Consider the following 55,591-nt stretch of genomic DNA (forward strand, 5'->3'; position numbering starts at 1 on the left):
AAGGGGGAGAGGAGCATGAAAGGATGTAGTCGATAGCTGTATTCGTTATTTGGCGAATGTCGATTCCAGCCAGCCTCGAACGTCGATGAGGTGACGGACCTCCGTCACCACCAGAGGAGATCGACAATGACTCAATACATGTTGTTGCTGCACCAGGCCCCGAACTACAACACGGACCTGCCGCGCGAGAAGATGCTGGAGATGACCAAGCGCTACATGGCCTGGGCCGACAGCCTTCGGCAGAAGGGCCGCATGGTCGGCGGCGAGAAGCTCGCCGTGGGCGGCGTGCGCCACATCCGCAGCAAGGACGGCAAGCCCGTCATCACCGACGGCCCTTATGCCGAGGCCAAGGAAGTCCTCGGCGGCTACTTCGTGATCGAGGCCAAGGATGCCAGGGAGGCCGAGGCCATCGCCTTGGAGTGCCCGCATCTTGCGATTTCTCCCAGCAACTGGGTCGAGATCCGGCCGATCGACGACATGAGCCAGGCCCGCGCCGCAGCAAGCTGAGCATGCCAAACGAGCGGGGCGTCCAGCGGCTCGTCGATTCGCTGGCCCGCGATTCGACGAGCCGCCTGGTCGCCGCGCTGGCGCGGCGGCTAGGCGCAGGGCGCATCGCCATCGCCGAGGATGCCGTCCAGCACGCGCTCCTGCAGGCGCTGTCGTCCTGGCCCTTCAAGGGCGTGCCTGACAGGCCCGCGGCATGGCTCGCCACCGTGGCCAGGAACCGGGCCATCGACCTCTTGCGCCACGAGGCGCGCAACGTGTCGCTAAGCGACGATCCGTTGCCCGTCGAACCGCACGAGGCGCCGGGCGACGGCCACTTCGACCGCGAGCTGAACGACGATGAGCTGGCGCTGCTATTCGCGGTCTGCCATCCGGCCCTGTCGCCCGAGATGCGCGTCACCTTCGCGCTCAAGACCGTGTGCGGTCTCACCGTGCCGCAGATCGCCTCCGGCCTTTTGGCCGAGCCCGCCGCCATCGCCCAGCGCCTGGTGCGGGCACCCAAGCAACTGGAAGCCGCCGGCGTGGCCATCGAGCCTCTGCCGCCCGATGCGCTACCGGCGCGCGCCGAGTCGGTGCGCATCGCGCTCTTCCTGATGTTCAACGAGGGCTACTCGGCCTCCTCCGGTGAGACCCTCGTGCAACCCGAATTCTGCGTCGAGGCGATGCGGCTCGCCCGCGCGCTGGCGCGCCATCCGATGACGGCGGGTCCGGCGAGCGATGCACTGGCCGCCCTGCTGACGCTCACGGCCGCCCGCCTGCCGACGCGGGTCGGGCACGACGGCGTGGCCCAGCTCCTGGAGGACCAGTCGCGCGATCGCTGGAATCCTGGGCTGATCGCGCTCGGCCTCGCCCATCTCGAGCGCTCGGCCGCGGGTGAGGAGATGACGGTGTGGCACCTGCGCGCAGAGATCGCGGCCCTGCATGTCATGGCGCCCAGCGCCGCCGAGACGGCATGGGCCCGCATCGTCGCCGTCTACGACCAGTTGCGCGCCATCGATCCGTCGCCGGTCGTCGAGCTGGCCCGCGCCGTCGCTGTCGGACGCACCGACGGACCGGCCGCAGGGCTGGCCGCCTTGCCCGAGGCCGACGGCAATCCGTACGTCCACGCCGCGCGCGGTCAGTTCCTGGCCGAGCTCGGTCGACGCGACGAAGCGCGGATCCATCTTGCTCGCGCGCTCGACCTCGCTCGAACCACGCCCGAGCGCAGCCTGATGGCGCGACGGCTGGCTGATCTTTGAAGGGAACAAATCGCCCATCGCTGCGTTTGTGCCGCGCGGCCCCTCGTCCGCGGGCCGTCGTCAGCGCAGGGGTTTTGGGATGTTCGCTTATGCCGTCATTGGGGGCAGCATGGTCGCCCTGTCGCTGATCTCATTCATCGCGGCCGCGATGATGGGCTGACGATGCTGTCTTCCGCACCACGATGAGCCAGGTCGCGGCCACCAGGATCACGGCGGCAGCACTCCATTCGGCGGTAGACAGGTCGGGCGCCGTGACCCAGCCGAGATACGCTGCCATCGCTTCGAGCGCGATGGCGAAGAACGGCATTGCAGCCAGCGCGATCAGATAGGTCTGAACGCCGGTGCGGTTGATGGTCCAGAAGCCGAGCCAGGTGCCAGGCGCGCGGAACAGCAGCCCGGCCAGGACGGCGTAAAGCCAGAGTTCGAGGCGGCCGAAAGCGTCACCAGCGCCCGCCCACGGCGAGGTGAGTACGCCGGCGAGGCCCAACACCGACCACACGAGGATAAGCGCCAGCGACGCAGCCACCAGGATCTCGCCGGTGAAGCGGCTGCGGGCGCCAAGATCGTTCAGGCGATTGCGCGGATGGTACGCGATCATCCAGGAGGCGGTGACGGCCATGGCTTCCGACGCGACCAGCCAGCCCAGGCCGCGCCGCGCCTCGGGTGCCAGGGTCAGCGCAAACGCCACGATGCCGATCGCCAGCAGCGCAAGGCCCGGCCAGTCGCGCCGCGGCGGCGCATTGCGCGTCAACCACCAGCCGGAGGCCGCGCCGATCAGCACGCTCACCGTCGCCAGAAGCGTGCTCTCGGTGATGGCGAGCCAGACGATCGCGGCCGCTGTCGCGCCGTTGATGGCCACGCGCAGGAAGGCGTAGCCGAGGGTCCAGGGCGCCAGAAGCCCGCGCCAGCTCCCGGCAGCGCGCCGGCCGAGCCACAGAATCACCAGGCCGGCGGCCAGAAGCTGGACCAGGGTGTAGGCCCAGGCATCGAGCCTGGCGCCGCTCACGACGTGGCGCGTCAGCAGGAGATAAAGCGACCAGAGGAGCGAGTTGCCGAGGCCGAGCGCCAGATTGTGACCGCTCATAACGTCGTCGGCGGGATCAGGTCCTGAAGCGCAGCAGCAGGTGATTGACGCCGTTCAGCTTGACGTAGAGGTCCTCGAACTGCGTGTAGAAGTCTTCCCATTGCGGCAGGCCGCCTTGGGCGCCGAGCGCGGTGTAGATCTCGGCCACCGTCTTGCGGCCGTCGATCTGCGAGACGATGCGCGGGGCAAGCGACGGCAGCTGGGCGCGCCACGGGAAGCCGTCGAGGTTGGCGATCAGCGGCGTGCCGGGCTGCAGGCCGGCCGCGAGCTTCTGGGCATCCATCTCGCGCAGGACCGGGATCGCCGAGGTGTCCTCGGGCCGCGCCACCGTGTCGAAGCCCGCGCGCGTGGCATAGAAGACGTGGGTGCGCAGGTTGCCCGCCAGCCGCTCGGCGAAGGCCGCGCGCTCGACCAAGGGCAATGAGCTCGCCTGGCGCGCGATGATGGGGTCGCTCATGTAGGTCGCGGGCTCGTAGCGCACCGGCTCGAGGAAGGCGACGACGCGCAGGCCCGACTGCTGTGCCATGGCGCCGATGTCGGGCACGGTGAAGGCGCGGTCGCAGCTGTGCAGCAGCAGGTCGTAGAGGCCCGCATCGCCGCCGGTGACGTGATCGTTGAGGTAGGGGTTGCGGCGGAACAGGTTGGTGGTTGGCAGGAAGCGGATCAGCCGCTTGGACATGGCGATCCGATCCTCCAGCGCCATCGACGGCGGCGCCAGGGTGCGCAAGAGCTCCTGCAACGGGTAGACGCCGCTGCGGCCATACTCGCCATAGAGCATCACGCCCATGCCGCCATCGGGATTGAGCACGCTCGCCAGCGCACGCATGCCGGCGGCGGGGTCGGGCAGGTGGTGCAGCACGCCGGTGCAGTCGATGTAGTCGAACTGGCCGATCGCCATCGATGGCAGGTCGAGCAGCGATCCGGTGATGAAGTTGATGTTGCGCAGGCCGCGCGCCTTGGCGCGGGCCTCGCAGATCTGGCGCGAGGCGGTCGAGATGTCGAGATAGACGACCTCGCCGGGGCAGCGTCGGTCGACGAGCTGCTGGGCCAGCATGATGCAGGCATCGCCCGTGCCGCCGCCGGCGACCAGCGCCCGGAAGGGCCGCATGAAATTCAGCCGGCCGGAGTACAGGTAGTGGTTGATCTCGAGGATGTGGCTCGGGGTGCCGGTGATCAGGCGGATCGCCTCATCGCGCGGATCGCGCGGCGGATAGGGCAGCGCCTCGTACTGGGCGCGGACTTCATCCATCGGCGAGGGAAGGGTCATTCTGGCCTTGTTTCACGGCGGGCGCGGCGCTACCCGGGGGAAGCAGCGCCTGCAAAGGATTAACAACAAAAAGACTGGGCATGAAAGGCTATTTCGGCATCGGTGTGGAAGGCGTGAGCAAGGCCGTGAACGTCGGCACCTTGTTCCGCACCGCCCATGCCTTCGGCGCATCCTTCGTGTTCACGCTGCGCGCCCAGTACAACCGCCGAGAGGGCGCACACACCGATACTTCCGACACCCCGCGGTCGGTGCCGACCTATAACTTCGCTGACCTGGAGAGCTTCCGCCTGCCGCAGGGCTGCCGCTTGGTCGGGATCGAGATCACCGACCAGGCGATCGAGCTGCCGAGCTTCCGCCACCCCCGCCAGGCGGCCTACATCCTGGGCGCCGAGCGCGAGGGCCTGTCGGCCGACGTGCAGTCGATCTGCGACTATGTGGTCAAGATCCCGACCCGGTTCTCGGTCAACCTTGGCGTGGCCGGGGCGCTGATCATGTACGACCGCCAGCTCAGCCTCGGCCGCCACGCGCCGCGCCCCGTGGCCGAGGGCGGGCCGACAGAGGCCGTGGTGGTGCCGCCGTTCGGCGAGCCGATCTACAAGCGAAAGCAGCGGATTCGCGCACGCGCGGCGCAGGCCGGTCGATGACCGCCAGGATCGCGACGCTCATCGCCGCGCTCACCATCCTCGGCATCATGACGGTCCAGGCTGTAACGCTGCACCTGATGGGCCGCGTCTGGACCTGCAGCTGCGGCACCGTCCGCTTCTGGGTCGGCGACATCTGGTCGCCCGAGCTGTCCCAGCAGATGTTCGACTGGTACACGCCCTCGCACATCGTCCACGGCATCCTGTTCTACGGCGTGCTGCATCTCCTGCTGCCGCGCACGCCCGTCCTCGCGCGGCTGGCGATCGCGGCCGGGATCGAGGGCGCCTGGGAGATCGCCGAGAACTCGCCCTGGGTGATCGAGGCCTACCGCAAGCAGGCGCTGGCCGCCGGCTATACCGGCGACAGCGTCCTCAATTCGCTGCTGGACATGGTGGCCATGATGACGGGCTTTGCGGTGGCCCGGCTGCTGCCCTGGAAGGCGACGGTCGCCCTCGTCCTGGTGCTCGAGATCGGTGCCGCCCTGGTGGTCCGCGACAACCTGACCCTCAATATCCTGAATTTCATCCATCGCTTCCCGGCCATCGAGGCCTGGCAGAAGGGCGCCCAGCAGGGATAGCCATTGCGCCGGCCGGCCCGCCCGCCTATCTCCCGGTCCCATGGCCGCCCACTTGCCCACCGAGCCGCTGCAGATCGTCGAGCCATTCCGCGGCCGCAACGACACGCGCCGCAACCTGCTCGGCCTGTCGCGCGAGGACCTGAAGGCGGCGCTCACCGAGGCCGGGCTGGAACCGTTCCGCGCCCGCCAGGTCTGGCAGTGGATCTACTGGCACGGCGTGCGCGACTTCGGCCTGATGACCAACATCGCCAAGAAGACGCGCGATCGCCTCAGCGAGCTCTTCGTCGTCGAGCGGCCCGAGATCGTCACCGAGCAGCGTTCGGTCGACGGCACGCGCAAGTGGCTGCTGCGCTTCCCCGACGGCAACGAGGCCGAGACCGTCTACATCCCCGAGGAGGATCGCGGCTCGGTGTGCGTGTCGAGCCAGGTCGGCTGCACGCTGACCTGCAGCTTCTGCCACACCGGCACGCAGCCCCTGGTGCGCAACCTCGCGCCAGCGGAGATCGTCGGCCAGTTCATGGTGGCGCGCGACAGTTATGGCGAATGGCCGACGCCGACCGAGACCACGCGCATGCTCAGCAACATCGTCATGATGGGCATGGGCGAGCCGCTCTACAATTTCGACAACGTGGCGACGGCGCTCAAGATCGTCATGGACGAACAGGGCATCGCCCTCTCGCGCCGGCGCATCACGCTCTCGACCTCGGGTGTCGTGCCGATGATCCCCAAGGTCGGCGACGTGCTCGACGTCAATCTCGCGGTGTCGCTGCATGCGGTGAACGACGCGGTGCGCGACACGCTGGTGCCGATCAACCGCAAATGGCCGATCGAGGAGCTCCTGGCCGCGTGCGCCGCCTACCCCGGCGCCAGGAACAGCCGGCGCATCACCTTCGAGTACGCCATGCTGAAGGGCGTCAACGACAGCGACGCCGATGCGCGCGAGCTGGTGCGCCTCCTGAAGCCGATACACGCCAAGGTGAACCTGATCCCGTTCAACCCCTGGCCGGGCGCGCCCTACGAGTGCAGCTCCAACAACCGCATGCACCGCTTCGCCGAGATCGTGAACGATGGCGGCCTGAGCGCGCCGATCCGCACGCCGCGCGGCCGGGATATCTTCGCCGCCTGCGGCCAGCTCAAGAGTGCGAGTCAGCGCGGGCGGCGTGAGAAGGTGGCGCTGTAACGCGCACCGCTGTCACCCCGAGCGCAGCGAGGGGCCTTTAGGGCTACAGGAAAGGTCCCTCGCTACGCTCGGGATGACAGTATTGGTGTTACTTCTTGAGTGCCACGACTGTCGACAGGAACGCGCGTTCCTTCGCGACGACTTTCAGGCCCGCCGCTTCGCTCCACGTTTGGAGCCTGCCCTCCGCATACTCGGTGTAATACGGCTCGTGGAAATAATGCGGGAAGAGGTCGAGCAGGCCGTCCCATCCTGGGTGATCGCCCTTTTGGATCGAATCGACGATCACCACCAGGCCATCGGGCTTCAACACGCGCCTCATCTCGACAAGCGCCTGCGTCCGCACCGTCGCGGGCAGCTCGTGCATCAGGAACGACGACACCACGAGGTCGAGGCTTGCATCGTCGAACGGCAGCTTCTCGGCTGCGCCCTCGAGTAGTTTCACGCGCGCCGTCCTGCCGATCAGGCGGCGCGCCTCGGCGAGATAAGGCGCGCTGAGGTCGAGGCCTGTGAACTTCATGCCGGGCCAGGCGTCGTGCAGGAAGGCGAGCAGGCGGCCGGTGCCGCAGCCGACATCGAGTCCTGCCAGCGTGCGCTGGTTGCGGCCGGCCATCCATTCGGCGATCGGTTTCAGCGCGCGGCGGCGCATGACGTCGGCGGCGCCGGTGAACAGCACCTCGACCTGGGTGTCGTAGATCGCGGCCGAATGGTCGCTTAGCCAGCCATCGCTCTGGAAGTGGAAGTTCTGGCGATAGTAGTCGGGCAGCCCGTCGCCCTGCTCGCCGGGCGGCAGCTCGTCGCTATGGCCATGGCGGCGCGCATCGACGTGCGGCAGGTCGCGGAAGTAGAGGACGCTGCGGCGCAGGAACTCGCCGGGGTCGAAGGAAAGTGGGCGTGGCGTCGGAAACAGCCCGGCCTTGATGTCCTGCCATTCGCGCTCGAAGACGGCGCGCATGTCCTTGGTCAGCTCGTCGCGCGAGGGCGTGGGGCCGACCGGGAAATCAGGCTTGGGCATCGGCTTCAGGAGCCGGCGGCCCGCGGCATAGTGGCCGGCATACCAGGCCACGCGCGCGGTCTGGCGCGCGGCATAGGTGAGACGATCTAGGGCAGAGGCCATGGTCCGAGTATCTTCCAGGCCATTATAGCGCCTTTGCGGCAAACTTGCCCGCGCGGGCTTCATGGCTATATTCGCGCGCCTTCACCGTTCCGACACGAAAGCCGGCCGCCATGAGCGTTACTTATACCGGGCCCTACAAGAAGGGCGACATCAAGAAAGTCGTGCTGGCCTATTCCGGCGGCCTCGACACCTCCGTCATCCTGAAATGGCTGCAGGAGGCCTACGGCTGCGAGGTCGTGACCTTCACCGCCGATCTCGGCCAGGGCGAGGAGCTCGAGCCCGCCCGCAAGAAGGCCGAGATGCTGGGCATCAAGCCTGGGAACATCTACATCGACGACGTGCGCGAGGAGTTCGTGCGCGATTTCGTCTTCCCGATGTTCCGCGCCAATGCGCTCTATGAGGGCCAGTACTTGCTCGGCACGTCGATCGCCCGGCCGCTGATCGCCAAGCGCCAGATGGAGATCGCCAAGATGGTCGGCGCCGACGCCGTCAGCCACGGCGCCACCGGCAAGGGCAACGACCAGGTGCGCTACGAGCTCACCTATTATGCGCTGCAGCCCGACATCAAGGTGATCGCGCCGTGGCGCGAATGGGATCTCACCTCGCGGACCAAGCTGATCGAGTTCGCCGAGAAGCATCAGATCCCGATTGCCAAGGACAAGCGCGGTGAGGCGCCGTTCTCGGTCGACGCCAACCTCCTGCACTCCTCCAGCGAGGGCAAGATCCTGGAGGATCCCTGGGAGGAAGCGGACGAGATGGTCTACCAGCGCACCATCTCGCCGGAGGAGGCGCCGGACAAGGCGACCTACATCACGGTCGACTTCGAGAAGGGCGATGCCGTCGCCGTCGACGGCGTGAAGATGTCGCCGGCGACCCTGCTCACCAAGCTGAATGAGCTGGGCAAGGCCAACGGCATCGGCCGCCTCGACCTGGTCGAGAACCGCTTCGTCGGCATGAAGAGCCGCGGCATCTACGAGACGCCGGGCGGCACGATCCTGTATGCCGCCCATCGCGGCATCGAATCGATCACGCTCGACCGGGGTGCAGGGCATCTCAAGGACGAGCTGATGCCCAAGTATGCCGAGCTGATCTATTACGGCTTCTGGTATTCGCCCGAGCGCGAGATGCTGCAGGCGCTGATCGACAAGAGCCAGGAGAACGTCACCGGCACGGTGCGGCTGAAGCTCTACAAGGGCAACACCACGGTGGTCGGCCGCAAGTCGCCCAAGTCGCTCTACTCGATGAAGACCGTTACCTTCGAGGACGACGCCGGCGCCTACGACCAGCGCGACGCCGAAGGCTTCATCAAGCTGAACGCACTCAGGCTGCGCCTGCGGGCCACGGGCCAGGGTGGCCCGAAGAAGTAGGGCCGAGATCCTTACAGGATCCGTGGATGACGAACCCACTGTCATCCCGAGCGAAGCGAGGGACCTTTAGGGCACCCGGAAAGGTCCCTCGCTTCGCTCGGGATGACAGCGAGGTTGTGGCGCCGTTCGTGCGTCCATGAGTTATTTCGGTCTGCCGTACATCCACGCCGTCTTCGACGTGCTGGCGTGGGTCGCATCGATGACGGTCTTCGTCCTGACCACGCGTCATCTCATTCCCGCTGAGGCGCTGCCTGCCAATCGCGTCACCCATCCCGGCCTCTACGCCGTCACGGCCGGCGCGGGCGCCCTCTGTGGCGCGATGTTCTTCGGCACGGCCAACGCGCTGCTCTCCGGCCAGCATGCGCTGGGCTTCTCCATGGTCGGCGGCATTGCCGGCGCCATCGCCGCCGTCGAGGCTTTCAAGCGCTTCACCGGTGTCCAGGGCTCGACCGGCATCGTCTTCGCCGCCCCTTTCGCCGCCACCGTCGCCGTCGGCCGCTGGGGCTGCTTCTTCTCCGGCCTGGCCGATTTCACCTACGGCACGCCGACCGGCGTCCCCTGGGCCGTCGATTTCGGCGACGGCATCGGCCGCCACCCCGTGCAGCTCTACGAATCGTTTGCCATGGCGGCGATGTTCGTCGTGTTGATCCAGCGCTTCGTCGCCCGCGACCGGTTCTGGCTGAAAAACGGCTTCTATCTCACGGTGGGCTGGTACGGCCTGCAGCGCTTCGTCTGGGAGTTCTTCAAACCCTACGCAACGCTTCTGGGGCCCTTCAACCTCTTCCATTTTGTCTGTCTGGGCCTGGTCCTGTACGCTGCGATGATGATCCGCAGCGGGGGCCGAGCATGTACGACGGCGTAGCGCGCAAGTCGGCGCCTTATCTCTTCCTCGGCCAGACGACGTCCCTCTGCGAGACCTGCCTCGGCCTGGTGCCGGCCAAGATCGTCGAGGAGGACGGCGCGGTCTACTACTCCAAGCGCTGCCCCGAGCACGGTGTCATGAAGACCCTGGTGTCGGACGACCCGGTCTACTGGCGCCGCACCCTCGAGTACCTGAAGCCCGGCGACCGCCCGCTGGCGCCGTTCACCAAGACCGAGCGCGGCTGCCCGTGGGATTGCGGGCTCTGTCCCGACCACGAGCAGCATTCCTGTCTCGCCATCGTCGAGATCAACGAGGCCTGCAACCTCGCCTGCCCGGTGTGCTTCGCCGATTCCTCGCCGAAGAAGGACAGTCATCGCCCGCTCGCCGAAGTCGAGTTCATGCTCGACGCCCTGGTGAAGAGCGAAGGCGAGCCCGACCTGGTGCAGATCTCGGGCGGCGAGCCCACCATCCATCCGCAGATCCTGGAGATCCTCGCCGCCGCGCGCCGCCGCCCCATCAAGCACGTGATGCTGAACACCAACGGCATCCGCATCGCCGAGGACCCGGCCTTCTGCGATGCGCTCGCCGAGCTGCGCCCGGGCTTCGAGGTCTACCTGCAGTTCGATTCCCTGAACGATGAGGCGCTCAAGAACATCCGCGGCGCTGCGCTCTCGCGCATCCGCCGCCAGGCGCTGGCCAATCTCGAGGCGCGCAACATCTCCACGACCCTGGTCTGCACGGTGAAGCGCGGCGTCAACGACGACGAGATCGGCCCGATCGTGCGCCATGCCCTGACGTACAAGTGCGTGCGCGGCATCAACTTCCAGCCGGTGCAGGATGCCGGCCGCAACGAGGGCTTCGATCCCAGGAAGAACCGCATCGTGCTGTCGGAGATCCGTCGCCGCATCGTCGAGGACTCGGGCGTGTTCGCCGACGGCGACATGATCCCGCTGCCCTGCAATCCCGCCTCGATCTCGATCGGCTACGGCGTGCGCGACGGCGAGAAGGTGATCCCGCTGACCTCGCTGGTGCCGCGCGAGGCGCTGCTGCCCGCGGTGCCCAACGCCATCTCCTTCGAGAAGTATCCCGAATTGCGCCAGCGCTTCGTCGACCTGCTGTCGCTGTCGACCGCCGACACCAATACGGCCGATCGCCTGGGCTCGCTGCTCTGCTGCCTGCCCGACGTGCCGATGCCCGAGGGCTCGGGCTACGAGAACGTCTTCCGCATCACCATCGTGGAGTTCCTGGACCGCTTCAATTTCTGTCTGGGCAACGTCAAGCGCTCCTGCGTCCATTTCGTGACCCCGGACGGCGCCATCATCCCGTTCGATACCTACAACACCTTCTATCGTCCCGGCGCGGCCGGTAACGCACGGTTGGCGGAGGCCCGCTTGACTGAGGCACGTCGATGAGCGACCCGACGCCCGTCCCACCGCCGCCGCCACCGCCGGTCACTCCAGCCCCGCCAGCCAAAGGCCGCGGGCTCGGCTGGTTCTTCGCCATCTCAGGCTCGATCGTCCTGATCCTGACCTTGGGCTGCATCCTTGCTGTCACCGAGGGCAATCCCGCCGGCGAAATGGGCGGTGTCGCCATCCTCTGCGGCTCGCCGACGCTGATCCTGGGCGGCGTCTTTCTTTGGCTGGGCTCCCGCCGCCTAAAGCGCTAAGCAAGAGTGACGACAGCGCCAGGGTTGGAACGGAGCAGCCGGATGCCTTTCGACAACAGCGACCGCCCGGGGCGGGGACGCGGCACGGGCGAGAGGGCCATCAACTTGCCGCCGGCGGTGATGTGGCTGATCGGCATCAACGTCGCGATCCAGCTGCTGCGCAGCCTGCTGGACGAGCCGACCGACAACACCATCATCCTGATGTTCGGCCTGATTCCCGCCGCCTACACCGGCGGCAACGGCGACCTGCTGACCCAGGTCGTTTCGCCCATCACCTATCAGTTCATCCATGGCGGGTGGATGCACCTCGTCATCAACATGGTGACGCTGGCGGCGTTCGGCGCGCCGGTCGAGCGCATGCTGGGCGTGCGCCGCTTCGTCCTCTTCTATCTCTCGGCCGGCATCATCGCGGGCGCCGTGCAGGTCGTGCTCTATCCCGATTCTGTCGATCCGGTGATCGGCGCCTCGGGCGCCATCTCGGGCGTGTTCGGCGCCGTGCTGATGCTGATGCGCTACACCGGCAACCTGCCCTCGCTCTATCCCATCGCCGGCATCTGGATCGCCCTCAACGTCTTCTTCGGCCTGTTCGGCGGCATGCCGGGCGCGGGTGGTGAGCAGGTCGCCTGGGCCGCCCATGTCGGCGGCTTCCTCTACGGCCTTTTAGCCATCCGCTTCTTCGCGCCGCGGCGGGGGTAGTGGAACCGGTTCCGCTGCGCCGGTATCTCGCCGCCAACGCGGTGGCCCTGGCGCCATCCTTTGCCGGGCTGCTGATCCTTTACTGGTCGGGCTACCTCGCCGGCCGGCCGACGCTGTTTGCCATGGCGGGTATTGCCGTGGTCACGGTGTTGCTGGTGCAGCGCTATCTCGGCTCGCTGGCCCGTTTCGCCCGCTTCGTCGGCGAGCTTTCCGACGAGCGCGAGCCCGTGATGCCGCGGCTCTCCTTTGCGCCCGCCACCGAGGAGTTGGCGACGGCGGCAGCCCAGCTCTCGGCCGGCTGGCGCCGCCAGCGCGCCTCGATCGACAATCTCGCCGCCTCCGCCCAGGCGATCGTCGACGGCCTGCCCGATCCCCTGATCGCCGTCGATCGCAGCCGCCGCATCGTGCGCACCAACCTTGCCGCCCGCGACCTCCTGGGCAGAGCCGGCGCCGAGCGCGACCTGTCGACCATGTTCCGCCAGCCGCAGCTCCTCGCCGCGATCGACGGCCTGCTCGAGACGGCCGACGGCAACTTCACCAGCGCCGACCAGGCGGTCGTCGACTTCATGCTGCCGGGGCCGCCCGAGCTCGACGTCGTGGCCCATGTGCGTCGCCTGCCGCGCGCGGCGGCCGATGGTTCGCTGGCGCTGATCGTGCTGCACGACACGACCGCCCTGCGACGTGCCGAGCGTATGCGCGCCGACTTCGTCGCCAATGCCAGCCACGAGCTCAAGACGCCAATCGCCGGCCTGGCAGGCTTCATCGAGACCCTGCGCGGGCCGGCGCGCGACGACACTGCCGCGCGCGAGCGCTTCCTCGGCATCATGGCCGAGCAGGCCGACCGCATGCGCCGCCTGGTCGACGATCTTCTGATGCTGTCGCGCATCGAGCAGCACGAGCACGCGCGGCCCGATACGGCGATCGAGATCGACCGCGTGCTGAAGGGCGTACTCGACCTGCTGCAGCTCAAGGCGGGAAGCCGCAAGGTGGCGCTGGAGCTCAGCGTCGAGCCCGACCTGCCGGCTGCCGTCGGCGACTACGACGAGCTCACCATCGTGTTCCAGAACCTGGTCGACAATGCGCTGAAGTACGCCAAGCCCAACACGACGGTGCGCGTGTCTGCGCGACCGATGGGCCGCGACCGCATCGCCGTCGCTGTTGCGGACGAAGGCGACGGCATTCCCGCTAACCACTTGCCGCGACTGACCGAGCGCTTCTACCGCGTCGATGCCGCGCGCTCGCGCCAGCTCGGCGGCACCGGCCTTGGCCTCGCCATCGTCAAGCACATCGTCAACCGCCATCGCGGCCGGCTCGACATCCAGAGCACGCCCGGCAAGGGCTCGACCTTCACCGTGATGTTGCCGGCGGCCGACTAACTTCCTCCCCATCGTCCTTCGATGGGGAGGTGTCCGCGAAGCGGACGGAGGGGTCATGAGCATCGCGGCTGGGCGCCTATGACGCCTCCGCCTGCCTGCGCGAAGCCGAAGCGGCTTCGCTTTCGGCTTGTCATTCCCCGATGGCTCGACGGATCGCTGCCCGCAGGAGGTCGGGAGCCAGCGGCTTGTGCAGCACGCCGTGTCCGGTCGCTGACAGTTCACGCAGCCGGTCCGGCGACGTGTCGCCGGTGATGATGAGAGCCGGAACGCAATAGCCCAAGTGAGCGTTCAACCACTCGATGGCATTCACACCCGTCACACCGCCGGCCAATCGATAGTCGGCAACGATCAAATGCACCGAAGGCGCACCGGCTTGGTCGTAGCAACGGGAGAGTTCTTCCGCGCTCTGCGCGACGTATGTCCGGTAGCCCCAGACCGACAGCAGGGCGGCAATGCTTTCGAGCACCAGCGGGTCGTCATCCACCACCATGATGCCGAGGCCGGTGGCCTCCTCCGGCTCTGCCGCGGCAGGGAAGGCGGCCGCCGGCGGCGCGAGCGGCACCCGCACGGCGAAAGTCGAGCCCTTGCCGGGAGCGGAGCGCAAGGTCACCGCGTGACCCAGCAAGTCGGCCAGTCGTCGGACGATGGCGAGCCCGAGCCCCATGCCCTGCTGGCGGTCGCGCTGCGGGTTGTGCAGCTGGGTGAATTCCTCGAACACCGCTTCGTGCTGATCGGCCGGGATGCCCGGCCCGGTATCGACGACCTGGATCTCGATCGAATCGCCGCGGCGGCGGCAACCGATGAGCACGCGGCCACCGGGCGCGTAACGCAGGGCATTGGACAGGAAATTGTCGAGGATGCGCTTCAGCAGCGCGGGATCGCTGTCGACCCAGGCATGGGACGTCACGACGCGAAGCGAGACGCCGAGATCGCGCGCCTGGACTCCGAACTCCTCGTCGAGGCCGGAGAGCAATCGGCGAAGCGCGATCGGCCGCCTTTCCACCGGCACGAGCCCGGCATCGAGCCGCGACACGTCGATCAGGCCGTGCAGCAGCCCGCCGAGCGAGCCGATGACCGCCTGCAGCCGGCCGGCAAGGCTTCGCGCTTCGGCGCCGCCGACGTCCCCCTTGTTTGCCAAGGCGGCAAGTGTCGCCGTGAAGAGGCCGAGCGCATGGATCGGCTGACGCAGGTCGTGGCTGGCGGCGGCAAGGAAGCGGGTTTTCGCCTGGTTGGCGGCGGTGGCGCGGTCGCGTTCCTGCTCCAGCCTCTCGACCAGGGTCATATTCTCGAACCGCAGCGCGACGGTCTCCTTGAGCGATCGATAGTTGATCCGGCAGTAAAAGAGGCTGACCACGATGAGGCAGGCCTGGAGGACCAGATAGAGAGAGAAGATCGGATCGGCCTGCATCACGCAGCGGATTGCGAAGGGCGCATGCATGGCGAGCAGCACGCGCGCATGAGCCGGAGGATGGGCTGCCACCGACGACACGCCGCCGCCCGCCATGCCCGTGAGCACGATGCAGACGAAGGCGATGAGATGGGGCTCAGCGGGAACGAAGCCGATCCAGCCGAGCGCGCCCCACGACAGGCTCCACAGGATCGACAGCAGGGTGAAGCGCCGTGCCCAGATCGCGATGCCGGGATCGCCGGCGCTGCGGAGAAAATAGCGGCGCACCAGCAGCCAGCGCGCGCCCGTCATCGCCTGGATCGTGGCCGCCCAGATCAGCAGATTCGGAACGGGTACGGCGTCGCGCAGCACATAGACCACAGGCCACGGCACGACGAGGCTGGCGATCATCGAACCGTAGGATTGGCGATAGAGAAAGTCGATCAGGGCGGCCTGCAAGCGCGCTTCTTTGCCGGCGTCAGTCTGCGATAGGGTCATGGGTCAGAATCGTGGTTGCACCGTCGATGAATATATCCAAGCTTCGCTTGATCTTCGCCGATGACCACGCCCTCGTGCGCGAGGGGCTGAAGCTTCTCCTCGCCACCATCGACGGGTTCGAGCTCGTCGGTGAAGCGGGCGACGGCCCCGGCCTCGTCGATCTTCTGGCGCAATGCCCGGCTGACATCCTGGTGCTCGATCTCGGCATGCCCGGGCTTCGCGGCCTGCAAGATGTGCGGGCGCTGCGCGTGCGCAATCCGCGGCTGAAGATTCTGATCCTGACGGCCAATGCCGAGCCGCGCACGGTCGATGCGGCCCTCAAGGCCGGCGCCGACGGCTATCTGATCAAGAGCGGCGACCTCGGCGAGCTGCCGGAAGCGCTCGACGCGATGCGGCGCGGCGAAAGCTATGTCAGCGCCGCTCTTCGGCCCCTGCTGGCGCTGCACGCCGAAAGCCGGCCACCTCCAGAGTCCGACTTCGCGATTGCCTCGCCCGTTCCGTTGACTCGCCGCGAGCGCGAACTGCTGACGCTCATCGCACGCGGCGCAACCGCCCGCGATGTCGCGGCGCGGCTCGGCATCAGCCCGCTGACCGCCCGCAAGCATCGCGAGAACCTGATGCGCAAGCTCGATCTGCACAGCGCGGCGGAACTCGCGGCCTTCGCGGTACGACTCGGTCTGCCCACGGGTTAAAGCGGTACCCCTGGCGCGCGAGTCGAGCTGACGCACCATGGGTGCAACCTTACCTTCCTGCGCGGCCTGCTGAACGGCGCAGCAAGCCGCTTCTGGTTTATTCGGCGACGATCTTTTTACGGCCACGCGTACCGCTGTCGAAATACGGCAGATGCCGTATTTCTCCCATCCACCTGCCTCGATAGAACTCCCGCCGCCAAGGAAACACGCGCGGCCATACATTCTCAACTAATGGGACAGTGCTATGTTCAAGAAAGTATCCGTGATCATCGGGACGATGGCGACAGTGGCTATTCTGTCGGTTGCCTCTTTTGCGCCGGCTAATGCCTTTCCTCTTGCCGTAGCCCTCGATAGCGGAGCGCCGCCGCAGGTCACCCTGGTCGCCGAAGGCTGCGGATATGGATGGTGGCGAGGACCTTGGGGTCATTGTCGTCACACGGCGTACTTCGGCAATCTGCCCGGAGGCGGTTATTCCGCCCAGCCGGATTGCCCTGCCGGCTATTGGATCGGTCCCTGGGGCCACTGCCGCGACACGCCGTACCACGGCCGACTGCCGGGCGGCGATTATCGATAAGTCCGCGGGGTTCAAGTGAAACGGCCCATGGCGATGCTGCGGATCTCCGCGAACTCCCCCATGCGGCGAAACAGGAGACGGTAAATGAAGCGTAGTCTGTCAGTTCTGATGATGGTCGGCGTCGTCGGTTCGAGCTTTGCCCTGGCAGGCGCTGCGTCCGCGCAGCAACCCGCCAACCCCGCACCGGCGCGGCCCGCGACTCCCATGCCGCAATACACCGCTGCCGATGCCGAGGCGGTGCTGAACGCGCGCATCGTCGCGCTGAAGACGGTGATGGGTTTGACGCCGGATCAGGAGAAGCTGTGGCCGCCCGTCGAGGCTGCCATTCGCGCCATCGCCAAGAACTCCTTCGAGCGTCTCAAGCAGCGCCTGGCGGCGCCGCCCGCCACCGACTTCGTAAGAAGCCTCGTGATGCTTGCCGACGGGGAGGAGGCGCGCGCCAAGGACCTCAAGATGTTCATTGCCGCCGCCCAGCCGCTGCTCGCGACGCTCAGCCCGGAGCAGAAGCGCCGAATGCCGGCTTTTCTGGGTCTGACGGACAATCCAGGCCAGTCGAGCGGCCAGCTCTGGTTGTTCGAGGAGGAAGAAGGCTGAGGAGGGAGTGCGCAACCGCGGACCGCGCGCCGGCTGAGCAACCGTCGCCGTTCCCTTGAGGGGGTCATGTTGGGAGCACTTATGCGACGAAGGGAAGTGATGACCTTGGCGGCGACCGTCGCCGGCACAGGCTTGGCCGTCACCGCGAGCGGTTGGGCGGTCGCTCAAACGGCGCCGACGCCACCGCCGCCATCGAACACCGGCGCGGGTGGCGGCCCGACTGGTAGCCCGACTGGCAGCTCGAGTGGCGGCTCGACGGTCGGGACGGCGTCGCCCGCGACGAGCGCGGCCGGCACGGCCTCGGGCTCCCAGCCTTTCACGGCGGCGCAGCTCGACCAGCTGCTGGCGCCGATCGCGCTCTATCCCGACGCGCTGCTGGCGCAGACGCTGATGGCGGCGACCTATCCCCTGGAGGTGGTCGAGGCGGCGCGCTGGTCGAAGGACAATCCCAACCTCAAGGGCGATGCGGCGCTGGCCGCGGTAAAGGACGAGGGTTGGGACGTCAGCGTGACCTCGCTCGTGGCCTTCCCGCAGGTCCTGGCGATGATGAACAGCCAGCTCGACTGGACCCAGAAGATCGGCGACGCGATGATCGCCCAGCAGCCCGACGTCGCCGCGTCCATCCAGCGACTGCGTGCCCAGGCCCAGTCGGCCGGCACTCTGAAGAGCACGGCGCAGCAGACGGTCGCGCAGCAGCCGGCCAGCGCCGGCGCGCCGGCCGGAACGCCGGCCGCGATTGTGATCCAGCCGACCAACCCGGACACGGTCTACGTGCCGGCCTACGACCCGAGCTGGGCCTACGGCTCGTGGCCGTACGCCGACAATCCGCCGTCCTACTTCCCGCCGACCGGCTATGGCTGGGGCGGGTTCTATGGCGGTGGCTGGAGTGGCGGCTTCAGCTTCGGGCTGGGCTTCTCGGTGGGCGGCGGCTTCTTTGGCGGCTGGAGCTGGGGCGGCGGCTGGGGAGGCGGTTGGGGCTGGGGCGGCTGGGGCGGCTGGGGTCGGGGCAACAGCTACACCACGATCAACATCAACCGGGCGACCTACATCACCAACAATTTCAACCGCAACATCTATCACGACGGCCGCTGGAACCATGATCCGGCGCACCGCCACGGCGTGCCCTACCGCGACCGCGACAGCCGCGAGCGCTACGATCAGCACCATCCCGATGCCGCCCAGCGTCAGGCTTTCCGCGGCAGGCTCGACCATCCGACGGATGCCGGCCAGCGCGGCAACGAAAACCGGGGCGCCGCTGGTCGCGCGACCGAGGGCCGCGGCGGAGAGAACCGCGGTGGCGAGAATCGAGACGGAGAGAATCGAGGCGGCGAGAACCGGGCCGGCGAGAACCGTGGCGGCGAATATCGGGGTGGCGAAAACCGGGCTGGAGAGAATCGAGGCGGCGACTATCGCGGCGCCGAGAATCGCGGTCGCGAGAACAGCCACGCCCTGAGCAGCGCCAATCACGGCCGGCAGGTGCATCGCGAGGCCTCGCGCGGCCAGGCCTACCGGGGACATCCCAACTTCAGCCACGCGAGCCACGTCGGCCACGGCGGCGGCGGACATCGCGGCGGACATGGAGGCCGGCGATGAGCGCCCTCTTTCCCCGCCGCTCCCTCCTGGGCGGCATGGTGGCGAGCGTGGCCGCCGGCGCCGCGGCGCAGCAGCTGCCCAGGCTCCAAGGCTTCCCGACTGCCGACGCAGCGGCCGGCGCGCTCACCGAAGCGGTGCGGCGCGCCGACGGCAAGGCGTTGGCGGCGATGCTGGGAGACAAGTGGCGCGACTTCGTGCCGACCGACGACTGGGATTTCGGCGTCGAACGCAGCCGCTATCTCGAGGCGTGGCAGGATGCTCGCAAGGTGACGGTCGACCGCGACCGGGCGACCGTGGAGGTCGGCAGGACCGGCTGGACGTTGCCGATCCCGCTCGTCAAGGACGGCGCGGACTGGCGCTTCGACGTCGCTGCCGGCATCGACGAGATCGCGGCCCGCCAGATCGGCCGCAACGAGCTTGGCGCCATCCAGACCCTCCTGGCCATCGGCGATGCCGAGCGCGACTATGCCGAGCTCGATCCGATGAAGACCGGCTCGCCGGTCTATGCGAGGCGACTGACGAGCCTGCCTGGCAGGAAGGACGGACTCTATTGGCCGACCGCCGCGGGCGAGCCGCAAAGCCCGCTGGGCGAGCTGGTCGCCAGTTCGCAGGCCGACGGCAGCGCGCCGGGCGAGCAGTACGGCTACAATTTCCGCCTGCTTTACGGCCAGGGGCCGGCGGCATCGGGCGGGGCGCACGATTACATCGTGAACGGTCGCATGATCGGCGGCTTCGCCGCCATCGCCTGGCCGGTGGCGTACGGCAAGACCGGCATCAAGACCTTCGTCATGGGCTACAAGGGCGACGTCTACGAGCAGGATCTCGGTCCGCAGACCGCGCAGCGCGCGGCCTCGATCACGAGCTTCAACCCGGACAAGGGTTGGGATAAGGCCGACACGGCGCCGCCGTAACCAGCAATCGCTGTTCTTCTTCCGTGTGAACGAAAGATCAAGGCACTCTCGCGACCTTAGGAAGGCGTTCCCGCATTCCCGTCGTCCGATCACTGGAGGCCATGATGGATTTCGCGGCCGGCTCGACATCCAAGCACGCGGCTGAGGTTCTAAGGCGTATCGAGTCCCTTGGCGCGGAACACCGCCATCGAGGCCGGTGATCGCAGGAAGTCGATCAGTGCCTTGCCTGTCGCCGGCTCGGCGCTCGATGCTTCGACACAGGCGACGAACACCGTGACCATGTGCAGGTCGCCGGGCAGCAGGCCCAGGATCTCGATGCCGCGGACCTGCAGCAGCTCGGGCTTCTGCTGCACGGCGAGCTCGACCTCGCCGCTCACCAGCAGGTCGGCGCACAGGCCGGCCGGCGGCGGATACTTCGTCTTGGCGTTGATCTCGGCGGCGATGCCGAGGCGCTCTACCAGCTTGGCGAAATAGATGCCGCTCGCGCCGCCGGCCGCCGGGTCGCTGTAGGAGATCGCGCGCGCCTCGAGCAGCGTGCGCGTCAGCGCTTGCGGCGTCGAGATGTCGGGCCGCGGCGCGCCCGCCTTGACGGCAAGCGCGGTGGCCGAGCTCGCCAGCGTGACCTCGGATCCAGCCAGCACGCGGCCGTCGCGCATCATGGCGTCCATGCCGGCGCGGTTGAGGATCAGCACGTCGGCGGTCTCGCCGCCCTGCAGGCGCTTCACCAGGGCGGGCGCGGTGTTCCAGGTGATCTCGAGGCGGCAGCCGTTCGCCGTCTCGAACTGCGGCACCAGCGCCTCCAGGGCGCTCTGCACTGCGATGGTGCTGAAGACTTTCACGTCGCGTGTCACCGGCCGCTCGCTTTCCTTCGTCTGCCTGTCCTTTATCATGTTCTGCTCGTCGGGCAGTCGAGGAGCAACGAAATGCCGGAAGTTCCTGTCCTGATCGTCGGTGGCGGCCCGGTGGGGCTGATGGCCTCGCTGTTGCTGTCGCGGCTCGGCATCCGGTCGCTGCTGGTCGAGCGCCATCCCGGCACCGCGATCCACCCGAAGGCGCGCGGCATCAATGCGCGCACCATGGAAGTCTTCCGCCAGCAGGGCATCGAGACGGCCGTGCGCCAGGCCGGCCTGCCGCCCGAACGCACCGGCTTCATCGTCTGGGCCAAGTCCCTGGCCGGCGAGGAGATCGAGCGCCGCGTGCCGTGGGGCCGCAGCGAGAAGAGCGTAGAAGTCTCGCCGGTGCGGGCCTGCCTGTGCGCCCAGGACTATCTCGAGCCGGTGCTACGGCGTTGCGCGGAGGAACAGGCGCCGGGCGAGCTCAGCTTCAACACGGAGCTGAAGGGCTTCACCCAGGACGGTGCCGGCGTTACCGCGACACTGCGCGACGTCGTCACCGGTGCTGAGCGGAAGATTTCAGCGCAATACATGATTGCGGCCGACGGCGCACAGAGCCAGGTGCGCAACGCGCTTGGCGTGCGCATGGACGGCAAGAAGGACGTCTACGACAGCGTCAACATCCTGCTCGAGGCCGACCTGCGCCCATGGACCGAGGATCGGCCCGCCGCGCTCTACTTCATCGAGAGCGACAAGCTGCGCGGCACCTTCCTCACCATCAACGCCCATGATCGCTGGGGCTTCCTGGTGAACTCGTTGAGGGCGCAAGGTTACGCGCCGCAGGATTTTACCCCTGCACGCTCGGCCGAGCTGGTGCGGCTGGCCGCTGGTGTGCCCGACCTCCCGGTGAAGGTTTTAGGCGTCGCCCCGTGGGTCGCCTCGGCGCACGTCGCCGAGCAGTACCGCCACGGCCGCATCTTTCTCGCCGGCGATGCCGCGCACGAGATGCCGCCGACCGGCGGCTTCGGCATGAACACCGGCGTGCAGGACGTCCACAATCTCTGCTGGAAGCTCGCCCTGGTGCTGCAGGACAAGGCGGCCGACTCGCTCTTGCAGACCTATCACGACGAGCGTCAGCCGCTCGCCCGCACCATCACCGAGCAGGCCCTCGCGAACGCGGTCTCCATGGGTCGCCTGCAGAAGACCAGCGAGACCAAAAGCGCCCGTCCCGAATTTCTCAACGAGCAGGGCATGATCTTCGGCGCGAGCTACAATTCGGCCGCCGTCGTGCCGGACGGTACGCCGCCGCCCGCCATCGCCAATCCCATCACCGACTACATGGCGTCCGCGCGTCCGGGTGGCCGCGCGCCGCATGCCTGGCTGCAACGCCCGGACGGCGAGCGCGTCTCGGCCATCGATCTCGTCGGTAAGGGGTTTGCGCTGCTGGCCGGGGCAAGAGGCGCGGCATGGGCCGACGCGGCGAAGGCGATGCAGACGAGCAACGGCATCGACGTCACGCCTATCATCGTGGGCAACGGCGATCTGAGGCCGGCCGACGAGCGCTGGCGCGAGACCTACGGCATCGACGAGGGCGGCGCGGTGCTGGTGCGCCCCGACGGCTACGTCGGCTGGCGCAGCGCCTCGGCCGTTTCCGATCCCGTGCGCACGCTGGCCAACGCCTTGGACAGTATCCAGGGCCGCGCGTCATGAGCGCGACGCGGCGCCTGGTGCTGCAAGGCGGGCTCGCGGGTCTCGCCATGCCGGGCGCGGCACTTGCCCAGGACGGCCAGCTGCGCATCGTCGTGCCTTTCGCCGCCGGTTCGGGGACCGACAACGCGGCGCGCGTGTTCGGCGAGGCGGTGCGGCTGGCGACCGGCCGCAGCGTCATGGTCGACAACAAGCCGGGCGGCGGCACCAGTATCGGCTCGCTGGAAGTTTCGCGCGCCCGGCCCGACGGCGCCACGGTGCTGCTCACGACCGGCGGCCATACCACCAATGCCGTGTTGAGCCGCAAGCTGCCCTATGATTCGATCGAGGGCTTCACGCCGATCATGCTGCTGACGCGCAGCCAGGGTTTCGGCCTGATTGTGGGCGGCGGCTCGCGCTTCAAGACCATCCAGGAGTTCCTGGCGGCGGCGAAGGCCGAGCCCGGCAAGCTCACCTATGGCTCGTCGGGCATCGGCAACACGACCCATGTCGTGGGCGAACTGTTCTGCCGCAGCGCCCAGGTCCAGCTCACGCACGTGCCCTACAAGAGCACGCCGATCAACGACGCCATGACCGGCACGATCGACTGCTTCTTCGTCTCGCCCTCGCTCATCATGCAGTACCTGAAGGCCGACAAGCTGCGGGCTCTCGGCGTGTCGAGCGCGCAGCGCATCGCGCTGCTGCCCGACGTGCCGACCTTCGCCGAGTTCGGCATCGAAGCCGACATCCCCGGATGGTCGGGATTCTGGGGACCGGCCAATCTGCCGCCGGCACTGGTCGAGAGCCTGTTCCAGACGCTGTCCAGGGGTGCACAGGAAAAGTCGTTCCAGACCTACGCGCGCGACAACGGCAGCGAAGTCGTCTGCCTGCCGCCCGCTGAGTTCAAGGCCTATGTCGTGAGCGAGATCGAGCGCTATCGCCGTGTGCTGCCGCCGCTCGGCATCCAGGTCGATTGAGCCCGATATGACAATATCGCGGCAGGGTGTGTTTTCGCACATTCCAGCCTGCCCCCTGCGTGATCTCTTCCGCGCGCCGAAGACCGCGGGGACGCGCAGCCATGACTGTCGACCTTTTTCGAGGCCATCTCCGTGCTGCTGTTCTCCAGCGCCGGGCTCGTCACATGAAGAGCCAGCACCTCGTCGCCACCATCGCGCTCGCCCTATTGCTTGTCCTGCAGGCGTCGGCGGGCCGCGCCCAAGCGCTCGACAAGCCCGACCCGTCGGTCAGGTCGTGGCTGCCCGGCTGCCGCGTCTTCCTCGAGCATCCTGAATCGGTCGGCTCCGAAGCGGCAGGCCAGTGTGCGGGCGCGGTCGATGCGCTGCTCTATATCGGCGAGGTCCTGGAGCCCGACTATCGCTTCTGCGTGCCGCTGCGCGTCCCGCGGCAGGAGATCATCTCGACCATCGTCGCCAATATCGAAGCGATGCAGCCGGAAGCCAATCGCCAGGACTTCAAGGGCATGGTGCTGGGCATCCTGCGCTTCAACTGGCCGTGCCGCGAATAGAAAGCCCGCATCGCGAACGGCGCCAATGGGGTTGATCGGTCGCATTGGCCTAGCCTAACGTGTGCCCGACAGCGGGTAATGATGGTGGTCCGGTAAGAGAGATCCCACGCCGCTCTGGGAAGGGAGCCAAGATGGGATCGCGCGCTGGCCGCGCCGGTCGTGGCGGGCGCTGAATGGCCGCTGACGACCGCGCACAATCGTCTGTTTTCCTGCGTCGCGCCGATGCGCTGCTGTCGCCGGTCGAAGACAGCCTCAACATCATCGCCGCCCTCGCCATCTTCTTCCTGATGTTCGTGGGCGTGGCGCAGATCGTCGGTCGCACCGTCTTCGACTTCGCGATCTACGGCTACATCGACTGGATCGAGCAGGCCTCCTCGCTGTTCGCCTTTCTCGGCATCGCCTACGCCCAGCGGCTGGGCAGCCATATCGGCATGGACCTGACGATGAACTGGCAGCCCTCGAATCGCTGGAAGATCGAGCTGTTCGGCGTCGTCATGATCTTCGCGATCGTCACCGTGCTGATCTACGCCAGCTTCACCAACTTCCTGCGGGCGTACCAGATCGGCGATTCGACCATGGACATCAAGCTGCCGACCTGGCCGGCCAAGCTGATGGTGCCGCTGGCGCTCTCGGTGCTGTGGTTGCGCCTGTCGCTGCAGGCCTGGGGTTATATGCGCCTGATCGCCCATCCCGGTGCCGATCCGATCGCGGTGCCCAAGCTCATAACCCTCGAAACCCAGGTGAAGGACGAGATCGCTGACGCGCTCGGCCGCGAGGAAGCGGAACGGAAGGAAGCGCGGTGATCGAATTCAGTCCCCTCACCATCGGCTGCATCGGCGTGGTCGTCCTGCTGGCGCTGTGCTTCGCCGGTGTGCGATTCGCCTTTGCCGGCGCCATCACCGGCACGGCCGGCCTGGTCTGGCTGATCGGCTGGGATGCCGGCATCCGCACCGCCGGCATCGCGCCCTACACCTCGGGCGCCAACTACACGCTGTCGGTCCTGCCGATGTTCATCCTGATCGGCTACCTGGCCTACTACGCCGGCATCACCCAGAGCGCCTTCGAGGCGGCGCGCCGATGGTTCGGCTGGCTGCCCGGCGGGCTCGCCACCGGCACGGTGTTCGCGGTCGCAGGCTTCTCGGCGGTGTCCGGCGCCAGCAGCGCCGCCGCCGCGGTATTCGCCAAGGTGGCGATCCCCGAGATGCTGCGCGCCAAGTACGACAAGAAACTGGCAGCCGGCGTCTGCGCCGCCGGCGCCACGCTCGATTCGCTGATCCCGCCCAGCACCTTGCTGGTCGTCTACGGCATCGTCACCGAGCAGTCGATCGGCAAGCTGCTGGTCGCGGGCTTCGTGCCCGGCATCTTCTCGGCGTTCGTCTATGCGATGATCATCACGTACCGCTGCTGGCGCAAACCCGAGCTCGGCCCGCGCATCACCGGCTACACCTGGATGCAGCGCGCCGAATCGCTGCCGGCCACGACGCCGATCTTCCTGGTCATCCTGATCATCTTCCTCAGCATGTATTTCGGCTGGGCGACGCCGACCGAGGCGGGCGCGCTCGGCGCCTTCTCGGTATTCGGCTTTGCGCTAAAGAACGGCATCAAGCGCGGCGAGCTGCGCCAGTGCCTGCTCGACTCGGCGAAGCTCACGGTGATGATCTTCACGGTGATCTGGGGCGTCCTGATCTTCGTGCGCTTCCTCGGCTTCTCGGGCATGCCGGAGGAGATTTCCAACTGGGTCACCCATCTCGCCCTGCCGCCGATCGCCATCCTGCTGGCGATCTATGTCCTTTATTTCATTCTCGGTACGGTGCTCGAGGGTATCGGCATGTTCCTGCTGACCCTGCCCGTGGTCTTCCCGGTGATCAACGCACTGGGCTACGACCCGATCTGGTTCGGCATCGTGCTGGTGAAGCTCTCGGGCATCGCCTCGCTGTCGCCGCCGGTCGGGCTGGTGGTGTTCGTGGTCAACGGCGTGCGGCCGGACATTCCCGTGCGCGACATCTTCAAGGGCATCTGGCCGTTCATCTTCGCCGACATCATCACGCTCGGCGTGCTGACGGCGTTTCCCGAGATCGTCACCTTCATCGTCGAAACCACAGACTGAAATCAGGGAGGAGTCACCATGTATCGAAGGTTTTCTCTGTCGATAGCGTTGGGAGCGGGCCTGTTGGCGGCGCTGCCGGCGGAGGCCAACGACAAGGTCACCTGGACCTTCTCGCTCTACGGGCCGCCGCGGGCGGCGACGGTGACCTTCGAGCACCTGGCGAAGGTCGCCAAGGAGAAGAGCGGCGGCAATTTCATCATCAACCTCAAGTACAATGAGCAGCTCGGCGAGGCGAAGGACTTCCTCGATGGCATCAAGGTCGACGCCTACCAGGGCGCGTTCGTCGCCTACTCCTACGCGCCGGCGAAGACGCCGCTGCAGGGCGTGCTCGACATGCCGTTCCTGCCGATCGACGACCTGGTGGCGTCGGCCAAGGTGCAGGACGGCTACCAGGCCTGGAAGCCGGTGGCCGACGAGCTCGGCAAGTGGAATGCCATGCACTTCATGACCCTGCTGCTGCCGAACTACGAGTTCATGGGAGCGGGCAAGCCGCCGCGTAACCTCGAGGACTGGAAGGGCATGCGGGTGCGCGCGCTGGGCGGGCTGGGCGACGCCATGAAGCTCCTGGGGGCCGTGCCGACCTCGGTGTCGGCGCCGGAAGTCTACACCGCGCTCGAGCGCGGCACCTTCCAGGCCGCGTCGTTCCCCTTCACCTACAGCTTCACGGCCTACAAGCTGCACGAAGTGTCGAAGTGGTACACCTTGGGCATGCAGCTCGGCATCGTGCACAATTCGGTGGTGCTGAGCCAGACGGCGTGGAAGGCATTGCCCGACGAGTACAAGAAGATCCTCGAGGAGGCCAAGCCCGAAGCCTACCGCCTGCAGCGCGTGGCCTACGAGGAGGCCGACAAGAAGTCCTTCCCGCTGTTCGAGAAGCGCAAGCTCGAGGTCATCAAGGTCTCGCCCGAAATGCGCGACAAGCTGATCGCGACGGCGGGTAAGCCGGTATGGGACCAGTGGGTCGCCGAGACCGAGAAGAAGGGCCTGCCCGGCAAGGAGGCGCTGGAGCTGGTGCTGTCGCTGGCGAAGAAGGCGGCGACGAACTGACTCATATCTCCTCCCCCGTCATACGGGGGAGGGTAGGGAGGGGGAAAGCCTCAGAGTCGATCTGGCCAAGGAAGAGATCATTCCGATCTGAAATTGGCAGCGCCCGTACTGTTGCCCGCCCCCTCCTATATCCTCCCCCGTATGACGGGGGAGGCCTAGGAAGTGTCGAGACCTGGCGACACGGACGATACGAACTATCCCAAGGGATGACATCGCAACAAAACATGGCGTCCCTATATCGATGCCATGTTCGTTCCTACCGCCCTTGTCACCGTCATGGCTCTGAGCTTCGGCGTGATCGTGGTGCTTGTCGCCCGCGAGGTTGCGAAGCGGTAACCAGGTATCGCGTTCAGCCGCCGCGATCGCCTTCGAGCTCGCGTGGCCGGATGGCGACGAACACCATCATCGCCAGCGCCATCAGAATGGCGACCACCCCGAAGGCGAGGCCCCACGCCAATGGCGACATCCCGCCCGCAGCGTCGAGTGTCCAGCCGATCGCCAGCGGCCCGACGAAGCCGCCCGCGTAACCCAGCATCGAATGCACGGCGAGCGTGGCGCCGCGTCGCGCCGGATCGGCCGAGCCTGCGGCGCCGGCGGTGAGCGACGAAGAATCGAGCCAGATGATCATGCCGTAGACCACGATCAGCACGACGGCGAGCCAGTAGCCTTTCGAGCCGACGAAGCCCAGCAGCAGCCCGACCGCGATCGACAGCACCATGGCGCCGACGATCAGCCGCCGTCGTCCGAAGCGGATCGAGGCTTCGTTGCCCAAGACGCTGGTGAGCGTGCCCAGAAGGCCGAGCACGGTGATGACGACGGTGGGCGACAGCAGCTCGCCCGTCATGCCGCTATGGACCGCGACCCAGGCCAGGAAGGCCACGCCCCAGCCGCGCAGGGCGTTCATCTCCAGCGTGTGCACGCAATAGGCCAGGGAGTAGGCGAAGGCCGAGCGGTTGCGCAGCACGGGGCGGAAGTCGAACAGCGCCGGCTGGGCGCCGGGCCTGGGCGCCGGCGGCGGCCGGCCGGGCACGGCGAGCGCCACGGTGATCCAGGCGATCGCCGCCGTGAGGCCGGCGCTGGCAAAGGCCCATCGCCAGCCGAACTCGGAAGCCAGGAAATCGCCCAGCACGTAGGAAACCGCGCCCGAGATGCCGATGCTGGCGGCGTGGCCGGTGACGGCGCGCGACATCATCTTGGCGTCGACCTGGTCGGCCAAGAGCTTCAAGCCCGTCATGTAGGTGCCGGCCCAGCCGATGCCCGCCAGCCCGCGCAGCGCCATCGCCGACCAGAAGCCGTCTGCCAGCAGGCCGAAGGCCAAGTGCGCGATCAGCGTGCAGCCGACGCCGAACAGGTAGACGCGCTTGGCGTCGATGCGGTCGGTCAAGGTCACCAAGACCGGCACCGAGAGCATGTAGGCGGCATAGAACGAGGAGGTGATCCAGCCGGCCTCGCTGTTGGTGAGCGACCAGTGCCGCATCATCTGCGGCATCAGCGCCGGCCAGTAGAAGGCGCCGATCTGCACGAAGACCTGGGCGGTGCAGACGATGGCGACCAGGCGCGCGCCCGTTGTGCGGTCAATCGGCATGGGCTCGGGCATCCTTGGGCGCCTGCAGGACACAAAACGCGGCGCAGGCGGCCAGGCTGAGGCCGGCGGTCACGAATAGGATCGACGCGCCGATATTGTCGAGCAGGACGGCGAAGGCGAAGGGAGCAAGGGCCGACAGGAAGCGCGATGGCAAGCCGATCAGGCCCAGGCGATAGCCGTAGTTCTCCGGTCCGAAGATGGCGAGCGGCACGGTGCCCCGCGCGATCGTGAGGATGCCGTTACCGGAACCGTGCAGCACGGCAAAGGCGCTCGATGCGACGCTGCCTCCCGCGATCAATAGAACGGCCACCCCGATCGGATGCGTGAGCGAGGCGAGGCGTGCCGTGATCAGGGGATGCAAACGCGACAGGGGTCCGGCCTCGAGCAGCCGCGCCGCGACCTGGGCCGGTCCGATCAGCGCGCCGGCCGCGATCGCCTGCATCGTCGAAGCGCCGGCTGCCTCCATGATGCGCGGGAAATGCGCAGCCATGCCGGCCGTCACCACCCAAGCCGCGGCGAAGGCAAAGCCGAGCAGGATCATCGGCCGGTCGAGCGGTACCGGCTTGTCGGTGGCGTGCTTCTCGCTTACGGCCATGGTCGGCCGCGGCAGGCACCAGTAGTTCAGTGGCAGGGCGACGAAGAAGTGTAGCGCCGCCCAGGCGAGGCACGTGTCGCGCCAGCCGATCGTCGATGCCCCCCACGCCGTGAGAGGCCAGCCGATGGTGCTGGCGAAGCCGGCGAACAGGGTGATCCCGGTGATGGCGCCACGCGCACTGGTGCCGTAGATGCGCCCCAGCACGGCGAAGGCCGCGTCATAGAGGCCAATGCCCATGCCGATGCCCAGGACGAGCCAGGCGAGCTGGAGGACGAGCAGGGACTGCGCGAGACTCAGCATCACGAGCCCGCCGGCGAACAAGAGGTTGGACACGGCCAGCACGGCATTGCCGCTGCCGCGATCGATCAGCCGGCCGGCGCGCGGGCCCAGCAGCGCCGAGATGATCAGCGATACGGAAAAGCTCGCATACAGCCAGGTGGTCGACGTGCCGGTGTCGCGCGCGATGTCGTCGGCGAGAATTGCCGGCAGGTAGTAGCTCGATGCCCAGGCGAGCGTCTGTGTCGAGCCCAGGACAGTGATCGTCGACAACCGGCGCCTGTCCATCAAGCGGCCAACATCGCTGCCAGGAAGCCGTAGGGCGAGGCGAAATCGAAGTGGAAGTCGACACAGCAGGTCATGGTCACACTCTCGACAAGCGCCTACGCAGGCTGAGAACGCCCAGCGCGGCGCCGCACAGGGTCAGCCCGAGGAAGATCCAGTAGGCGGCGGTCGGCGACCACAGCAGCGGCAGCGGCCCGGCGGCGGCGCCGGAGACGCCGACCACGAAGGTCGTGCCCTTGATGGTTCCGAGATGCGCGGTGCCGAAGGATTCGGCCAGGCCCGACGAATGCACGACCTGCAGCATGCCGATCATGGCGCCGAGCGTGACGGCGTAGACGAGACCGCCGCCAAGTCCGGGAGCCGCCATCACCGAGAGGACCGACGCCGCCAGCATGGCAAGGCCGAGCAGTCCGACCGGCCGCGCACCGAAGCGATCGACCAGCATGCCTGTCGCCAGGGTGGCCACGGCCTGCATGGTCGTCACGGCGCCCAGCAGGGCGATGGCTTGCGAGCGATCGAGGCCCGCAGCGGACATCGCCCGTACATGATCGAGCAGCAGAGCGGTGTTGACGGCGTTCACCAGCAAAGTGATCGCCGTCAGGTACCAGAAGACGGTGGTGCCGGCGGCTTCGCCGAGCGTCAACCCGTCGCCGACGTTGGCCGAGACGCTTGGTCCCGGACGGCCGAAGTCGCGGTCGGCTCGGTCTGCGGGCCGATTGCGATAAAGGGCCAGACCTACCGGCATCATGATCGCGAACACGCCGGCGCCGAGCGTGAGGTAGGCGGTGCGCCAGCCGTCGGACTGGATGATGCCTTCGGCGAAGGGCGGCACGACTAGTCCGCCGATCGCCATACCCATCAAGGTCAGGGCGATGATGCGGCCGCGGAAGCGGTCGAACCACAGATTGACCATCTGGTTGCTGACCAGGCTGAGACCGGCGATGGCGGTGGCCCGCAGGAGTACGAAGCCTGCCGCCAGCGACCAGGCGTTCCAGGCGACACTCATGACGCCGCAGGCGATGGCGAGCGCCACGACGATCGGCGCGATCAGGCGACGCGGCCCGAAGCGGTCGACCAGCCGGCCGATCATGGGAGCGGTCAGGATGCCGAGGAAGGTGCCGATGCTGTAGAGCAGCAGCACATGCTCGCGCGCCAGGCCGAGGTCGACGGCGATCGGATCGATGAAGGAGGAGACGCCGACGGTCTGCCCGGGTGTCGTCGCGAATATGCCGACGAAGGCAGAAAACGCCACCAGGGCGCCGGTCAGGCCCGGTGAGCGAACACGCGGATTGGCAATGACAGCTTCCACTTGATCATCCGTAGTCGGCCGTGCCGCCGGGCGGACCCGGCGGCATCGGCGCATGCGGCGTCATCAGCAGCCGCAGCCTTTCTTGCCTTCCTGCTTGGCCTTCACGTCGGCCACGCAACAGCCGCTCGGTGTCTGGGCGGCCTTCGGTTCCGGTGCCGGACCGCCGCAGCATCCAGCCGCGCTCGCCTCCGCCTTGGCGAGGTTGGCCTCCGGGCCCGGGCCCGAGCAGACGCCGGTTTCGGGCAGCACCAGCTCGACGCGGGCGGCTGCTTCATGGTCGCCGGCGATCTCGGCCACGATCGATCGGACCTGCTCGTAGCCCGTCAGCATCAGGAAGGTCGGCGCGCGGCCGTAGCTCTTCATGCCGGCGAAGTAGAAGCCGGGTTCGGGCTGGGCGAGCTCGCGCGCGCCGTGCGGGCGCACCGTGCCGCAGCTGTGGACGTTGGGATCGATCAGCGGCGCCAGGATGGGCGGGCACTCGACGGCCGGATCGAGCGACAGCCGGACCTCGCGCAGGAAGTCGAAGTCTGGCCGGAAGCCCGTCGCCACCACCAGCTCGTCGACGGCAACGAAGCGGCCGCAGCACGAAGACCCGGCGCCGATGCGCAGCTTCTCGCTGTCGCGGCTGATGTGCGAGACGCGGAAGCCGGTCTCGACGCAGATCTTGCCGTCCATCACCAGCTTGGCGAAGGCCGTGCCCAGGGCGCCACGGGCAGCGAGCTTGTCATTGGCGCCGCCGCCGAACGCCTTCTCGGGTTTGTCTCCGCGCAGCAGCCAGATGACCTCGGTCCCCGGCGCTTCCGCCTTGAGGCGCACGAGGTCGATCAGTGTGCCGATCGCCGAATGGCCAGCACCCAGCACGGCCACGGTGCGACCGGCGTAGCGGGCGTGCTCGCGGCCCATCACGTCGGGCATGCCGTAGGCGATGCGGTCCTGCGCCTCGCGCTCGCCGATTGCCGGCAAGCCGTCGGCGCCGGCCGGGTTGGGCGAGAACCAGGTGCCGGTGGCGTCGATCACGGCATCGGCCTTGAGCTGCTCGGGGCCTCCATTCCTCGAAGCTTGGCCATTCTGATAGCGGATGGTGAAGGGCTCGAAGGCGCGGCCGTTGCTCTTCATCTTGTCGAAGCCGGCGCGGCCGACGCTGGTCACCATGCTGCTGGTGCGGATGTGGTCCTTGAGCGGCGTGCGCGTGGCCAGCGGCTCGAGATATTGCGCGAGAAGCTCACCACCGGTCGGATACTGGTCGGGCGCCGGAGAATTCCAGCCGGCCGCCGTCAGAAGCCGCTCCGACGCCGCGTCGATGGCGTATTCCCACGGCGAGAACAGCGGCACGTGGCTCCACTGGCGCACCGCGTGGCCGACCTGCGGGCCGGCTTCGAGCACGACGGGCTCCATGCCACGTTCGAGCACGTGCGCGGCGGCGGCGAGGCCGACGGGGCCTGCGCCCAGGATGGCGACGGTCTTCGGCTTGTTCAGTGAGTCGGGCATGTCGGATGCTCCTGTCCTTCCGGAATCATCGAAATAGTTGGGCAAAAAAACTCACGCGACCTTCGGCATTTTCGAAAGTGCTGCAGGTGCGCAGGTTCCTTCGGCGCAGCATTCCTCGACCATGTAGTCGATCAGGCCGCGCATCATGTCGTAGTTGGTGTGGCAAACAAGGGTGGTGCCTTCGCGCGTCTGGGTGACCAGGCCGACGCCGACCAGCGCCTTGAGGTGATGCGAGAGAGTGGAGGCGGCGATGTCGAGCCGGGCCTGCAGGCGGCCGACCGGCATGCCTTCCTGACCGGCCCGCACCAGGGTACGGTAGATTTTTAGCCGGGTCGGATTGCCCAAGGCTTCCAGGCGGGCTGCGGCATCGTCGAGCTTCATGACGGCAATCTGGGATGCGTCCTGGGGAATGTCAAACGGTCTTTCCGGAATATTCGAAATAAAGACCGGCGCGTCATTCGTGACGCCAGACCTTGTAGGCACTGATCAGCAGGATCGCCGCCAGTGCCGGCAACAGCACGAAGCCCGGGACGATGCCCAGCAGCAGCGCCCCGACCAGGCTTCCGGCGATCGAGCCGGCGGCCATCACGATCACGAACCAGCGATTGCGTCCCAGGACGACGAAGGTGCTGTCGCGGCTGTAGCGGGCGAAGCCGACCAACATGGTCGGCAAGCTGACGGCGAGCGACAGGCTGCCCGCGAGCTTCACGTCGGTGCCGAACAGCAGGATCAGGGTGGGAATCAAGAGCTCACCGCCGGCCACACCCAGCAGCGAGGCCACGACGCCGATGACAATGCCCGCCGCCACGCCGGCCACCATCTGGGCCGTGCCGGTGAGCAACGGCCGGCCCGATCCTTCTGCCCCGTGACCGACCAGCAACACGCCGGCGATCACGACCAGCAGCACAGCGATGACGCGATACAGCGTCTCCGAGCGCAGTCGGGTCGCCCACGCCGCGCCGACCCAGGCACCCAAGAGACTGCCGGCCAGCAGGTTCGCTATGACCATCCAGTGCCCGGCAATGGCTGCGAGGGAGATCGTCCCGGTGCGCAGCGGCAAGGCCGACGCCACGACGATCAAGCTCATCGCCTTGTTGACGATGACGGCTTCCAACGGGCCGAAGCGGAACAGGCCGATCAGCAGCGGCAGGCGGAACTCGGCGCCGCCCAGGCCAATGAGCCCGCCCAGCGTGCCGATCCCCGTGCCGGCGAGGAAAGCGCCTACGCCGCCCTTGCGTCCACTGCCTTCCTGAGCCGTCGCCGTCATGCCGCACTCGTTATATCCAATAGGACATTACGGCAAGAAGCCGCGCCAGGGCCAGATGTCCATGGCTGTCCCAGGAATGGCGCGCCACGCCGGCGTGACCGAAACGTGACTTGCGCGACTGTCGCCGGCGCACGAAATTGGCGATGTGAAGCGCCTGCGCCTCTTTGCCGGTCTGCTGGGATGTCTCGCCATTTTGGCGGCGAGCCTGTCGGTGGTCGCCTACGTGCCGGCTCAGGCCCAGGCAGCGGCCTCCGAACCTTGCGACCATTGTCCGGACTGCAAGGGCGCGCCTTGTCCGCCCGCCCTCACGACTTGTGCATCCGCCTGTGTAGCCGCTTCGCCGGCGCTGGCGGCCGCACCCGTCGCCCTGCCTCTGCAGACGGCTTCTACCCAGTTGCCATCCGCCACAGCGGTCGCCCTTCGCGGCCTGGACCGGCCGCCCGACCCTTACCCACCGCGCGCCTGACCGCTCTCTGGTCAGTTTGAGCCGGCGCATCCGCGTCCGGCATCGCGGAGGGATTCATGACAGTCGTTGCAAGATTGCGGTCCGGCATCGCCGGCGCCGCCGCGTTCGCCATTCTCGGCATCGCCTTGGCCGGTGCGCCTCGCGTCGAGGCGGCCGATCCCCCCTGCCCCGGCGGCAAGGTGAAGTACTACCGCAATCCGATGGGCACGCCCGACACCTCGCCGGTGCCCAAAAAGGATTCCATGAACATGGACTACATCCCGGTCTGCGAGGACGCGGCCGGGGAGGCGCCAGGCACCGTCAAGCTGAGCCTCGACAAGGTGCAGCGGCTGGGTGTCCGCACCGAGGAGGTGCAGCAGCGCACCCTCTCGCGCACCGTGCGCGCCTTTGCCAGCCTGCAGTTCGACGAGCGGCGTCTGTTCGTGGTGGCGCCCAAGTTCAGCGGCTGGATCGAGAAGCTCGTCGTCAATGCCACCGGCGATACGGTGAAGGTTGGTCAGGATCTGTTCGACGTCTACAGCCCCGAGCTGAACATCCTGCAGCAGCAATGGCGGGTCGCCGGCCGCAGCGCCGACGCCACCGACAAGTTGCGGTATCTCGCCTTCCCCGAAGCCGCCCTCGAAAAGCTGCACCGCGGGGACCCGCCCTCGCGCACCGTCGTCTTTTCGTCGCCGGTCGCCGGAACGGTGATCGACAAGATCGCCGTCGAAGGCATGCACTTCCAGCCGGGCGAGGCGCTGTTTCGCATCGCCGACACCTCCAACATGTGGGTGATGGCCGAGGTCTACGAGCAGGATCTCGCCTTCGTGAAAGTCGGCGATGCGGCGCGAATCACGGTCAACGCCTGGCCCGATCGTAGCTTCGAGGGGCGAGTCACCTTCATCTATCCCAGCATCGGCAAGGACAGCCGCACGGCGCGCCTTCGCATCGAAGTGCCGAATCCGGATGGCCAACTGCGCGCGGAAATGGCGGCCACCGTAGAGATCGCGGCCCCTCTCACGGGCAACCACCTGGCCGTGCCGGACTCCGCCGTGATCGACAGCGGCCGTCGCCAAGTCGTGCTGGTCGAACGCGGCGAAGGCCACTACGAACCGCGGCCCGTCCGGCTCGGTGCACGGGTGCCGGGTTACGTCGAAGTGCTGGAAGGCCTGCGATCCGGTGAGAAGGTGGTGACCCGGGCCACCTTCCTGATCGACGCCGAGAGCAACATCCGCGCGGCCCTCGCGGCCTTCGGAGACGCCAAGTGATCGCCGGCGTCATCCGGTGGTCGGCGCGCAACCTGCTGCTGGTCCTGATCGCCACGGCCGGCCTCGTGGGCGGGGGGCTGTTCGCCGTCGGTCGACTGTCGCTCGACGCGATTCCCGACCTCTCCGACACGCAGGTGATCGTCTACACCGAGGTGCCGGGACAGGCGCCCCAGGTGGTCGAGGACCAGGTGACCTATCCGCTGACCACGGCGCTGCTGGCCGTGCCCAAGAGCCGCGTCGTCCGCGGCTTCTCCTTCTTCGGCGTGTCGTTCGTCTATGTCGTGTTCGAGGACGGCACCGATATCTACTGGGCGCGCAGCCGCGTGCTCGAATATCTGAACTCGGGCACAGCGAAGCTGCCGGCCAACGTCAAGCCGACGCTCGGTCCCGACGCGACCGGTGTCGGCTGGGTCTATCAATACGCCGTCGTCGGCGCCAACCGCACCCTGGCCGAGCTGCGCTCGCAGCAGGACTGGTACGTGCGCTTCGGGCTCGCCAAGGCGCAGGGCGTGGCCGAGGTGGCAAGCGTCGGCGGCTTCGTGCGCCAGTACAACGTCGTCGTCGATCCGGTGAAGCTCAGGAGCTACGGCGTGCCTCTGTCGCGCGTCGTCGATGCCGTGCGCGCCTCCAACCGCGAGACCGGCGGCCGAGTCGTCGAGCTGGCCGAGGCCGAGTTCATGGTGCGCGGCCGCGGCTACGTCACGTCGGCGGCCGACCTCGACCAGATCGTGCTGAAGGCCGACGGGCCGACGCCGGTGCTGCTGCGCGACGTGGCGCGCATCGAGCTGGGTCCCGACGAAAGGCGCGGCCTCAGCGAGCTCGACGGGCAGGGCGAGGCGGTGGGCGGCATCGCCATCCAGCGCTTCGGCCAGAACGCCCTCGACGTCATCGGCAACGTCAAGGCCAGGCTCAAGGACATCGCCTCCGGCCTGCCCGAGGGTGTGCGGATCGAGACGGTCTATGATCGCTCCGAGCTGATTCAGCGCGCCATCGCGACGCTCAAGTCGACCTTGATCGAGGAAAGCCTGGTCGTCGCCGCGGTGTGTGTCGTGTTCCTGCTGCATGTCCGCTCGGCCCTGGTGGCGATCATAACCCTGCCGGCCGGCGTGCTGATGGCCTTCATCGCCATGCAGGTGCTGGGCATCGGCTCCAACATCATGAGCCTGGGCGGCATCGCCATCGCCATCGGCGCCATGGTCGATGCCGCCATCGTCATGATCGAGAGCGCCCACAAGCATCTCGAGCGGCTGAAGCCCGGCCAGTCGCGCGCCGAGGCCATCATCGAGGCGGCCGTCGAGGTCGGGCCGGCGCTGTTCTTCAGCCTGCTGATCATCACCGTGTCGTTCCTGCCGATCTTCGCGTTGGAGGAACAGGAAGGCCGGCTGTTCAAGCCCTTGGCCTGGACCAAGAGCCTCGCCATGGCCGCTTCCGCGCTCTTGTCTGTGACGCTGGTGCCGGCGCTGATGATGCTGTTCGTGCGCGGCCGCATCCTGCCGGAGCGTCGCAATCCGGTGAATCGCGCCCTCATCTGGCTGTATCGGCCATTGATCCACCTGGTGCTGCGCGCCCGCCTGCTCACCATTGCCGTGGCGGTCGCCGCCCTGGCCGCGTCGGCCTGGCCGGCGATGCGTCTGGGCGCGGAGTTCATGCCAAGCCTCGACGAGGGCACGCTGTTCTACATGCCAGTAACGCTGCCCGGCCTGTCGGTGACCAAGTCGGCAGAGCTGCTGCAGACGCAGGACAAGATCATCAAGTCGTTCCCCGAGGTCGCCTCGGTGTTCGGCAAGGCTGGCCGCGCCGCGACGGCGACCGACCCCGCGCCGCTCGAGATGTTCGAGACCATCATCAACCTCAAGCCGAAAGCCGATTGGCGGCCGGGCATGACCGTGGACAAGCTGATCGCCGAGATGGACCGCGCCCTGCAGTTCCCCGGTGTGAGCAATGCCTGGACCATGCCGATCAAGGCCCGCATCGACATGCTGGCCACCGGCATCCGCACGCCGGTCGGCGTAAAGCTGCTCGGCCGCGACTACGCCGAGCTCGAGACGATCGCCCGCCAGGTCGAAGCAGCCATCCATTCAGTGCCAGGCACGACCTCGGCTCATGCCGAACGCGTGACGGGTGGCTATTTCCTGGACATCGTGCCCGATCGCACCCGCTTGGCGCAGTACGGCGTCATGATCGAGGACGTCCAGCTGGCCGTCGCCAACGCATTGGGCGGCGAAGCCGTGACGACCACGGTCGAAGGCCGCGAGCGCTATTCGGTGAATGTCCGCTATGCCCGCGACTTCCGCAGCGATCCGCGCGCCATCGCTTCGGACGTGCTGGTGTCGACCATGCGAGGCGGCATGCTGCCGTTGGGGCAACTCGCCGAGGTGAAGCTGACCCAGGGACCGACGACGATCCGCACCGAGAACGCCCAGCTTGCCGTCTACGTGTATGTCGATTTCCGCGACCGCGACCTTGCCGGCTTCGTCGCCGATGCTCGCCGCGCCGTGCAGGAGAGGGTCGTCTTTCCGCCCGGCACCTACGCGGTGTGGAGCGGCCAGTTCGAATACCTCGAACGTGCCGAGGCCAAGCTGCGGCTGGTCGTGCCGGCGACCCTGCTGCTGATCTTCGTCCTGCTCTATCTCAACTTCGGACGGCTGACTGAGACTCTCATCGTGATGCTGTCGCTGCCCTTCGCTCTGGTGGGCGGCCTGTGGCTCGTCTGGTGGATGGGCTTCAACATGAGCGTCGCGGTGGCGGTCGGCTTCATTGCCCTGGCGGGCGTCGCCGCTGAGACCGGCGTCGTCATGCTGATCTATCTCGACCAGGCGCTGGGAGCGCGGCGTGCGCTGTGCGCAGCGGCAGGCCGGGCATTCACGCGAGCCGACCTCCACGCCGCGATCATGGAAGGCGCGGTCGAGCGCGTACGGCCGAAGATGATGACCGTGACGGCCGTCGTCGCCGGGCTGCTGCCGATCCTGTGGAACGAGGGCACCGGGTCGGAGGTGATGCAGCGCATCGCCATGCCCATGGTCGGCGGCATGGCTAGTTCGACGCTGCTGACTTTGCTGGTGATCCCAGCGATTTATGCGCTGGCGAAGGGCTGGAGCCTGCGGTCCGAACGCCTTCCAGCTAGCGGACCGAACCTGCGCAGCGCCTGACATGGGCAACCATTAGCCAGGTTCCGTCATTTAAAGGCATGTATGCACATAAATGCCTACATGGACGTAATCGGAGGCAGATGGCGGTGTCGCGACGGGAAGCTGCGCGCCGGTGCGTGGCGGTCTTCGACATGGGGTTCTTCAGGGCACTGTGCGAGCCGGCGCGCATCGCGGTGTTGCGCGAGCTCATCCTGTTGGGCCGCGCCGACATCGCTGCGGTCGCTGCCCGCCTGCCTCAGGATCGCTCGGTTGTTGCGCGTCATTTGCAGCAGCTTGCCGCCGCGCAAATCATCAGGGCGAGCAAGGAAGGCCGGCACGTCTTCTATCGGATCGACGCCGGCTCGGTTGCGGCACGCCTCGAAGGCATTCTTGCCATAACGCGTCTGCTCGAGTCGGCGATGGGCGACAATGACACGGTAACCAAGGCCAGTCGCTCTGATCCGCGCAGACCGATGGCAAAGCGACGATCGAATGCCTGATGACACAACCATCGTCTTCGGCGTGCCGGTGCCCTCGACCGACCCTGGCTTCCTCGCCGTCGTGCGCTTCCACATCCTGGTGGGCGTGACCTGTGTTATTGCGGGCTTGGTTGCCATGCTCAGTCGCAAACGCCGAGGCCGTCATTCGACGTCCGGAACGCTCTACTACTGGTGCCTGGCGGTACTCGTCGCTTCAGCCACTGGCCTGTCCGTGGTGCGTTGGGCCGAGAACGATCACCTGTTCATCCTCGGCCTTCTTTCCTTGATCGCAGCGACTGTCGGGCGGACAGCTCTGCGTCAGCGTTGGCGCCATTGGATCAGGGTGCACATCACCGGCATGGGCCTGTCGTACATTCTGATGCTGACCGCGTTCTACGTGGACAACGGCAAGAACCTGCCGCTCTGGAGTGAGCTTCCCCAAATTGCGTTCTGGCTGTTGCCTGCTGCGATCGGCATACCGCTCATTGTGCGCGCACTGGTGAGGCATCCGCTGGCGCGGCGCGAGCTCACAAAGTCCTAGTCCGCCATTCCGGTGCGGCGTCTGACGGCGTGTCCCGATTCGTACCGGAAATATGGAAATAGGGACGTCACGAACTCTTAACGTTCCGGCCGCATGCCTCAGACAACCTACGGCCTGGCACGGAGCGTGTGATGACGGCTCTTTTCGATCTGGACGCGGAGCTTGCGAAGCTGACGATGTTCCGCGGGCGCACGCCGACCTCGACGAGGGAGGACCGCAAGGGCTCGTCGGCTCGCCTGGCCACGTATCGCGATGCCACCATCTTCGTGAGCAAGTCGGCTGGCCGGGGCGCCTGGGAGAGGCATCCCGACGGGGACGAATTCGTCTACATCATCGACGGCGCGGCGACGTTGCATGTCGTCACCGATACGGGGACGCAGTCCACGCCGGTCGATACCGGAAAGCTTGCCATCGTGCCTGCCGGCGCCTGGCACCGGTTCGATTATCCCGAAGGCGTGACCTTGATGACCATCACGCCGGGCCAGAGCGAATACGTGCGGGCCGACGTCACAGATCCGCTCTCCGCCGAGGTGACGCGCGATTAAGACCTGCGCTCAGGTCTTCGACGCCTTGGCATCGCGGCTCGCCACCGCCGCCCCTTCCTCGTACCAGCCCTTGCTGGCGTTCACGATCTTCACCACCGACAGCATGACCGGCACCTCGATCAGGACACCGACCACGGTGGCCAGGGCGGCGCCCGAGGAAAAGCCGAACAGGCTGATGGCGGCGGCGACGGCGAGCTCGAAGAAGTTGCTGGCGCCGATCAGGGCGGAGGGAGCGGCCACGCAATGCGCCTCGCCGGTGGCCCGGTTCAGGAGATAGGCCAAGCCCGAGTTGAAATAGACCTGGATCAGGATCGGCACGGCCAGCAGGGCGATGATCAGCGGCTGGGAAATGATCTGCTCGCCCTGGAAGCCGAACAGCAGCACCAGCGTCGTCAGTAGTGCGACCAGCGAGATCGGCTGCAGCCGCGACAGCAGTACCGTCAGTCCGGCCATGCCCGAGCTGGCCAGCGCGCGACGGCGAATGACCTGTGCCAATAGCACGGGCACCACGATATAGAGCCCGACCGACAGCAGCAGCGTCTCCCACGGCACGCTGATGGCCGAGAGGCCCAGCAACAGGCCGACGATGGGCGCGAAGGCGAACACCATGATCGTGTCGTTCAGCGCCACCTGGGTCAGGGTGAAATCGGGCTCGCCGTCCGACAGGTTGCTCCACACGAACACCATGGCGGTACAGGGTGCGGCGGCCAGCAGGATGAGCCCGGCGATGTAGCTGTCGATCTGGTCGGCCGGAAGCCAGGGCCTGAAGAGATAGCCGATGAACAGCCAGCCCAGCAGCGCCATCGAGAATGGCTTGACCGCCCAGTTGATGAACAGCGTCACGCCGATGCCGCGCCAGTGCTCGCGCACCTTGCCGATGGCGGCGAAGTCGACCTTCACCAGCATGGGAATGATCATCAGCCAGATCAGGACGGCGACCGGCAGGTTGACGTGCGCCAGCTCGGCCGCGCCGATGGCGTGGAACAGGCCGGGGAACCAATGGCCGAGCGCGATGCCAGCCACGATGCACAGCGCCACCCAGAGGGTGAGAAAGCGTTCGAACAGTGACATCAGGCGTTCATTGTTTCCATTATTCGCGAATAATCGAAGGACTAGCGATGGTCAAGCGGCCCGGCCGCGCGGCGTTTCGCCGGCAGGCAGAAGGAAGGTGGTGGCCCAGCAGACGGCGAGCATCGCCGCCGATCCGAAGAGGCAGGCCGTCATGCCGCCGAGCTGATAGAGCGTGCCCGACAAGAGGATGCCGATCAGACGGCCCGTGGCATTGGCGGCGTAGTAGAAGCCCACGTCCTCCGCCGCCTTCTCCGAGCCGGCATAGGCCAGGATCAGGTAGGAATGCAGCGAGGAGTTCACCGCGAACGGCAAGGCAAAGAGCGCCAGGCCCGCGACCACGACAAGGTCGGGGTGCCACAAGCCCTGATCCCTGAGCAGCACGCCGAGCGCCAGCGGCACCACGGTCAATAGGCCGGCCCACAGCCGCGCGTTGGGCACTTCGCGGCTGATGCCATCGGGGCTGCGCGTGACCAGGGCGGGTGCTGCCGCCTGGATCATGCCGTAGGCGATCGTCCAGGTGGCGAGGAAGGCGCCGACCTCGACGAAGCGCCAGCCCGCCGCGTAGAGGAATACCGGCAGGCCGACGACGAACCAGACCTCGCGCGCACCGAACAGGAACACGCGCGCCGCCGCGAGCAGGTTGACGCCGCGCGACTTGGCGAAGAATTCGCGCACCGTCTTCGATGCCTTCGCTTTCCCGAGCTGGCGCGGCAGCAGGAATAGTCCGGCCAGGAAGATGACGCCGATCACGCCGGTCATCAGCCACAGCGCCGGCTTGAAGCCCATGACGTCGAGCAACAGCCCACCGACGAAGAAGCCGATGCCCTTCATGGCGTTCTTCGAGCCGGTGAAATACGCCACCCACTTGAAGAGCTGGCCCGAGCCTTCGGCCGACGTGGCCTTGATCGCCGTCTTCGACGCGGTCTTGGTGAAGTCCTTGGCGAGGCCTGCGATGCCCTGGGCGGCCACCACCCAGGCGACCGAAGCTGCCGCGGTCCAGGCCGGATCGAGCGCCGACAGCATCGCCAGCCCCGCGATCTGCAGGCCCTGGCCCACGGCCAGCATGCGCGGGATGCCGAAGCGGGTCGCCAGCCAGCCGCCCAAAAGGTTGGCGACGATGCCGGCGAACTCGTACAGAAGGAACAGGAAGGCGAGTGTGAAGGGCGAATAGCCGAGCTTGAAGAAGTGCAGCAGCACCAGCATGCGCAGCGCGCCGTCGACCAGGGTGAAGCCCCAGTAGGAGGCCGTCACGACCAGGTAGTGGCGCGTCGCCCCTGTTCTCCTGACTTGGGCCATCACGCCTCGGCGTCAATGACGAGGTTGGCGAGGTCGACCATGCGGCAGACATAGCTCATCTCGTTGTCGTACCAGGCGTAGACCTTGAGCAGCGTGCCGTCGGTCACCATCGTGCTGGGCGCATCGACGATCGAGCTGCGCGTATCGTTGCAATAGTCGGCCGAGACCAGCGGACGAGTCTCGTAGCCCAGGATGCCGGCCAGCGGCCCGCGCGCGGCGTCGTCAAACAGCTCGTTAACCTCGGTTTCGGTCGCGGGCCGCTTCAGCTCGAACACGCAGTCGGTCAGGCTGGCATTGAGCACCGGCGCGCGCACGGCGTGGCCGTTCAACTTGCCTTTGAGCTCCGGATAAATGACGGCGATGGCCGTGGCGCTGCCCGTCGTGGTCGGCGCCAGCGACGTCATGGCCGAGCGTGCACGGCGCAGGTCCTTGTGCGGCGCGTCGACCACCACATTGGTGTTGGTCGGGTCGTGGATCGTCGTGATCTGGCCGTGCCGGATGCCGATCGCCTCATGCACGACCTTCACCACGGGCGCGAGACAGTTGGTGGTGCACGAGGCCGCTGTCAGCAGGCGGTGGCGGTCGGGCTCGTAGAGCCGATCGTTGACGCCGACCACGACATTCAGGGCACGGTCGTCCTTGACCGGTGCGGCCACGATCACGCGCTTCACGCCGCGCTGGAAGTAGCTGTTGAGTTGCTCGGGCTTCAGGAACTTGCCGGTGCATTCGAGCACGAGGTCGCAGCCGAGATCGCCCCAGGCGACCTCGCCCGGCGAGGGGCCGGCGCTGAAGCCGATATACTTGCCGCCGACGGCAATGCCGCGCTCGTCGCTGTCGAAGCTCGTGTGCCAGCGGCCGTGGATGCTGTCGAACTCCAGCAGGTGTGCCGTCGCCGCGGCGCCACCCTTGATCTCGTTGACGTGCACGACGTCGAGGCGGTTACTACGGCGCGGATCGTCGCCCGGCCGCTGCGCGCCACCGAATGCGGCGCGCAGCGCGAGCCGACCCATGCGCCCCATGCCGTTGATACCCACCCTCATCGTCGCTCTCCGTCAGACGGGCGCACGGGCGCTGTCGCCCAGCTCGTCGAGGCGCTTCTTCAGGGACATCCGGTCGAGCGAAGCGTGCGGCAGGTTGACGAAGATCTCGAGCCGGCGACGGATCATGCCGTAGAGCTCGTTGATCATGGTGGCCTGCTCGGACGGCGTGCCCTTGAACTTCGACGGATCGGGCAGCGGCCAGGCCGCGGTGATGGGATTGGCGCCGACGTCGGGGCAATCCTGGCCGTGCAGCGTGTCGCAGAGGGTGATGACGAAGTCCATCTGCGGTGCGTTGGCGCTGGTGAACTCGTCCCATGACTTGCAATGCAGGTCGGAGACGTCGTGACCCAGGGTCTGGAGCTTGGCGAGCACGGCAGCCATCGGCGCGCGGGCCGGCTCGGAGCCTGCCGAGTAGGCGTTGAACTTGCCCTTGCCGATCTTTTCCAGGATCGCCTCTGCCATCAGCGAGCGCGCCGAGTTGTGGGTGCACAGGAACAGGACATTGAACGCGGCGGTCATGGGCTTTGCCTCCGGCGGGTCGTCGGGGAGCAGTCGGGCGAGGTCGCCGCAGAGTTCCGGGCGGCCGCCGCAACAGGTTTCGGTGAGGTAGCTGAACAGCGAGCGCAGGCCGAAGAAGCGCACGGCATAGATCAGCTGTCGTCCGCGCCGCGTTGATTGAATGAGCCCGGCTTGCTCGAGGGTCGCGAGATGAAAGGACAATGTCGAGGGTGGCTGACGCAGTTCGCTGGCCAGCTGCCCCGCGGACAGGCCGGAGGCGCCGCGCGAGGCGAGGACACGCATCAAGTTGAGCCGCGTCTCCTGGGCCAGGGCGGCGAAGCCGGCAGCAGCATCTGTTAGTTCCATAGTTCCCGAATAGTCGAAAACTATGACAAACGCATTACCGGACGACCGGTTTTTCGCCGCGTCTTTTCACGGTTTCAGCGTGTGCCGTGCTCCGCCTCCCAGGCGCGGGCCGCATCGACCAGATCTTCGAAGACTCCGCCATAGTCCAACAGCGCCGCGCGCATGTCGGGATCGATTTCGTGATAGAGCAGCGTGTCATCGACGGGCATCTCGTTGTCGCGCACAGCCTTCATGAGCCGTTTGATTTCCGACGCCGCATGAGCCGGCGTTTGGAGCAGCACGAGGCGCTTCATCCGGCTGGGATTGTCCGGCACGTGACAGTCGTTGCAGAGCCCCCTGCGCATGGCGTTGGCAAGCTCCCGATAGGCTGGTTCCAGCCCGCCGATATAGGGATTGCTCTCCGAGAACAGCCCACGAAACAGGGCGGGCGCCGGCTGACTGGCGCCGCTCGCGTCAGTCCACATCCAATGTCCGTCGAACGGTGGCCGCGCGATGGGTGCGGTCCTGAGACCGGGCGTTTCCGTGCTGTCTTTGATGAATTGACCCACGACGATGCTGCCGGACTGCGGCGCGATCCAGAGGACCAGGGTGTTGGCGGCTTGGTAATCGTTCCATTTCCTGGCGTCGTGCCAGAACGGATAGGGATACTGGCCGGGGTCGAGGGCGTTGCGGAACAAGGCGCCGAGGCGGGCCCGGTAAAGCCGTTCGCCTTCGTCGTAGTCGAGGCGCCATGTGCCATCGAACATGAACAGGGGCGCATAAAGGCCTGTCCAGACCTCTGGGGCGAACTGGGTGAGCGTCGTGTTCTTCAGGCTTTCGCCGGGCTTCGGGCGGCCCCACAACAGGATGGTGTCCACGCTCCGTTGCAGCAGCGACCCGGAGAGCAGCGCTCGGCGGCAGGTCTCGAGGGCCGCCTGGTCGGCGGGAGCGGCGAGTGGACAGACCGTCGAGAGCTCGTGGGCGATTTGCCGGACGGTGGCCTCGATGGCCGGCCGAGCCTCATCATGGCCTTGCGCGCTCGCCCAGGGGACGAGCATGGGGGCGAGCGCGAGGCAGCAGCCAGCGATTGCGGCGAGCCGCGCTGGCATTGATCAGCCCGTGGGCTTGAGTGAGTTCTCGATCAGGAAGACCGCAATCTTGCGGCCCATCTGGTAGCCGACGTCGAGCGAATTGCGGAAGTGGATGCCGCCCCAGATCCGCACGTCGCGCGTTTCGTCCGACATCGCCTGCACGTTGGCGAACTGGCGCTGCATCTTGGGATCCATTAGATCACTGGCGACAACCGGCATCGACAGGCCGGGACCGAGCAGGCCCTCGAAGATCCCCATCGACACGCCGGCGACGATGGCAGCCTGCGAGGGATATTCGGGGTGCATCGGCGTGGCATTGAGCGGCGTCCAGCCGGCATCGCGTTCGGTGGCATCGTTGCCGTCCTGGTCGCCGTTGCGGATCGCCGTGATGGGCCGCCAGAAGTTGTAGGTGAACTTGGCGTCCCAATCGATGATGAAGGTGTTGGCCGTGCCCATGTTGAGCAGGGCAAACAGCCGGGCGTTGTCAGCAAGGGAGAGATTCCTGGCCGCCGACAACTGACGCGCCGCTTCCTGCCAGGCCGGTCCGAAGTTGAGCTGCGACCAGAACTTGACAGCCGCCGTCTGCTCGGCGGTGCGCTTGGTGCTCTTGGCGCCTCCCATTTCCTTCGTCTCGTTGTAGTCGCGAGCATAGAGATCGCTCTTCAGGTCGGGCGGCGGCGGCGGCCGCATCTGGTCGGCGCTCTTCATCACCCAGGGTGCGGCGCGGGCATACTCCGCGAATATGGGAGAGGTCGTCGGAATCCACGTGCCCGGCGTGGTGACGGGCCGATAGGTGTCGGGCACGCTGGTTCCGTCCGATGCCCGGTCGGCGATGATGGCTGCGGCACACTTTTCGCCGATCGCAATGCCATCCTTCTTGGCCGCACCATCGGGAATGTCCTTGGTCGATGCCTCATAGGCCTGCTCGATCAGCGCCTTCTGGCCGGGTAGCTGCTTCAGAAGGACGGCGCGCGCGGCTGCCGCCGCGGCGGCTTCGGGTGACGCGCCCGGGGCGGGCGCGCCGCCGGGCACGTGGATGGCGTACTTGTTCTGGACGGAGTTCACCGCATCGGACATCGCCACATGGACTATCGCCATGTTGCGTGTCCACGGGTTGCCCGCGACATTGGCGACCTTCATGGCGGCAATGGCTGTCTGATTCCAGTCGGTGATGACGTCGGCACTGGCGGGCGTGGCCACGGCAAAGACGGCAGCAGCAATACTCCCGGTAATCGCACGCGATAGCATCCTCATGTCGACCTCCGTTGTTTATTGTTAAGGGCGTCCTGTCGTGCGCGCGCATGGCGGCGGCGCCGAAGCAATCCAAGACGGAGTTCGGTCGGATGGCGGTCAGTCGATGGCGACGCCCCCTTCGCATGTCCGCTCCCTCGGAACTGCGCATAACGGCGGCAAACACACCAAGCTTGGTGAGACGCACTCTCGGTGCGTTTGTCAGTCTGTCGATGTTGGAAACACGAGCCTGCGGGTATCGTGTTTGGAAGTGACTATGCGCCTCCGTGGCGCCTCCGTGCTGGCGATTGCTTGCCGATCACAGAGTGAACACAAGGCGTTCCGGTCATGACGCGTCGACCGCCGCCAGCGCATGCGTCGCGTCGCTCCATCGGGATGGCAAATATGAACGGCGCCGTGCCACGCGCCTTACGTTGGGCGGTCCGCTCGCGTCGGCGATGCCTCCTGGCATCACTTCGCGCTGATGGATCTCAAGGGCAGCCGGTATCGATGTGACGCCACCGCCGGCATCGCCTTTCAGGTCGCCGCCGGCTGGAAGTGCTGGCACTGCCTGCATGTTTTTGCGTCGTAAGGGTCCGTATGGGACGCAAAAACTGCCTTGAGCCCCGCAATCGTGGACTCGCGCTTCGGTTCATGTTATGTTCCTGTCTGCGTCGATCAGACCGGCGCCGGTAACCCTCTCATAACTCTCGGTCTTCCGATTCCATCCTCAGCAGGCAGTCGTTGTAACGGGACTGTCATATATTCGTAATATGACAGTGATGTGCGGCTCCTAGGGGAAGGACGCTTCGAATTCTCGAAGGAGGGACCCTATGAATTTCACAAGAATCGCCTTGGCGACGGCCGTGCTGGCCCTGTCGTCGGCGGCTGCCAACGCCATCGACATCTCCGGCGCCGGCGCCACGTTTCCGTATCCGATCTATGCCAAGTGGGCGGACGCCTACAAGAAAGAGACCGGCAGCGGCCTGAACTACCAGTCGATCGGCTCGGGCGGCGGCATCAAGCAGATCAAGGCCAAGACCGTGACCTTCGGCGCGACTGACGCGCCGCTGCCGGGCAAGGAGCTCGACGAGTCCGGCCTCGCGCAGTTCCCCATGGTGATGGGCGCCATCGTCCCGGTGGTGAACCTCGACGGCGTCAAGCCGGGCGAGCTCACGCTCGACGGCCCGACGGTCGCCAAGATCTACCTGGGTGAGGTCAAGAGCTGGGACGATCCGGCGATCGCCAAGCTCAACCCCAACACCAAGCTGCCCAAGCAGGCGATCGTGCCGGTACGCCGCTCCGACGGCTCGGGCACGACCTACAACTTCGCCTACTACCTCGCCGACGTGAATCCGGACTGGAAGAGCAAGGTCGGCGTCAGCACGGCCGTGCAGTGGCCGGTCGGCATCGGCGCCAAGGGCAACGAAGGCGTCGCCAACAACGTCGCCAACACCAAGGGCGCGATCGGCTACGTCGAGTATGCCTACGCCAAGCAGAACAAGCTCACCCACACCAAGATGGTGAACAAGGCGGGCAAGACGGTCGAGCCGTCGTCGGCCAGCTTCCAGGCCGCGGCCGCCAATGCCGACTGGAACTCGCAGCCCGGCTACGGCGTGATCCTCGCCAACCAGCCCGGCGACCAGTCGTGGCCGATGACGGCGGCGACCTGGATCCTGCTCTACAAGAAGCCGGCCGACGTGCCGGCGACGGCCGAGGCGCTGAAGTTCTTCGCCTGGTCCTATGCCAAGGGCGACAAGATGGCCGAGGACCTCGACTATGTGCCGATGCCCGACAAGGTCGTGAACGACATCCAGAAGATGTGGTCGTCGGAGATCAAGGACGCGGGCGGCAAGCCCCTGTTCTCGCCGACCAACTGAACCGAGGACCGATGGGAGTGGAGCGGGTGCGATCGGACGCGCCCGCTCCGTCTCCCCTTCATCCTCAGCGCGGATGGAGACGAGGGAACGATGGACTCCGGGGGGCGTGACGTGACCGACATGACATTGAGAAGCACGAGCGTGACGGCGGCCGAGGCGGCCTCGCGCAGCGCCGTGCTGAAGCGGCTCCGCCTGACCGACGTGGTCTTCCATGGCCTGACGCGGGCGGCTGCCATGGCGGTACTGGTGCTGCTGAGCGGTGTGATCGTCGCCCTGGTCATTGGCGCCGCGCCGGCCCTCGGCACTTTCGGCTTTTCCTTCCTGTTCGACGAATCGTGGAACCCGGTCACCGAGCGCTTCGGTGCGCTGGCGCCGATCTACGGCACGCTGATCACCTCGGCCATCGCCATGCTGATCGCCGTGCCGGTCGGGCTGATGATCGCGTTCTTCCTGACCGAGCTCTGCCCGATGGTGTTGCGCCGGCCGATCGGCATCGCCATCGAGCTGCTGGCCGGCATCCCCAGCATCATCTACGGCATCTGGGGCTTGTTCATCTTCGCGCCGTTCGTGCAGAAGTACATTCAGCCACCGCTGATCGACACATTCGCGAACGTTCCGGTGCTCAACTCGCTGTTCGCCGGACCGCCCTACGGCATCGGCATGGCGACGGCGGGCATGATCCTCGCCATCATGGTGCTGCCCTTCGTCACCTCGATCTCACGCGACGTATTCGACGCCGTGCCGCCGGTCCTCAAGGAAGCCGCGTACGGCGTCGGCTGCACGACCTGGGAGGTTTTCCGCAACGTCGTGCTGCCCTTCACCCGCGTCGGCGTGATCGGCGGCTTCATGTTGGGGCTGGGCCGCGCGCTGGGCGAGACCATGGCCGTCACCTTCGTGATCGGCAACGCCCACCACGTCTCCGCGTCGCTGTTCGCGCCCGGCACGACCATTTCGGCCTCGATCGCCAACGAGTTCACCGAAGCGGTCGGGGATCTCTATACCTCCTCGCTGGTGGCGTTAGGCCTCATCCTGTTCTTCATCACTTTCATCGTCCTGGCGATCGCGCGCTACATGCTGCTGCGTCTCCAGCAAAGGGCGGGGTGACGGTCATGGCCAATAGTTCGCTCGCTGGCAGCAACCCGCTCTATGCCGGGCGCCGTCGCCGCAATGCCATCGCCAAGACGCTGGCCTGGATCGCGACCGCCTTCGGCCTGGGCTGGCTGATACTGATCCTCGGCATCCTGCTGTTCGAAGGCATCGGTGGGCTGTCGCTGTCGGTGTTCACCGAGAACACGCCGCCGCCGGGCGCGGCAGGCGGCCTGATGAACGCCATCGTCGGCAGCCTGATCATCACCATCCTGGCCGTCGTGATCGGCACGCCGATCGGCATCCTGGCCGGTACCTACCTCGCCGAATATGGCCGGCACGACAAGCTCTCGAGCGTCGTGCGCTTCATCAACGACATCCTGCTCAGCGCGCCGTCGATCGTGATCGGCCTGTTCGTCTACGAGATCATGGTGGCGCCGATGGGCCATTTCTCGGGCTGGGCGGGCGCTGTCGCCTTGGCGGTGATCGTGATCCCCGTCGTGGTGCGTACCACCGAGGACATGCTGACCCTGGTGCCCGACACGCTGCGCGAGGCCGCCGCTTCGATCGGCCTGCCGCGGGCGCTGATGATCATGCGCATCGCCTATCGCGCGGCGAGTGCCGGCATCGTCACCGGCATCCTGCTGGCCATCGCCCGCATCAGCGGCGAGACCGCGCCGTTGCTGTTCACCGCGCTGAACAACCAGTTCTTCAGCGTCAACATGAACCAGCCGATGCCCAGCCTGCCGGTGGTCATCTTCCAGTTCGCCCTGTCGCCCTATGAGGAATGGCAGAAGCTCGCCTGGACCGGCGCGCTGCTGATCACCGTCACCGTGCTGGCGCTCAGCGTCATCGCCCGATCCCTTACCTCTGCAAGGAAGTCGTCATGAGCATCGCTTCGACCAATGGCCATGGTCTCTCGACCGCCGTGCCGGTGGCGACCCACGCCAAGGTCGACACTGCCGGCCTCGCCGAGAAGGTGTCGATCAAGAACCTCGAGTTCTTCTACGGCGACAGCCGGGCGCTCAAGGGCATCAGCCTGTCGCTCTACGCCAACAAGACCACGGCCTTCATCGGTCCGTCGGGCTGCGGCAAGTCCACCCTGCTGCGCATCCTCAACCGCATGTACGACCTCTATCCTGGTCAGCGCGCCACCGGTGATGTGATCTTCGACGGCGACAACCTGCTGCGCGCCGACCAGGACATCAACCTCCTGCGCGCCCGCATCGGCATGGTGTTCCAGAAGCCGACGCCGTTCCCCATGTCGATCTACGAGAACATCGCCTTCGGGGTGCGCCTCTATGAAAGCCTGCCGAAGGCCGAGCTCGATGCCCGTGTCGAATCGGCGCTGCGCCGCGCCGCGCTGTGGGACGAAGTGAAGGACAAGCTCAATGCCAACGGCCAGAGCCTGTCGGGTGGCCAGCAGCAGCGCCTCTGCATCGCACGCACCGTGGCGGTGAAGCCGGAAGTGATCCTGTTCGACGAGCCATGCTCGGCGCTCGACCCGATCTCGACCGCCAAGATCGAGGAACTGATCGACGAGTTGAAGCAGGACTACACGATCGTCATCGTCACCCACAACATGCAGCAGGCCGCCCGCGTCTCGGACTTCACGGCCTTCATGTATCTCGGCGAGCTGATCGAGTTCGGCGCCACCGAAACGTTGTTCACCACCCCCAAGGACAGCCGGACCCAGGCCTACATCACCGGCCGCTTCGGCTGATAACGGAGAAGAAGATGGCGGAACATACCCTCAAGCGTTTCGACGAAGAGCTCGAGCGGCTGAGCTCGACCATCAGCGAGATGGGCGGGCTGGCCGAGACCGCGCTCACCCAGTGCCTGGTCGCGCTGCGCCAGAGCGATTCGGAGGTCGCCGAGCAGGTGATCGCCGCCGATGCCCGCGTCGATGCCCTCGACATCGCCGTGCAGGAGCAGACGGTCAAGCTCCTCGCCCTGCGCCAGCCGATGGCGGTCGACCTCCGGGTGATCCTGTCGTCGATCAAGATCGCCGCGGCGCTGGAGCGCATCGCCGATTACGCCAAGAACACCGCCAAGCGCACCATCGTGCTGAACAGCGTGACGGCGCCGCCGGCCGCGGTGACCGGCATCGATCGCCTGGGTCGCCTGGTGCGCACGGCGCTGAAGGACGTGCTCGACGCCTTCGCCCAGGGCGACGTCACCAAGGCGCACGACGTCTGGACGCGCGACGAGGAGATCGACCAGGTCTATACCGGCCTGTTCCGCGAGCTCCTGACCTACATGATGGAGGATCCGCGCACGATCACCTCGTGCACGCATCTCCTGTTCATGGCCAAGAACATCGAGCGCGCCGGCGACCACGTCACCAACATCGCCGAGCTGGTGAGCTTCCGCACCACCGGGCACGGCTTCGACGAGACGCGACCCAAGGGCAGCGCCTCGCTCTATGCCGCGGGGAACGCGTCATGAGCATGGCCGCGCATGCCCCCTCGCGGCGCGATGCCAGCACCTCGTCGATCAAGCCGCGCGTGCTGATCGTCGAGGACGAGACGGCCCTGGTCGAGCTCCTGCGCTACAACCTCGAACAGTCGGGCTTCCGCGTCTCGGTCGCCTATGACGGCGAGGAGGCGCTGTCCTCGGTGCAGGAGGACGTGCCCGACCTCATCCTGCTCGACTGGATGCTGCCCCTGATGTCGGGCATCGAAGTGTGCCGGCAATTGCGCCGCCAGACGGCGACCGCCAACCTGCCGATCATCATGCTGACGGCGCGCGGCGAGGAAGGCGATCGCGTGCGCGGCCTCGACGCCGGCGCCGACGACTATGTCTCCAAGCCGTTCTCGCCGACCGAGCTGGTGGCGCGCATCCGCGCCGTGCTGCGCCGCATCCGGCCCGCTCTGGCCGACGAGGCGTTGAGCTACGCCGACATCGTCATGGACCTGGTGGCCCATCGCGTGACGCGCGCCGGCAAGCCGGTGCATCTCGGCCCCACCGAGTTCCGTCTGCTGCGCCATTTCATGGAGCATCCCGGCCGCGTCTTCTCGCGCGAGCAACTGCTCGATTCGGTGTGGGGCAAGGACGTCTATGTCGAGGCGCGTACCGTCGACGTCCACATCCGCCGCCTGCGCATCGCCCTCAACGGCGAGCAGCAGGCCGACCTGATCCGCACCGTCCGCGCTGCCGGCTACGCCCTCGACGCCACCCCGGGCTGATCGACAGCACTGCTGGCAGGCGGCGACTCGCCGCGAGCAGTAGTATTGCCGCCGAGGCCGCCCCTAGATATGGCGTGCCCTGGAGCGCCCAAAGTCGTGAATGCGAAACTGTGGTGTCTCTTCCAGACCCCCCTGTCATCCTGAGCGAAGCGAAGGATCTCATCGCCGCTTCGCAAGGCATGAGATCCTTCGCTTCGCTCAGGATGTCCGTGGGCCTTCGGCCCACGGACAGTTTTCCACATTGCGAGTCACGGTTTTGTAGCCGCGGGAGCCTAAACCGAACTTGCTCGTTCCTGGCCGGCAACCCCACGCCCCGCTCCGGAACGAGCCGGTTCCCCCGGCGCGGATGACACCCCGACGCCGATTTACTGCCCCTCCTTCTTTACGGAAGGAGGGGTTTTCTTTTCCGCCACATGCCAAAGCCACAACAGCAGCAGCAGGCCGGGGATGGCGACCAGCGTGGTGGCGACCCAGAACTCGGCCCAGCCCATTTGCGCCGCGAGCCAGCCGCCGCCGGCCGACATGGTCGTGCGGCCGAACGCCATCAGCGAGGTCAGCAGCGCGTATTGCGTGCCCGCCATGCCGGCGGTGCAGAGGCTCGAGAGGTAGCCGATGAAGGCGACGCCACCCAGTGCGCCGGTGAAGTTGTCGGCGGTGATGGCGAGCGTCAGCACGACGATGTCGTGACCGGCAAGAGCGACCCACGAGAACAGGAGGTTGGTCACCGCCTGCAGGATGCCCGCGACCAGCAAGGCCTTGAACAGGCCGTAGCGCGCCACGACGATGCCGCCGGCCAGGCCGCCGAGGATGGTCGCGGCGACGCCGAAGCTCTTGGTGACGCCGAAGATCTCCGGTCCTGAGAAGCCCATCTGGTTGAAGAACGGCCGCGCCATGGTGCCGCCGAGCGCATCGCCGTATTTGTAGAGCAGCGCGAACAGCAGGATGACGAACCAGCCGCGATAGGCCAGGAACTCGGCGAACGGACGGATCACCGCCTGCTTGATCCAGGCGTCGGTCGACTGGAGCGCCGGCCGCTCGACCTTGGGTTCCTCGGCATAGAACACCGTCACCATGCCGATCACGATCAGCAGGGCGATCAGGCTGATCACGATGGGCCACGGCAGCAGGCTGGGCAGCAGCAGCGACATGGCGTCGACGATCCAGAGCGCGATGCGGTAGCCGAGCTGCGTCGTCGCCGAACCCGCGCCCTGTTCCTCGTCGCTCAGGATCTCGATGCGATAGGCGTCGACCGCGATGTCCTGCGTCGCCGAGAAGAAGGCGACGAGAACCGCGGCGGCGGCGGTGAACCAGGGCGTGTTGGCGGGATCGCTCCATCCCAGCAACACGACCGATGCCAAAATCCCGATCTGCGCCAGAAGCATCCAGCCGCGCCGCCGTCCCAGCCAGCGATCGAGCAGGGGCAGCGGCAACTGGTCGACCAGCGGCGCCCAGGCGAACTTGAAGGCATAGGGCGTGCCGACCAGGGCGAACAGGCCGATGGTCGTGAGATCGACGTGGCTCTTGTCCATCCAGTAGGTCAGCGTCGCGCCGGTCAGCAGGAACGGCATGCCGCTGGCGAAGCCCATCAGCAGGATGACGAGCTGCCGCCGGTCGCGATAGACCTCGGCCGCTTTGAGCCAGCGGCCCCAGGTCGACTGGGCGTTCTGGGCGAGGCTCAAATCAGTCCGCGCAGCGCCTGCTCAGGCCGCGCGCCGACATGAGAGATGACCTCGGCAGCGGCAATGCCGCCCAGCCGCGCGCATTCGGCCATCGGCTTGCCGTGGGTCAGGCCGAACAGGAATCCCGAGGCGTAGAGATCGCCGGCGCCGGTCGTGTCGACGACCTTGGTGACGGGGGCGGCGGGAACGGCGTAGGTCTCGCTGCCTTTGATCACGATCGAGCCTTTCTCGCTGCGGGTCAGCGCCGCAATCTTGGCTTCCTTGCGCGTCGCCTCGAGCGCCTCCTCGAAGGTCTCGACCTCGTAGAGCGATTTGATCTCGGCTTCGTTGCCGAACAAGATGTCGACCTTGTTGCGCACGAGCTCGCGGAACTCCTCGCGATAGCGGTGCACGCAGAAGGAATCCGACAGCGTGATCGAGACTTGGCGGCCGGCGGCGTGCGCCGCATCGAACGCCTTCAGCACGGCCTTCTTGGCCTCGGGCGCGTCCCAAAGATAGCCTTCGACGTAGGTCACTTGCGCCGAGCCCACGATCTTGGTGTCGATGTCGTTGGGGCCAAGGCCGGTGCAGGCGCCGAGATAGGTGTTCATGGTGCGCTGGGCGTCGGGCGTCACCAGGATCAGGCAGCGCGCCGTCGCGGGACCCGCCGTGGCGCTTTTGGTGTCGAACGACACGCCGAGCGCGCGCAGATCATGGCCGAACACCTCGCCGAGCTGGTCGTCGCGCACCTTGCCGAAATAGGCGCCCCTGCCGCCGAACGAGGCGACGCCGGCCATGGTGTTGCCGCACGAGCCGCCTGAGACCTCGACGCCCGGTCCCATGGCGGCATAGAGCGTCTCGGCGCGCTGCTCGTCGATCAGCATCATGCTGCCTTTGACCAGGCCGTGCTTGCTCAAGAAGGCGTCGTCGGCGCGGGAGAGGACGTCGACGATTGCGTTGCCGATTCCCAGCACGTC

General features: G+C 66.9%; 52 protein-coding genes (1 of these 52 cut by a window edge). 33 read left to right on the top strand and 19 right to left on the bottom strand.

Annotated features, from left to right (window positions below; genetic code table 11):
- Positions 1 to 126: 126 nt before the first annotated feature.
- On the top strand, positions 127 to 507 hold the full coding sequence (locus RSO01_RS14280; protein WP_147149779.1) for a YciI family protein: 381 nt from the start codon (positions 127 to 129) through the stop codon (positions 505 to 507).
- A gap of 2 nt (positions 508 to 509) precedes the next feature.
- Entirely contained in the window at positions 510 to 1,742 is a 1,233-nt protein-coding gene (locus RSO01_RS14285) for an RNA polymerase sigma factor (RefSeq protein WP_147149780.1), read from the top strand.
- A 130-nt stretch (positions 1,743 to 1,872) separates the two neighbouring features.
- Here RSO01_RS14285 and RSO01_RS14290 read toward each other — a convergent pair whose 3' ends face one another.
- On the bottom strand, positions 1,873 to 2,826 hold the full coding sequence (locus tag RSO01_RS14290; RefSeq protein ID WP_147149781.1) for a hypothetical protein: 954 nt from the start codon (positions 2,824 to 2,826) through the stop codon (positions 1,873 to 1,875).
- A 16-nt stretch (positions 2,827 to 2,842) separates the two neighbouring features.
- The gene (locus RSO01_RS14295) at positions 2,843 to 4,093 is read right to left on the bottom strand and encodes a class I SAM-dependent methyltransferase (protein WP_218037337.1); all 1,251 of its coding nucleotides are present in this window, start codon (positions 4,091 to 4,093) and stop codon (positions 2,843 to 2,845) included.
- Positions 4,094 to 4,173: 80 nt separating this feature from the next.
- Here RSO01_RS14295 and RSO01_RS14300 point away from each other — a divergent pair, with 80 nt between their 5' ends.
- From RSO01_RS14300 to rlmN, 3 genes are read left to right on the top strand one after another with little or no spacing between them, the layout of a single operon-like run.
- Positions 4,174 to 4,737 (top strand): RNA methyltransferase, encoded by a 564-nt coding sequence (locus RSO01_RS14300; protein WP_147149782.1) that lies wholly within the window; start codon positions 4,174 to 4,176, stop codon positions 4,735 to 4,737.
- Positions 4,734 to 5,312, top strand: coding sequence for a DUF2585 family protein (locus RSO01_RS14305; RefSeq protein ID WP_147149783.1), 579 nt, complete (start codon positions 4,734 to 4,736; stop codon positions 5,310 to 5,312). Before RSO01_RS14300 ends, RSO01_RS14305 begins: the two co-directional genes overlap by 4 nt.
- 40 nt (positions 5,313 to 5,352) lie before the next feature.
- Positions 5,353 to 6,492 carry a dual-specificity RNA methyltransferase RlmN gene (gene rlmN / locus RSO01_RS14310; RefSeq protein ID WP_147149784.1) on the top strand — a complete coding sequence of 380 codons (1,140 nt, stop codon included), beginning with the start codon at positions 5,353 to 5,355 and terminating at the stop codon, positions 6,490 to 6,492.
- A gap of 88 nt (positions 6,493 to 6,580) precedes the next feature.
- Here the strand turns inward: rlmN and RSO01_RS14315 are convergent, their stop codons facing one another.
- Positions 6,581 to 7,606, bottom strand: a complete 1,026-nt coding sequence (locus RSO01_RS14315; RefSeq protein ID WP_147149785.1) for a class I SAM-dependent methyltransferase — start codon at positions 7,604 to 7,606, stop codon at positions 6,581 to 6,583.
- A gap of 110 nt (positions 7,607 to 7,716) precedes the next feature.
- Here RSO01_RS14315 and RSO01_RS14320 point away from each other — a divergent pair, with 110 nt between their 5' ends.
- The 6 genes from RSO01_RS14320 to RSO01_RS50300 all read left to right on the top strand — a co-directional run bounded on the left by RSO01_RS14320 (position 7,717) and on the right by RSO01_RS50300 (position 13,573).
- Positions 7,717 to 8,973, top strand: coding sequence for an argininosuccinate synthase (locus RSO01_RS14320; RefSeq protein ID WP_147149786.1), 1,257 nt, complete (start codon positions 7,717 to 7,719; stop codon positions 8,971 to 8,973).
- Between the two features lie 136 nt (positions 8,974 to 9,109).
- Positions 9,110 to 9,835, top strand: a complete 726-nt coding sequence (locus tag RSO01_RS14325; protein WP_147149787.1) for a prolipoprotein diacylglyceryl transferase — start codon at positions 9,110 to 9,112, stop codon at positions 9,833 to 9,835.
- Positions 9,820 to 11,247, top strand: a complete 1,428-nt coding sequence (locus RSO01_RS14330; protein ID WP_147149788.1) for a radical SAM protein — start codon at positions 9,820 to 9,822, stop codon at positions 11,245 to 11,247. Before RSO01_RS14325 ends, RSO01_RS14330 begins: the two co-directional genes overlap by 16 nt.
- Positions 11,244 to 11,501 carry a hypothetical protein gene (locus tag RSO01_RS14335; RefSeq protein WP_147149789.1) on the top strand — a complete coding sequence of 86 codons (258 nt, stop codon included), beginning with the start codon at positions 11,244 to 11,246 and terminating at the stop codon, positions 11,499 to 11,501. The genes RSO01_RS14330 and RSO01_RS14335 overlap by 4 nt, the downstream gene beginning before the upstream one ends.
- Positions 11,502 to 11,543: 42 nt before the next feature.
- Complete coding sequence (locus tag RSO01_RS14340) at positions 11,544 to 12,197, top strand: rhomboid family intramembrane serine protease (RefSeq protein WP_147149790.1); 654 nt, start codon at positions 11,544 to 11,546, stop codon at positions 12,195 to 12,197.
- Positions 12,198 to 12,427: 230 nt separating this feature from the next.
- Positions 12,428 to 13,573: an ATP-binding protein gene (locus RSO01_RS50300; RefSeq protein WP_218037342.1), complete on the top strand. Its 1,146-nt coding sequence runs from the start codon at positions 12,428 to 12,430 to the stop codon at positions 13,571 to 13,573.
- Between the two features lie 130 nt (positions 13,574 to 13,703).
- On the opposite strand, the gene RSO01_RS14350 is transcribed toward RSO01_RS50300, so the two are convergent.
- Positions 13,704 to 15,458, bottom strand: coding sequence for a hybrid sensor histidine kinase/response regulator (locus RSO01_RS14350; protein ID WP_147149792.1), 1,755 nt, complete (start codon positions 15,456 to 15,458; stop codon positions 13,704 to 13,706).
- A gap of 47 nt (positions 15,459 to 15,505) precedes the next feature.
- On the opposite strand from RSO01_RS14350, the gene RSO01_RS14355 reads away from it, so the two are divergent.
- From RSO01_RS14355 to RSO01_RS14375, 5 genes are all read left to right on the top strand, one after another.
- A complete protein-coding gene (locus RSO01_RS14355) occupies positions 15,506 to 16,150 on the top strand; it encodes a response regulator (protein WP_246158398.1) in 645 nt (214 codons plus the stop codon).
- Positions 16,151 to 16,394: 244 nt separating this feature from the next.
- On the top strand, positions 16,395 to 16,724 hold the full coding sequence (locus RSO01_RS14360; RefSeq protein ID WP_246158401.1) for a GCG_CRPN prefix-to-repeats domain-containing protein: 330 nt from the start codon (positions 16,395 to 16,397) through the stop codon (positions 16,722 to 16,724).
- Positions 16,725 to 16,832: 108 nt separating this feature from the next.
- Positions 16,833 to 17,318 carry a Spy/CpxP family protein refolding chaperone gene (locus RSO01_RS14365; RefSeq protein WP_246158402.1) on the top strand — a complete coding sequence of 162 codons (486 nt, stop codon included), beginning with the start codon at positions 16,833 to 16,835 and terminating at the stop codon, positions 17,316 to 17,318.
- 81 nt (positions 17,319 to 17,399) lie between these two features.
- On the top strand, positions 17,400 to 18,911 hold the full coding sequence (locus RSO01_RS14370; protein WP_170303057.1) for a DUF3300 domain-containing protein: 1,512 nt from the start codon (positions 17,400 to 17,402) through the stop codon (positions 18,909 to 18,911).
- Positions 18,908 to 19,822 carry a DUF2950 domain-containing protein gene (locus tag RSO01_RS14375; protein ID WP_147149795.1) on the top strand — a complete coding sequence of 305 codons (915 nt, stop codon included), beginning with the start codon at positions 18,908 to 18,910 and terminating at the stop codon, positions 19,820 to 19,822. The genes RSO01_RS14370 and RSO01_RS14375 overlap by 4 nt, the downstream gene beginning before the upstream one ends.
- Before the next feature lie 149 nt (positions 19,823 to 19,971).
- Here the strand turns inward: RSO01_RS14375 and RSO01_RS14380 are convergent, their stop codons facing one another.
- On the bottom strand, positions 19,972 to 20,712 hold the full coding sequence (locus RSO01_RS14380; RefSeq protein ID WP_170303058.1) for a molybdate ABC transporter substrate-binding protein: 741 nt from the start codon (positions 20,710 to 20,712) through the stop codon (positions 19,972 to 19,974).
- A 33-nt stretch (positions 20,713 to 20,745) separates the two neighbouring features.
- On the opposite strand from RSO01_RS14380, the gene RSO01_RS14385 reads away from it, so the two are divergent.
- The 6 genes from RSO01_RS14385 (at position 20,746) to dctP (ending at position 27,020) form a co-directional block, all read left to right on the top strand.
- Positions 20,746 to 22,365, top strand: coding sequence for an FAD-dependent monooxygenase (locus RSO01_RS14385; RefSeq protein WP_147149797.1), 1,620 nt, complete (start codon positions 20,746 to 20,748; stop codon positions 22,363 to 22,365).
- Positions 22,362 to 23,318 carry a Bug family tripartite tricarboxylate transporter substrate binding protein gene (locus RSO01_RS14390; RefSeq protein ID WP_147149798.1) on the top strand — a complete coding sequence of 319 codons (957 nt, stop codon included), beginning with the start codon at positions 22,362 to 22,364 and terminating at the stop codon, positions 23,316 to 23,318. The genes RSO01_RS14385 and RSO01_RS14390 overlap by 4 nt, the downstream gene beginning before the upstream one ends.
- A gap of 164 nt (positions 23,319 to 23,482) precedes the next feature.
- Positions 23,483 to 23,866 (top strand): hypothetical protein, encoded by a 384-nt coding sequence (locus tag RSO01_RS14395; protein WP_147149799.1) that lies wholly within the window; start codon positions 23,483 to 23,485, stop codon positions 23,864 to 23,866.
- 173 nt (positions 23,867 to 24,039) lie between these two features.
- Positions 24,040 to 24,669, top strand: coding sequence for a TRAP transporter small permease subunit (locus RSO01_RS14400; RefSeq protein WP_147149800.1), 630 nt, complete (start codon positions 24,040 to 24,042; stop codon positions 24,667 to 24,669).
- On the top strand, positions 24,666 to 25,973 hold the full coding sequence (locus tag RSO01_RS14405) for a TRAP transporter large permease (protein ID WP_246158404.1): 1,308 nt from the start codon (positions 24,666 to 24,668) through the stop codon (positions 25,971 to 25,973). The genes RSO01_RS14400 and RSO01_RS14405 overlap by 4 nt, the downstream gene beginning before the upstream one ends.
- An 18-nt stretch (positions 25,974 to 25,991) precedes the next feature.
- On the top strand, positions 25,992 to 27,020 hold the full coding sequence (gene dctP / locus RSO01_RS14410; RefSeq protein ID WP_147149801.1) for a TRAP transporter substrate-binding protein DctP: 1,029 nt from the start codon (positions 25,992 to 25,994) through the stop codon (positions 27,018 to 27,020).
- A gap of 349 nt (positions 27,021 to 27,369) precedes the next feature.
- On the opposite strand, the gene RSO01_RS14415 is transcribed toward dctP, so the two are convergent.
- From RSO01_RS14415 to RSO01_RS14440, 6 genes are all read right to left on the bottom strand, one after another.
- Positions 27,370 to 28,605 (bottom strand): MFS transporter, encoded by a 1,236-nt coding sequence (locus RSO01_RS14415; RefSeq protein ID WP_170303059.1) that lies wholly within the window; start codon positions 28,603 to 28,605, stop codon positions 27,370 to 27,372.
- The gene (locus RSO01_RS14420; RefSeq protein ID WP_147149803.1) at positions 28,595 to 29,764 is read right to left on the bottom strand and encodes an MFS transporter; all 1,170 of its coding nucleotides are present in this window, start codon (positions 29,762 to 29,764) and stop codon (positions 28,595 to 28,597) included. Before RSO01_RS14420 ends, RSO01_RS14415 begins: the two co-directional genes overlap by 11 nt.
- Before the next feature lie 76 nt (positions 29,765 to 29,840).
- Positions 29,841 to 31,070 carry an MFS transporter gene (locus tag RSO01_RS14425; RefSeq protein ID WP_170303060.1) on the bottom strand — a complete coding sequence of 410 codons (1,230 nt, stop codon included), beginning with the start codon at positions 31,068 to 31,070 and terminating at the stop codon, positions 29,841 to 29,843.
- A gap of 63 nt (positions 31,071 to 31,133) precedes the next feature.
- The gene (locus tag RSO01_RS14430; RefSeq protein ID WP_147149805.1) at positions 31,134 to 32,558 is read right to left on the bottom strand and encodes an NAD(P)-binding domain-containing protein; all 1,425 of its coding nucleotides are present in this window, start codon (positions 32,556 to 32,558) and stop codon (positions 31,134 to 31,136) included.
- 51 nt (positions 32,559 to 32,609) lie between these two features.
- Positions 32,610 to 32,939 carry an ArsR/SmtB family transcription factor gene (locus RSO01_RS14435; RefSeq protein WP_147149806.1) on the bottom strand — a complete coding sequence of 110 codons (330 nt, stop codon included), beginning with the start codon at positions 32,937 to 32,939 and terminating at the stop codon, positions 32,610 to 32,612.
- Between the two features lie 73 nt (positions 32,940 to 33,012).
- On the bottom strand, positions 33,013 to 33,825 hold the full coding sequence (locus RSO01_RS14440) for a sulfite exporter TauE/SafE family protein (RefSeq protein ID WP_147149807.1): 813 nt from the start codon (positions 33,823 to 33,825) through the stop codon (positions 33,013 to 33,015).
- Positions 33,826 to 34,347: 522 nt separating this feature from the next.
- Between RSO01_RS14440 and RSO01_RS14445 the strand changes: the two genes are divergently transcribed.
- From RSO01_RS14445 to RSO01_RS14465, 5 genes are all read left to right on the top strand, one after another.
- Positions 34,348 to 35,538 (top strand): efflux RND transporter periplasmic adaptor subunit, encoded by a 1,191-nt coding sequence (locus RSO01_RS14445; RefSeq protein WP_147149808.1) that lies wholly within the window; start codon positions 34,348 to 34,350, stop codon positions 35,536 to 35,538.
- Positions 35,535 to 38,687 (top strand): efflux RND transporter permease subunit, encoded by a 3,153-nt coding sequence (locus RSO01_RS14450; RefSeq protein ID WP_147149809.1) that lies wholly within the window; start codon positions 35,535 to 35,537, stop codon positions 38,685 to 38,687. The genes RSO01_RS14445 and RSO01_RS14450 overlap by 4 nt, the downstream gene beginning before the upstream one ends.
- 116 nt (positions 38,688 to 38,803) lie before the next feature.
- The gene (locus tag RSO01_RS14455; protein WP_147149810.1) at positions 38,804 to 39,166 is read left to right on the top strand and encodes an ArsR/SmtB family transcription factor; all 363 of its coding nucleotides are present in this window, start codon (positions 38,804 to 38,806) and stop codon (positions 39,164 to 39,166) included.
- The gene (locus tag RSO01_RS14460) at positions 39,159 to 39,686 is read left to right on the top strand and encodes a DUF2306 domain-containing protein (RefSeq protein WP_147149811.1); all 528 of its coding nucleotides are present in this window, start codon (positions 39,159 to 39,161) and stop codon (positions 39,684 to 39,686) included. Before RSO01_RS14455 ends, RSO01_RS14460 begins: the two co-directional genes overlap by 8 nt.
- Positions 39,687 to 39,817: 131 nt before the next feature.
- Positions 39,818 to 40,231 carry a cupin domain-containing protein gene (locus RSO01_RS14465; RefSeq protein WP_147149812.1) on the top strand — a complete coding sequence of 138 codons (414 nt, stop codon included), beginning with the start codon at positions 39,818 to 39,820 and terminating at the stop codon, positions 40,229 to 40,231.
- A 9-nt stretch (positions 40,232 to 40,240) separates the two neighbouring features.
- Here the strand turns inward: RSO01_RS14465 and arsB are convergent, their stop codons facing one another.
- The 6 genes from arsB to RSO01_RS14495 all read right to left on the bottom strand — a co-directional run bounded on the left by arsB (position 40,241) and on the right by RSO01_RS14495 (position 46,826).
- Positions 40,241 to 41,302, bottom strand: a complete 1,062-nt coding sequence (gene arsB / locus RSO01_RS14470; RefSeq protein ID WP_147149813.1) for an ACR3 family arsenite efflux transporter — start codon at positions 41,300 to 41,302, stop codon at positions 40,241 to 40,243.
- 51 nt (positions 41,303 to 41,353) lie between these two features.
- Positions 41,354 to 42,598 carry an organoarsenical effux MFS transporter ArsJ gene (arsJ, locus tag RSO01_RS14475; RefSeq protein ID WP_147149814.1) on the bottom strand — a complete coding sequence of 415 codons (1,245 nt, stop codon included), beginning with the start codon at positions 42,596 to 42,598 and terminating at the stop codon, positions 41,354 to 41,356.
- Positions 42,598 to 43,638, bottom strand: a complete 1,041-nt coding sequence (locus RSO01_RS14480) for an ArsJ-associated glyceraldehyde-3-phosphate dehydrogenase (protein WP_147149815.1) — start codon at positions 43,636 to 43,638, stop codon at positions 42,598 to 42,600. The genes arsJ and RSO01_RS14480 overlap by 1 nt, the downstream gene beginning before the upstream one ends.
- Positions 43,639 to 43,650: 12 nt before the next feature.
- On the bottom strand, positions 43,651 to 44,502 hold the full coding sequence (locus RSO01_RS14485) for a metalloregulator ArsR/SmtB family transcription factor (RefSeq protein WP_147149816.1): 852 nt from the start codon (positions 44,500 to 44,502) through the stop codon (positions 43,651 to 43,653).
- 74 nt (positions 44,503 to 44,576) lie between these two features.
- Positions 44,577 to 45,539, bottom strand: a complete 963-nt coding sequence (locus RSO01_RS14490; protein ID WP_170303061.1) for a hypothetical protein — start codon at positions 45,537 to 45,539, stop codon at positions 44,577 to 44,579.
- Positions 45,540 to 45,593: 54 nt separating this feature from the next.
- The gene (locus RSO01_RS14495; protein WP_147149818.1) at positions 45,594 to 46,826 is read right to left on the bottom strand and encodes a vanadium-dependent haloperoxidase; all 1,233 of its coding nucleotides are present in this window, start codon (positions 46,824 to 46,826) and stop codon (positions 45,594 to 45,596) included.
- An 809-nt stretch (positions 46,827 to 47,635) separates the two neighbouring features.
- Between RSO01_RS14495 and pstS the strand changes: the two genes are divergently transcribed.
- From pstS to phoB, 6 genes are all read left to right on the top strand, one after another.
- Positions 47,636 to 48,682 carry a phosphate ABC transporter substrate-binding protein PstS gene (pstS, locus tag RSO01_RS14500; protein ID WP_147149819.1) on the top strand — a complete coding sequence of 349 codons (1,047 nt, stop codon included), beginning with the start codon at positions 47,636 to 47,638 and terminating at the stop codon, positions 48,680 to 48,682.
- Positions 48,683 to 48,802: 120 nt separating this feature from the next.
- Positions 48,803 to 49,786 (top strand): phosphate ABC transporter permease subunit PstC, encoded by a 984-nt coding sequence (gene pstC / locus RSO01_RS14505; RefSeq protein WP_147149820.1) that lies wholly within the window; start codon positions 48,803 to 48,805, stop codon positions 49,784 to 49,786.
- Between the two features lie 5 nt (positions 49,787 to 49,791).
- Positions 49,792 to 50,658 carry a phosphate ABC transporter permease PstA gene (pstA, locus tag RSO01_RS14510; RefSeq protein WP_147149821.1) on the top strand — a complete coding sequence of 289 codons (867 nt, stop codon included), beginning with the start codon at positions 49,792 to 49,794 and terminating at the stop codon, positions 50,656 to 50,658.
- The gene (gene pstB / locus RSO01_RS14515; RefSeq protein WP_147149822.1) at positions 50,655 to 51,491 is read left to right on the top strand and encodes a phosphate ABC transporter ATP-binding protein PstB; all 837 of its coding nucleotides are present in this window, start codon (positions 50,655 to 50,657) and stop codon (positions 51,489 to 51,491) included. The genes pstA and pstB overlap by 4 nt, the downstream gene beginning before the upstream one ends.
- A 14-nt stretch (positions 51,492 to 51,505) precedes the next feature.
- Positions 51,506 to 52,216 carry a phosphate signaling complex protein PhoU gene (gene phoU / locus RSO01_RS14520; protein WP_147149823.1) on the top strand — a complete coding sequence of 237 codons (711 nt, stop codon included), beginning with the start codon at positions 51,506 to 51,508 and terminating at the stop codon, positions 52,214 to 52,216.
- Positions 52,213 to 52,956: a phosphate regulon transcriptional regulator PhoB gene (gene phoB, locus RSO01_RS14525; protein WP_246158408.1), complete on the top strand. Its 744-nt coding sequence runs from the start codon at positions 52,213 to 52,215 to the stop codon at positions 52,954 to 52,956. The genes phoU and phoB overlap by 4 nt, the downstream gene beginning before the upstream one ends.
- Positions 52,957 to 53,321: 365 nt before the next feature.
- On the opposite strand, the gene RSO01_RS14530 is transcribed toward phoB, so the two are convergent.
- Together RSO01_RS14530 and RSO01_RS14535 are read right to left on the bottom strand one after the other, a co-directional pair.
- The gene (locus tag RSO01_RS14530) at positions 53,322 to 54,635 is read right to left on the bottom strand and encodes an AmpG family muropeptide MFS transporter (protein ID WP_147149824.1); all 1,314 of its coding nucleotides are present in this window, start codon (positions 54,633 to 54,635) and stop codon (positions 53,322 to 53,324) included.
- Positions 54,632 to 55,591, bottom strand: partial view of an adenosine kinase gene (locus RSO01_RS14535; RefSeq protein ID WP_147149825.1) — the 3' portion only. Its footprint extends 18 nt past the window's final position; only the last 960 of its 978 coding nucleotides appear in the window; its start codon lies beyond the right edge, outside the window; it ends in the stop codon at positions 54,632 to 54,634. The genes RSO01_RS14530 and RSO01_RS14535 overlap by 4 nt, the downstream gene beginning before the upstream one ends.

It is taken from the genome of Reyranella soli (assembly GCF_007992495.1).
In the GTDB taxonomy this organism is placed as follows: Bacteria; Pseudomonadota; Alphaproteobacteria; order Reyranellales; family Reyranellaceae; genus Reyranella; species Reyranella soli.

What these genes read in the sequence shown, in the direction of transcription:
- RSO01_RS14280 (WP_147149779.1), top strand. Translation starts at nt 127, where the DNA reads ATGACTCAATACATGTTGTTGCTGCACCAGGCCCCGAACTACAACACG.
- RSO01_RS14285 (WP_147149780.1), top strand. Translation starts at nt 510, where the DNA reads ATGCCAAACGAGCGGGGCGTCCAGCGGCTCGTCGATTCGCTGGCCCGC.
- RSO01_RS14290 (WP_147149781.1), bottom strand. Translation starts at nt 2,826, where the DNA reads ATGAGCGGTCACAATCTGGCGCTCGGCCTCGGCAACTCGCTCCTCTGG.
- RSO01_RS14295 (WP_218037337.1), bottom strand. Translation starts at nt 4,093, where the DNA reads ATGACCCTTCCCTCGCCGATGGATGAAGTCCGCGCCCAGTACGAGGCG.
- RSO01_RS14300 (WP_147149782.1), top strand. Translation starts at nt 4,174, where the DNA reads ATGAAAGGCTATTTCGGCATCGGTGTGGAAGGCGTGAGCAAGGCCGTG.
- RSO01_RS14305 (WP_147149783.1), top strand. Translation starts at nt 4,734, where the DNA reads ATGACCGCCAGGATCGCGACGCTCATCGCCGCGCTCACCATCCTCGGC.
- rlmN (WP_147149784.1), top strand. Translation starts at nt 5,353, where the DNA reads ATGGCCGCCCACTTGCCCACCGAGCCGCTGCAGATCGTCGAGCCATTC.
- RSO01_RS14315 (WP_147149785.1), bottom strand. Translation starts at nt 7,606, where the DNA reads ATGGCCTCTGCCCTAGATCGTCTCACCTATGCCGCGCGCCAGACCGCG.
- RSO01_RS14320 (WP_147149786.1), top strand. Translation starts at nt 7,717, where the DNA reads ATGAGCGTTACTTATACCGGGCCCTACAAGAAGGGCGACATCAAGAAA.
- RSO01_RS14325 (WP_147149787.1), top strand. Translation starts at nt 9,110, where the DNA reads ATGAGTTATTTCGGTCTGCCGTACATCCACGCCGTCTTCGACGTGCTG.
- RSO01_RS14330 (WP_147149788.1), top strand. Translation starts at nt 9,820, where the DNA reads ATGTACGACGGCGTAGCGCGCAAGTCGGCGCCTTATCTCTTCCTCGGC.
- RSO01_RS14335 (WP_147149789.1), top strand. Translation starts at nt 11,244, where the DNA reads ATGAGCGACCCGACGCCCGTCCCACCGCCGCCGCCACCGCCGGTCACT.
- RSO01_RS14340 (WP_147149790.1), top strand. Translation starts at nt 11,544, where the DNA reads ATGCCTTTCGACAACAGCGACCGCCCGGGGCGGGGACGCGGCACGGGC.
- RSO01_RS50300 (WP_218037342.1), top strand. Translation starts at nt 12,428, where the DNA reads ATGCCGCGGCTCTCCTTTGCGCCCGCCACCGAGGAGTTGGCGACGGCG.
- RSO01_RS14350 (WP_147149792.1), bottom strand. Translation starts at nt 15,458, where the DNA reads ATGACCCTATCGCAGACTGACGCCGGCAAAGAAGCGCGCTTGCAGGCC.
- RSO01_RS14360 (WP_246158401.1), top strand. Translation starts at nt 16,395, where the DNA reads ATGTTCAAGAAAGTATCCGTGATCATCGGGACGATGGCGACAGTGGCT.
- RSO01_RS14365 (WP_246158402.1), top strand. Translation starts at nt 16,833, where the DNA reads ATGATGGTCGGCGTCGTCGGTTCGAGCTTTGCCCTGGCAGGCGCTGCG.
- RSO01_RS14370 (WP_170303057.1), top strand. Translation starts at nt 17,400, where the DNA reads ATGCGACGAAGGGAAGTGATGACCTTGGCGGCGACCGTCGCCGGCACA.
- RSO01_RS14375 (WP_147149795.1), top strand. Translation starts at nt 18,908, where the DNA reads ATGAGCGCCCTCTTTCCCCGCCGCTCCCTCCTGGGCGGCATGGTGGCG.
- RSO01_RS14380 (WP_170303058.1), bottom strand. Translation starts at nt 20,712, where the DNA reads ATGATAAAGGACAGGCAGACGAAGGAAAGCGAGCGGCCGGTGACACGC.
- RSO01_RS14385 (WP_147149797.1), top strand. Translation starts at nt 20,746, where the DNA reads ATGCCGGAAGTTCCTGTCCTGATCGTCGGTGGCGGCCCGGTGGGGCTG.
- RSO01_RS14390 (WP_147149798.1), top strand. Translation starts at nt 22,362, where the DNA reads ATGAGCGCGACGCGGCGCCTGGTGCTGCAAGGCGGGCTCGCGGGTCTC.
- RSO01_RS14395 (WP_147149799.1), top strand. Translation starts at nt 23,483, where the DNA reads ATGAAGAGCCAGCACCTCGTCGCCACCATCGCGCTCGCCCTATTGCTT.
- RSO01_RS14400 (WP_147149800.1), top strand. Translation starts at nt 24,040, where the DNA reads ATGGCCGCTGACGACCGCGCACAATCGTCTGTTTTCCTGCGTCGCGCC.
- dctP (WP_147149801.1), top strand. Translation starts at nt 25,992, where the DNA reads ATGTATCGAAGGTTTTCTCTGTCGATAGCGTTGGGAGCGGGCCTGTTG.
- RSO01_RS14415 (WP_170303059.1), bottom strand. Translation starts at nt 28,605, where the DNA reads ATGCCGATTGACCGCACAACGGGCGCGCGCCTGGTCGCCATCGTCTGC.
- RSO01_RS14420 (WP_147149803.1), bottom strand. Translation starts at nt 29,764, where the DNA reads ATGGACAGGCGCCGGTTGTCGACGATCACTGTCCTGGGCTCGACACAG.
- RSO01_RS14430 (WP_147149805.1), bottom strand. Translation starts at nt 32,558, where the DNA reads ATGCCCGACTCACTGAACAAGCCGAAGACCGTCGCCATCCTGGGCGCA.
- RSO01_RS14435 (WP_147149806.1), bottom strand. Translation starts at nt 32,939, where the DNA reads ATGAAGCTCGACGATGCCGCAGCCCGCCTGGAAGCCTTGGGCAATCCG.
- RSO01_RS14440 (WP_147149807.1), bottom strand. Translation starts at nt 33,825, where the DNA reads ATGACGGCGACGGCTCAGGAAGGCAGTGGACGCAAGGGCGGCGTAGGC.
- RSO01_RS14445 (WP_147149808.1), top strand. Translation starts at nt 34,348, where the DNA reads ATGACAGTCGTTGCAAGATTGCGGTCCGGCATCGCCGGCGCCGCCGCG.
- RSO01_RS14460 (WP_147149811.1), top strand. Translation starts at nt 39,159, where the DNA reads ATGCCTGATGACACAACCATCGTCTTCGGCGTGCCGGTGCCCTCGACC.
- RSO01_RS14465 (WP_147149812.1), top strand. Translation starts at nt 39,818, where the DNA reads ATGACGGCTCTTTTCGATCTGGACGCGGAGCTTGCGAAGCTGACGATG.
- arsB (WP_147149813.1), bottom strand. Translation starts at nt 41,302, where the DNA reads ATGTCACTGTTCGAACGCTTTCTCACCCTCTGGGTGGCGCTGTGCATC.
- arsJ (WP_147149814.1), bottom strand. Translation starts at nt 42,598, where the DNA reads ATGGCCCAAGTCAGGAGAACAGGGGCGACGCGCCACTACCTGGTCGTG.
- RSO01_RS14480 (WP_147149815.1), bottom strand. Translation starts at nt 43,638, where the DNA reads ATGAGGGTGGGTATCAACGGCATGGGGCGCATGGGTCGGCTCGCGCTG.
- RSO01_RS14485 (WP_147149816.1), bottom strand. Translation starts at nt 44,502, where the DNA reads ATGGAACTAACAGATGCTGCTGCCGGCTTCGCCGCCCTGGCCCAGGAG.
- RSO01_RS14490 (WP_170303061.1), bottom strand. Translation starts at nt 45,539, where the DNA reads ATGCTCGTCCCCTGGGCGAGCGCGCAAGGCCATGATGAGGCTCGGCCG.
- RSO01_RS14495 (WP_147149818.1), bottom strand. Translation starts at nt 46,826, where the DNA reads ATGAGGATGCTATCGCGTGCGATTACCGGGAGTATTGCTGCTGCCGTC.
- pstS (WP_147149819.1), top strand. Translation starts at nt 47,636, where the DNA reads ATGAATTTCACAAGAATCGCCTTGGCGACGGCCGTGCTGGCCCTGTCG.
- pstC (WP_147149820.1), top strand. Translation starts at nt 48,803, where the DNA reads ATGACATTGAGAAGCACGAGCGTGACGGCGGCCGAGGCGGCCTCGCGC.
- pstA (WP_147149821.1), top strand. Translation starts at nt 49,792, where the DNA reads ATGGCCAATAGTTCGCTCGCTGGCAGCAACCCGCTCTATGCCGGGCGC.
- pstB (WP_147149822.1), top strand. Translation starts at nt 50,655, where the DNA reads ATGAGCATCGCTTCGACCAATGGCCATGGTCTCTCGACCGCCGTGCCG.
- phoU (WP_147149823.1), top strand. Translation starts at nt 51,506, where the DNA reads ATGGCGGAACATACCCTCAAGCGTTTCGACGAAGAGCTCGAGCGGCTG.
- phoB (WP_246158408.1), top strand. Translation starts at nt 52,213, where the DNA reads ATGAGCATGGCCGCGCATGCCCCCTCGCGGCGCGATGCCAGCACCTCG.